At 59.5% G+C, this 57,671-nt stretch carries 45 protein-coding genes, 9 tRNA genes and 1 pseudogene (1 of these 55 running past the window's edge); 39 read left to right on the top strand and 16 right to left on the bottom strand.

Translation table 11 applies throughout. The features are described from left to right. Positions 1–2,286: the 3' portion of a bifunctional aconitate hydratase 2/2-methylisocitrate dehydratase gene (gene acnB / locus OKC30_RS02010; RefSeq protein ID WP_049636528.1), read on the top strand. Its footprint begins 312 nt before the window's first position; the window shows 2,286 of its 2,598 coding nt (coding positions 313–2,598); the start codon falls outside the window, past its left edge; its stop codon occupies positions 2,284–2,286. A 231-nt stretch (positions 2,287–2,517) separates the two neighbouring features. Continuing rightward, on the top strand, positions 2,518–4,089 hold the full coding sequence (locus OKC30_RS02005) for an EAL domain-containing protein (protein WP_041213989.1): 1,572 nt from the start codon (positions 2,518–2,520) through the stop codon (positions 4,087–4,089). On the opposite strand, the gene OKC30_RS02000 is transcribed toward OKC30_RS02005, so the two are convergent. After that, positions 4,086–5,003 carry a LysR family transcriptional regulator gene (locus tag OKC30_RS02000; protein WP_160837317.1) on the bottom strand — a complete coding sequence of 306 codons (918 nt, stop codon included), beginning with the start codon at positions 5,001–5,003 and terminating at the stop codon, positions 4,086–4,088. The two genes, OKC30_RS02005 and OKC30_RS02000, sit on opposite strands and share 4 nt — an antisense overlap. A gap of 76 nt (positions 5,004–5,079) precedes the next feature. Here OKC30_RS02000 and OKC30_RS01995 point away from each other — a divergent pair, with 76 nt between their 5' ends. From OKC30_RS01995 to mdtD, 4 genes are all read left to right on the top strand, one after another. Beyond that, positions 5,080–5,697, top strand: coding sequence for a LysE family transporter (locus tag OKC30_RS01995; protein ID WP_010675804.1), 618 nt, complete (start codon positions 5,080–5,082; stop codon positions 5,695–5,697). A gap of 115 nt (positions 5,698–5,812) precedes the next feature. After that, positions 5,813–7,219 carry a D-arabinono-1,4-lactone oxidase gene (locus OKC30_RS01990; protein ID WP_151027291.1) on the top strand — a complete coding sequence of 469 codons (1,407 nt, stop codon included), beginning with the start codon at positions 5,813–5,815 and terminating at the stop codon, positions 7,217–7,219. A 71-nt stretch (positions 7,220–7,290) separates the two neighbouring features. Beyond that, positions 7,291–8,418: a CobW family GTP-binding protein gene (locus OKC30_RS01985; RefSeq protein ID WP_029314837.1), complete on the top strand. Its 1,128-nt coding sequence runs from the start codon at positions 7,291–7,293 to the stop codon at positions 8,416–8,418. A gap of 56 nt (positions 8,419–8,474) precedes the next feature. Then, positions 8,475–9,863, top strand: a complete 1,389-nt coding sequence (mdtD, locus tag OKC30_RS01980) for a multidrug transporter subunit MdtD (protein ID WP_010675801.1) — start codon at positions 8,475–8,477, stop codon at positions 9,861–9,863. A gap of 9 nt (positions 9,864–9,872) precedes the next feature. Here mdtD and OKC30_RS01975 read toward each other — a convergent pair whose 3' ends face one another. From OKC30_RS01975 to folB, 3 genes are all read right to left on the bottom strand, one after another. Continuing rightward, the gene (locus OKC30_RS01975; protein ID WP_042864868.1) at positions 9,873–10,355 is read right to left on the bottom strand and encodes a YbaK/EbsC family protein; all 483 of its coding nucleotides are present in this window, start codon (positions 10,353–10,355) and stop codon (positions 9,873–9,875) included. A gap of 117 nt (positions 10,356–10,472) precedes the next feature. After that, complete coding sequence (gene folK, locus OKC30_RS01970; RefSeq protein ID WP_041211771.1) at positions 10,473–10,982, bottom strand: 2-amino-4-hydroxy-6-hydroxymethyldihydropteridine diphosphokinase; 510 nt, start codon at positions 10,980–10,982, stop codon at positions 10,473–10,475. Next, positions 10,982–11,353 (bottom strand): dihydroneopterin aldolase, encoded by a 372-nt coding sequence (gene folB, locus OKC30_RS01965; protein WP_010675798.1) that lies wholly within the window; start codon positions 11,351–11,353, stop codon positions 10,982–10,984. Before folB ends, folK begins: the two co-directional genes overlap by 1 nt. A 171-nt stretch (positions 11,354–11,524) precedes the next feature. On the opposite strand from folB, the gene plsY reads away from it, so the two are divergent. The 7 genes and pseudogenes from plsY (at position 11,525) to OKC30_RS01930 (ending at position 13,643) form a co-directional block, all read left to right on the top strand. Next, a complete protein-coding gene (gene plsY / locus OKC30_RS01960) occupies positions 11,525–12,187 on the top strand; it encodes a glycerol-3-phosphate 1-O-acyltransferase PlsY (RefSeq protein WP_029314836.1) in 663 nt (220 codons plus the stop codon). A 47-nt stretch (positions 12,188–12,234) separates the two neighbouring features. Next, positions 12,235–12,310, top strand: a tRNA-Phe gene (locus OKC30_RS01955). Positions 12,311–12,362: 52 nt separating this feature from the next. Continuing rightward, positions 12,363–12,438 (top strand) — tRNA-Thr (locus OKC30_RS01950). A 3-nt stretch (positions 12,439–12,441) separates the two neighbouring features. Beyond that, positions 12,442–12,517, top strand: a tRNA-Phe gene (locus OKC30_RS01945). Between the two features lie 8 nt (positions 12,518–12,525). Then, a tRNA-Asn gene (locus tag OKC30_RS01940) sits at positions 12,526–12,601 on the top strand. Positions 12,602–12,699: 98 nt separating this feature from the next. Continuing rightward, positions 12,700–12,879, top strand: a pseudogene (locus tag OKC30_RS01935) (IS3 family transposase); the annotation flags it as partial. A gap of 395 nt (positions 12,880–13,274) precedes the next feature. Beyond that, positions 13,275–13,643, top strand: coding sequence for a hypothetical protein (locus OKC30_RS01930; RefSeq protein WP_233462639.1), 369 nt, complete (start codon positions 13,275–13,277; stop codon positions 13,641–13,643). A 267-nt stretch (positions 13,644–13,910) separates the two neighbouring features. On the opposite strand, the gene OKC30_RS01925 is transcribed toward OKC30_RS01930, so the two are convergent. Beyond that, positions 13,911–14,390 carry a MarR family winged helix-turn-helix transcriptional regulator gene (locus tag OKC30_RS01925; RefSeq protein ID WP_010672813.1) on the bottom strand — a complete coding sequence of 160 codons (480 nt, stop codon included), beginning with the start codon at positions 14,388–14,390 and terminating at the stop codon, positions 13,911–13,913. 163 nt (positions 14,391–14,553) lie between these two features. Here OKC30_RS01925 and OKC30_RS01920 point away from each other — a divergent pair, with 163 nt between their 5' ends. Further along, positions 14,554–15,081 (top strand): hypothetical protein, encoded by a 528-nt coding sequence (locus OKC30_RS01920; RefSeq protein WP_010672814.1) that lies wholly within the window; start codon positions 14,554–14,556, stop codon positions 15,079–15,081. A gap of 38 nt (positions 15,082–15,119) precedes the next feature. Here the strand turns inward: OKC30_RS01920 and OKC30_RS01915 are convergent, their stop codons facing one another. Further along, positions 15,120–16,082: an IS1595 family transposase gene (locus OKC30_RS01915; protein WP_160837315.1), complete on the bottom strand. Its 963-nt coding sequence runs from the start codon at positions 16,080–16,082 to the stop codon at positions 15,120–15,122. Positions 16,083–16,172: 90 nt separating this feature from the next. Here OKC30_RS01915 and OKC30_RS01910 point away from each other — a divergent pair, with 90 nt between their 5' ends. Next, positions 16,173–17,729 (top strand): BCCT family transporter, encoded by a 1,557-nt coding sequence (locus tag OKC30_RS01910; RefSeq protein ID WP_160837331.1) that lies wholly within the window; start codon positions 16,173–16,175, stop codon positions 17,727–17,729. Between the two features lie 69 nt (positions 17,730–17,798). Here the strand turns inward: OKC30_RS01910 and mutS are convergent, their stop codons facing one another. Continuing rightward, positions 17,799–20,369, bottom strand: a complete 2,571-nt coding sequence (mutS, locus tag OKC30_RS01905) for a DNA mismatch repair protein MutS (protein ID WP_160837313.1) — start codon at positions 20,367–20,369, stop codon at positions 17,799–17,801. A gap of 263 nt (positions 20,370–20,632) precedes the next feature. Beyond that, positions 20,633–21,040 carry a Spy/CpxP family protein refolding chaperone gene (locus tag OKC30_RS01900; protein ID WP_160837311.1) on the bottom strand — a complete coding sequence of 136 codons (408 nt, stop codon included), beginning with the start codon at positions 21,038–21,040 and terminating at the stop codon, positions 20,633–20,635. 199 nt (positions 21,041–21,239) lie between these two features. Between OKC30_RS01900 and pncC the strand changes: the two genes are divergently transcribed. From pncC to OKC30_RS01850, 10 genes are all read left to right on the top strand, one after another. Beyond that, on the top strand, positions 21,240–21,731 hold the full coding sequence (gene pncC, locus OKC30_RS01895; protein ID WP_029313644.1) for a nicotinamide-nucleotide amidase: 492 nt from the start codon (positions 21,240–21,242) through the stop codon (positions 21,729–21,731). Positions 21,732–21,811: 80 nt separating this feature from the next. Beyond that, positions 21,812–22,876, top strand: a complete 1,065-nt coding sequence (gene recA / locus OKC30_RS01890; protein ID WP_043154135.1) for a recombinase RecA — start codon at positions 21,812–21,814, stop codon at positions 22,874–22,876. 41 nt (positions 22,877–22,917) lie between these two features. Beyond that, positions 22,918–23,424 carry a regulatory protein RecX gene (locus tag OKC30_RS01885; protein WP_160837309.1) on the top strand — a complete coding sequence of 169 codons (507 nt, stop codon included), beginning with the start codon at positions 22,918–22,920 and terminating at the stop codon, positions 23,422–23,424. A gap of 272 nt (positions 23,425–23,696) precedes the next feature. Next, on the top strand, positions 23,697–26,321 hold the full coding sequence (gene alaS / locus OKC30_RS01880; RefSeq protein ID WP_102949060.1) for an alanine--tRNA ligase: 2,625 nt from the start codon (positions 23,697–23,699) through the stop codon (positions 26,319–26,321). 16 nt (positions 26,322–26,337) lie between these two features. Next, positions 26,338–27,585, top strand: a complete 1,248-nt coding sequence (locus OKC30_RS01875) for an aspartate kinase (RefSeq protein WP_010672822.1) — start codon at positions 26,338–26,340, stop codon at positions 27,583–27,585. A gap of 93 nt (positions 27,586–27,678) precedes the next feature. Continuing rightward, on the top strand, positions 27,679–27,867 hold the full coding sequence (csrA, locus tag OKC30_RS01870) for a carbon storage regulator CsrA (RefSeq protein ID WP_005315760.1): 189 nt from the start codon (positions 27,679–27,681) through the stop codon (positions 27,865–27,867). Between the two features lie 212 nt (positions 27,868–28,079). Next, positions 28,080–28,172, top strand: a tRNA-Ser gene (locus OKC30_RS01865). A gap of 4 nt (positions 28,173–28,176) precedes the next feature. Continuing rightward, positions 28,177–28,253: transfer RNA gene (locus tag OKC30_RS01860), tRNA-Arg, on the top strand. 10 nt (positions 28,254–28,263) lie between these two features. Continuing rightward, positions 28,264–28,340, top strand: a tRNA-Arg gene (locus OKC30_RS01855). 27 nt (positions 28,341–28,367) lie between these two features. Then, positions 28,368–28,444, top strand: a tRNA-Arg gene (locus OKC30_RS01850). 329 nt (positions 28,445–28,773) lie between these two features. On the opposite strand, the gene pbpG is transcribed toward OKC30_RS01850, so the two are convergent. The 6 genes from pbpG to pepA form a co-directional block, all read right to left on the bottom strand. After that, complete coding sequence (pbpG, locus tag OKC30_RS01845; RefSeq protein ID WP_270809085.1) at positions 28,774–29,559, bottom strand: D-alanyl-D-alanine endopeptidase; 786 nt, start codon at positions 29,557–29,559, stop codon at positions 28,774–28,776. 178 nt (positions 29,560–29,737) lie between these two features. Continuing rightward, positions 29,738–30,403: a DedA family protein gene (locus tag OKC30_RS01840; protein ID WP_010672956.1), complete on the bottom strand. Its 666-nt coding sequence runs from the start codon at positions 30,401–30,403 to the stop codon at positions 29,738–29,740. Between the two features lie 18 nt (positions 30,404–30,421). Then, entirely contained in the window at positions 30,422–31,714 is a 1,293-nt protein-coding gene (locus OKC30_RS01835; RefSeq protein ID WP_270663529.1) for a hemolysin family protein, read from the bottom strand. Between the two features lie 424 nt (positions 31,715–32,138). Continuing rightward, complete coding sequence (locus OKC30_RS01830) at positions 32,139–35,003, bottom strand: valine--tRNA ligase (RefSeq protein WP_160839304.1); 2,865 nt, start codon at positions 35,001–35,003, stop codon at positions 32,139–32,141. Between the two features lie 65 nt (positions 35,004–35,068). Continuing rightward, positions 35,069–35,524: a DNA polymerase III subunit chi gene (locus tag OKC30_RS01825; protein ID WP_010672959.1), complete on the bottom strand. Its 456-nt coding sequence runs from the start codon at positions 35,522–35,524 to the stop codon at positions 35,069–35,071. 169 nt (positions 35,525–35,693) lie between these two features. Then, the gene (gene pepA, locus OKC30_RS01820) at positions 35,694–37,205 is read right to left on the bottom strand and encodes a leucyl aminopeptidase (protein ID WP_010672960.1); all 1,512 of its coding nucleotides are present in this window, start codon (positions 37,203–37,205) and stop codon (positions 35,694–35,696) included. Between the two features lie 172 nt (positions 37,206–37,377). On the opposite strand from pepA, the gene lptF reads away from it, so the two are divergent. Continuing rightward, complete coding sequence (lptF, locus tag OKC30_RS01815) at positions 37,378–38,490, top strand: LPS export ABC transporter permease LptF (protein ID WP_270663534.1); 1,113 nt, start codon at positions 37,378–37,380, stop codon at positions 38,488–38,490. Positions 38,491–38,515: 25 nt separating this feature from the next. Then, positions 38,516–39,586: an LPS export ABC transporter permease LptG gene (lptG, locus tag OKC30_RS01810; protein ID WP_160839302.1), complete on the top strand. Its 1,071-nt coding sequence runs from the start codon at positions 38,516–38,518 to the stop codon at positions 39,584–39,586. A gap of 144 nt (positions 39,587–39,730) precedes the next feature. On the opposite strand, the gene OKC30_RS01805 is transcribed toward lptG, so the two are convergent. Then, entirely contained in the window at positions 39,731–40,243 is a 513-nt protein-coding gene (locus OKC30_RS01805) for an RDD family protein (protein ID WP_010672963.1), read from the bottom strand. 143 nt (positions 40,244–40,386) lie between these two features. Here OKC30_RS01805 and OKC30_RS01800 point away from each other — a divergent pair. From OKC30_RS01800 to OKC30_RS01745, 12 genes are all read left to right on the top strand, one after another. Next, a tRNA-Leu gene (locus tag OKC30_RS01800) sits at positions 40,387–40,471 on the top strand. Between the two features lie 113 nt (positions 40,472–40,584). Continuing rightward, a complete protein-coding gene (locus OKC30_RS01795) occupies positions 40,585–41,604 on the top strand; it encodes a tyrosine-type recombinase/integrase (RefSeq protein WP_109112152.1) in 1,020 nt (339 codons plus the stop codon). Positions 41,605–41,702: 98 nt separating this feature from the next. Continuing rightward, positions 41,703–42,656, top strand: a complete 954-nt coding sequence (locus tag OKC30_RS01790; protein ID WP_270663535.1) for a hypothetical protein — start codon at positions 41,703–41,705, stop codon at positions 42,654–42,656. 32 nt (positions 42,657–42,688) lie between these two features. Continuing rightward, entirely contained in the window at positions 42,689–43,060 is a 372-nt protein-coding gene (locus OKC30_RS01785; RefSeq protein WP_133280085.1) for a hypothetical protein, read from the top strand. Positions 43,061–43,564: 504 nt separating this feature from the next. Then, the gene (locus tag OKC30_RS01780; protein WP_270664156.1) at positions 43,565–46,015 is read left to right on the top strand and encodes a primase-helicase zinc-binding domain-containing protein; all 2,451 of its coding nucleotides are present in this window, start codon (positions 43,565–43,567) and stop codon (positions 46,013–46,015) included. 428 nt (positions 46,016–46,443) lie between these two features. Continuing rightward, positions 46,444–46,938, top strand: coding sequence for a hypothetical protein (locus OKC30_RS01775; protein ID WP_201871580.1), 495 nt, complete (start codon positions 46,444–46,446; stop codon positions 46,936–46,938). Between the two features lie 772 nt (positions 46,939–47,710). Next, positions 47,711–49,561, top strand: coding sequence for a class I SAM-dependent DNA methyltransferase (locus OKC30_RS01770; RefSeq protein WP_270664159.1), 1,851 nt, complete (start codon positions 47,711–47,713; stop codon positions 49,559–49,561). Then, positions 49,551–50,795: a restriction endonuclease subunit S gene (locus OKC30_RS01765; RefSeq protein WP_270664161.1), complete on the top strand. Its 1,245-nt coding sequence runs from the start codon at positions 49,551–49,553 to the stop codon at positions 50,793–50,795. The genes OKC30_RS01770 and OKC30_RS01765 overlap by 11 nt, the downstream gene beginning before the upstream one ends. Before the next feature lies 1 nt (position 50,796). After that, positions 50,797–51,840 carry a DUF4917 family protein gene (locus OKC30_RS01760; RefSeq protein ID WP_270664163.1) on the top strand — a complete coding sequence of 348 codons (1,044 nt, stop codon included), beginning with the start codon at positions 50,797–50,799 and terminating at the stop codon, positions 51,838–51,840. Between the two features lie 54 nt (positions 51,841–51,894). Then, the gene (locus tag OKC30_RS01755) at positions 51,895–52,932 is read left to right on the top strand and encodes a Fic family protein (RefSeq protein WP_270664165.1); all 1,038 of its coding nucleotides are present in this window, start codon (positions 51,895–51,897) and stop codon (positions 52,930–52,932) included. A gap of 206 nt (positions 52,933–53,138) precedes the next feature. Then, positions 53,139–56,237 carry a type I restriction endonuclease subunit R gene (locus tag OKC30_RS01750; protein WP_270664167.1) on the top strand — a complete coding sequence of 1,033 codons (3,099 nt, stop codon included), beginning with the start codon at positions 53,139–53,141 and terminating at the stop codon, positions 56,235–56,237. Between the two features lie 73 nt (positions 56,238–56,310). Then, positions 56,311–56,526 carry a hypothetical protein gene (locus tag OKC30_RS01745; RefSeq protein ID WP_201995733.1) on the top strand — a complete coding sequence of 72 codons (216 nt, stop codon included), beginning with the start codon at positions 56,311–56,313 and terminating at the stop codon, positions 56,524–56,526. 469 nt (positions 56,527–56,995) lie between these two features. Here the strand turns inward: OKC30_RS01745 and OKC30_RS01740 are convergent, their stop codons facing one another. Next, the gene (locus tag OKC30_RS01740; protein WP_160838333.1) at positions 56,996–57,364 is read right to left on the bottom strand and encodes a VOC family protein; all 369 of its coding nucleotides are present in this window, start codon (positions 57,362–57,364) and stop codon (positions 56,996–56,998) included. Between the last annotated feature and the right edge of the window lie 307 nt (positions 57,365–57,671).

Genomic DNA, 57,671 nt, shown 5'->3' with positions numbered 1-57,671 from the left:
CTGCTGGACGATGCGACCCTGGCTCCTCTTGCCGCCAAGGGTCTCTCCCACACCCTGCTGATGTTCGACTCCTTCCACGACGTGGAAGAGAAGGCCAAGGCGGGCAATGCCCACGCCAAGCAGGTGCTGCAATCCTGGGCCGACGCCGAGTGGTTCCTGAACCGCCCGGCCCTGGCCGAGAAGATCACCGTCACCGTGTTCAAGGTGACCGGCGAAACCAACACCGATGATCTGTCGCCGGCGCCGGACGCCTGGTCCCGCCCGGACATTCCGCTGCACGCCCTGGCGATGCTGAAGAACGCCCGTCCCGGCATCACCCCGGACAAGGATGGCGTCATCGGCCCCATCAAGACCATTGATTCCCTGAAAGAGCAGGGCTTCCCGCTGGCTTACGTGGGTGACGTGGTCGGTACCGGCTCTTCCCGTAAATCCGCCACCAACTCCGTGCTCTGGTTCATGGGCGACGACATTCCGTTCGTGCCGAACAAGCGTGCTGGCGGCGTCTGCCTCGGTGGCAAGATTGCCCCCATCTTCTTCAACACCATGGAAGATGCCGGTGCCCTGCCCATCGAAGTGGATGTCTCCAAACTGGAGATGGGCGATGTCATCGACATCTTCCCCTATGAGGGCAAGATCACCCGCCACGGTACCGACGAGGTGCTGGCCCGGTTCGAACTGAAGACCGAGGTGCTGATCGACGAAGTGCGCGCCGGTGGCCGTATTCCGCTGATCATCGGCCGTGGCCTGACCGACAAGGCCCGCGAGGCGCTGGGTCTGCCGTTCTCCACCGTGTTCCGCCGTCCGCAGCCGGTGGCCGATACCGGCAAAGGTTTCACCCTGGCCCAGAAGATGGTGGGCAAGGCATGTGGCGTGAAGGGCATTCGCCCGGGCACCTACTGCGAACCCAAGATGACCACGGTCGGCTCCCAGGACACCACGGGCCCCATGACCCGCGACGAGCTGAAAGACCTGGCCTGCCTCGGTTTCTCCGCCGATCTGACCATGCAGTCCTTCTGCCACACCGCGGCCTATCCCAAGCCCATCGACGTGCAGACCCACCACACCCTGCCGGACTTCATCATGAACCGCGGCGGTGTTTCTCTGCGTCCGGGCGACGGCGTCATCCACTCCTGGCTGAACCGCATGCTGCTGCCGGATACCGTGGGTACCGGTGGTGACTCCCACACCCGTTTCCCCATCGGTATCTCCTTCCCGGCTGGCTCTGGTCTGGTGGCCTTCGCCGCCGCCACCGGCGTGATGCCGCTGGACATGCCGGAATCCGTGCTGGTGCGCTTCAAGGGCGAGCTGCAGCCGGGCATCACCCTGCGTGACCTGGTCCATGCCATCCCCTACGCCGCCATCCAGAAAGGGCTGCTGACCGTCGAGAAAGCGGGCAAGAAGAACATCTTCTCCGGCCGCATCCTCGAGATCGAAGGTCTGCCGACCCTGAAAGTGGAGCAGGCGTTCGAACTGGCGGACGCCAGCGCCGAGCGCTCTGCCGCTGGTTGCACCATCAAGCTGGATAAAGAGCCGATCATCGAGTATCTGAAGTCCAACATCGTGATGCTGAAGTGGATGCTCTCCGAAGGCTACGGCGACGTGCGCACCATCACCCGCCGCATCAAGGGGATGGAAGAGTGGCTGGCCAACCCGGTACTGATGGAAGCGGACAAGGACGCCGAGTACGCCGAAATCATCGAGATCGATCTGGCCACCATCAAGGAGCCGATCCTGTGCGCGCCGAACGATCCGGACGATGCCCGTCTGCTGAGCGACGTGGCGGGTGACAAGATTGACGAGGTGTTCATCGGTTCCTGCATGACCAACATCGGCCACTTCCGCGCCGCCGGCAAACTGCTCGAGAAGTATCAGGGCGAGCTGCCGACCCGCATGTGGATCGCGCCGCCCACCAAGATGGACAAGGATCAGCTGACCGAAGAGGGCTACTACGGCATCTTTGGTCGGGTCGGTGCCCGCATCGAGATTCCGGGCTGCTCCCTGTGCATGGGCAACCAGGCGCGGGTAGCGGAAGGGGCCTCCGTGGTCTCCACCTCCACCCGCAACTTCCCGAACCGCCTGGGCAAGGGTGCCAACGTCTATCTGGCCTCTGCCGAGCTGGCTGCGGTTGCCGCCATCATCGGCAAGATCCCGACCGTGGAAGAGTATCTGCAGTACGCCAAGACCCTGGACGCCACTGCTGCCGACACCTATCGCTACCTGAACTTCAACGAGATCGCCTCCTACACCAAGAAGGCCGATGCGGTGATCCTGCAGCAAGCGGTCTGAGACTCGCCGGTCTGACCACTGAAAATAACAATGCCGCGTCTCGACGCGGCATTTTCCATTTCAGGGGGCTGCGCGATAATGACCCGCCATGCCCAGCAACGGCGTCGTCGATTTGCCTGGTACGCGCGTTGCGCTTTCGTTGTCTGGCCATGATGGCCCCACCGTTTCCTGGTGGGCATTTTTATACCGCGGTACCTGCGAAGCGGGCCCGCGCATTGCGGCGTGGTTGCTATGTTTCTGTTCCGGATTGATCTGGCCCGCATGAAGTGGCGCCTTGGTTGTGCCCTGCTGGTGTTAGCCCTGCCCCTGGTGGTGGGAGGGTGGATGGTGCATGACAGCTACGAGCAGGAGCTGAAGAACGATGCCAGTGCGTCAGCCAGCAAGGCCAGAACCTTGCTGGAGCGCATGCTGGATCAGGCCGAGCGGGCCAACCTCGAGGTATTGCCGCTGGCCGGTCGACCTTGCAGCGACAACCTGCTGCTGCTGCGCAAGCGAGTGGCGCTGGAGCCGTTCCTGCGCTCCATCAATCTGGTGCGACAGGGGATCATCAACTGCACCTCGCTGTTCGGGCCTGCCAGGGAAGTGGATGACGGCTCCCGCTACACGGATCGCAAGTTGCTGCTGATGAGCGGCAACCTGGTGCGCAAGAATCACCCCTTGCTGGTGGTGCGTCAGGAGCGGGGGCGTGATGCGGCACTGAGCGCCATTGACAGCAGTCAGCTCAGTTTCATGCTTACCCTGAGCAGCGATCCCAGCGAGCTGTTCTTGCAGGTGGGGTCCGCCTGGCTCGATGAGTCCGGCCACTTCCAAAGCGATCCGCCGAAACTGCACAGCAAGTTTGCCCTGATACTCGCCTCCCAGCGTTACCCCTTCACCATCCACGCCGGTTATGCCATGCCGATCTACTGGCGTGCCCTGTGGGAGGCTCGCCATCTGCAGCTGATCTGGCTGGGAGCCAGTTCGCTGGTGCTCTCACTGCTGGTGTGGTGGCTGCTTGGGCGGCCGGGGGCCCTGACGGACGAGCTGAGACGCGGGCTGCGAGCCAGGGAGTTTGTCCCCTATCTGCAACCGCTGATCGCCAGCAAGGGCGGCAAGATGGTGGGAGCCGAGGTACTGATGCGCTGGCAACATGCCACCGAGGGGCTGATCCGCCCCGATCTCTTCATCCCCCAGGCGGAAGAGTCTGGCCTGATCGTGCCCATGACGGTCAACCTGATGAAGACGGTGGCCAAGACACTCCACCCGGTACAGGAGCAGTTGCCCGAGGCATTTCACATCAGCTTCAACATCAGTGCCATCCACTGCCGGGACCTCTCCTTGGTGGCGGAGTGCCGCGACTTCCTCGGCCATTTCGTTCCGGGACGGGTGGTGCTGGTGCTGGAGCTCACGGAGCGGGAGCTGCTGGTGACCAGCCCGCAGACCCTCTCCCTGTTTCGCCAGCTCGACGAGATGGGGGTGCAGCTCGCCATCGATGACTTTGGCACCGGCCACTCCAGCCTCATCTATCTGCAGCAATTCCACGTGGACTATCTCAAGATCGACCGCTCCTTCATCGGCCGTATCGGGACGGAGTCCCTCTCCGAGCACATCGTGGACAACGTCATCGACCTTGGGGGACGGCTGGGGTTGTCCCTGGTGGCCGAAGGGGTGGAGACGGAGCAGCAGGCCGCCTATCTGAGAGGCAAGGGGGTCCAGTATCTGCAGGGATACCTGTTTGCCCGCCCCATGCCGATACGCCAGTTCTGCCGGGAGCTGACGGCGGGAGAGATACAGGTCGCCGCCGGGCGCACCGCCCAGGGCTAGGCCGCGCCCACCAGGCTGTGCAGCCAGTTCACCAGGATGTCGTGGGGGCTGCCGGGTTCGGGTGGCGCGGGGGCGAGCAGGTGATAGCCGGTGCCGTCGGGGACGAAGCCGAGCGGTGCCACCAGCAGGCCGGCCTCGATATCGTCGCACACCTGCCGGTAAGGGCCGATGGCGACTCCCAGCCCGGCGACTGCCGCCTGCAGGCTGAAATAGAAGTGCTCGAAGGTCTGACCCGGCACCTCCTCGTCGGCGGACATACCTGCGTGCTGCTGCCACTCCAGCCAGGCGCCCGGACGGGTCTTGGTGTGCAGACGGGGGGCCGTTGGCCTGAGGGCCTGCACATCCCCCCTGGGTTCAAAAAAGTGCGCCACCTTGCCCGGCGGGCAGACAGGGCCGGTCCGCTCTTCGAAAAGCAACTGGCTGTAGAGCTCGGCAGGCCAGTGAAAGTCGTTGCGCCGGATGGCGAGATCGATGCCGCTGCCAAAGCTGAGGGCGCCGCCGCCCGCCATCAGGTGTACGTCCAGCTCCGGGTGCAGAGCCTGGAAGGCGGGCCAGCGCGGGATCAGCCAGCGCATCAGGAGGGTGGGTTCGCAGGAGAGCACCAGCGACTGGGGACGGCTCTGCTGGCGCAGGGCCTGCGCCGTCTGGCGGATGCTGCCCAGCCCCTCCCTGACCGCCTGATAGAACCGTTCACCCGCGTCGGTCAGAAAGACCCGGCGCTGGCGCCGCTCGAACAGCATGACCCCCAGATCCTCCTCGAGCAGTCGTACCGCCCGGCTGATGGCGCCATGGGTGAGATGCAGTTCATCGGCGGCGCGGCCGAAATGCTCGGTGCGGGCAGCCACCTCGAAACAGCGCAGGGCGGTAAGGGAGGGAAGCGAGAGGGCTTTTTGTGAGTTTTTTTCACCATTCATGTCAGAAATCATCGTTCGTTATTGGTGTTGTTGGTAAATAAAATAGCCGATATCCTCTCTAATCAGGACTCTTTTCATGACCGAACTGTTAGCCGTTGTCGCCATTACCCTCTTTGCCGTCATCAGCCCCGGGCCCGACTTTGCCATGGTGTCGCGCAACAGCCTACTGCTCTCGCGCCGCACCGGCGTGCTGACGGCGATCGGCATCGCGGCCGGGGTCTGCGTGCACGTGGCCTACACCCTGCTGGGGGTGGGCCTGCTGATCCAGCAATCCCTCTGGCTGTTCAACCTCATCAAGCTGGCAGGGGCCGCCTATCTCATCTTCCTCGGCATCAAGATGCTGCGGGCCAAACCGGCTGCCGATGAAGAGAGCATCTGTCAGCCTGCCCTCTCCAGCCTGGGGGCGCTGCGCACCGGATTTCTGACCAATGTGCTCAATCCCAAGACGACCATCTTCATTGTCAGTCTCTTCATGCAGGTGGTGCAGCCGCAGACGCCGCTGGCGGTCCAGATCGGCTATGGCGCCTTCATCGCGCTGGCGCACGCCCTCTGGTTTGGTGCGGTGGCGCTCTTCTTCTCCACCCCTGCGGTGCGGGACCGACTGCTGGCGGTACGCCACTGGATCGATCGGGTGTTCGGGGGGCTGCTGGTGGGATTCGGCATGTTGCTGGCATTGACCCAGCAGACGCGCTGAGGCGGGGAGGGGCGCTCCCCCTATCCACCCCCGACTGTAGGGTCTTGTTTTTCATGCCTTGGCAGCCACTTTTCGGTAGAATTGGCGCTCATTTTGAAGTCAGATGAGGCGCGGTATGACGGTCAGGTTCCAGGCATTTCACAGCATCAAGGCGATTGGCAATCGGGAGGTGCTGTTCAACTGGTCCAGAACCAACCCCCTCGGCGCCCTTGATCAGGTGTGGCGCCCGACGACCCGTGACGAGCTGCAGCAATTGCTGCGGGAATACCCCGAGCGCAAGCTGCGGCTCATCGGCTCCGGCCTCTCTTTCGAACCCATCCACAGCGTCTACGCGGAAGGCAGCCAGGCGCTGCTGGTGGACCTGCACCACCTGCGCGGCCAGCTCGACAAGACTGCCGATACGGTGACCTACCTGGCGGGGACGCCGCTTGATACCGTCTATGCCGACCTCATCGCCATGGATCGCATGCTGCCGGCATCCCCCGGCGTCATCGGCATCCAGACCCTGGGCGGTGCGCTCAGCACCGGCACCCATGGGCAGGGATTGCACCAGTCCGCCCTGTGCGATGCGGTGGCTGCCCTGACCGTGATGCTGGCGAGCGGCGACATCATCCGTGTGGATCGCACCGATCCGCGCTTCGGCGCCTTCGTGATGGGCATGGGGATGCTCGGCATCCTGCTGGATGTGACCCTCAACACTGTGCCCAACCGCATCATGCGCTGCACCAAGTTCACCACCGACTACCCCTTCCTGCTGGAACACAACGAGCGCCTCAACCGGGAACACGCCTTCGTGAAGAGCTGGTGGTTCGCCTGGACCGGCGAGAGCCACATCTGGCTGGTGGATCCCGCCTCCGATGACGAGGTGGCCCGCTACCGGGCCGGGGGCAGCGAGCCGCTGGTGCTGGAGGGAGACATGGACGAGCGCATGAACCTGGCGCTCAATGCCACCATAGACGCGACCCTGCAGAAGATGGCCAGAGACACCAAGGACGAGGCCAGGGCAGGCGAGCACTTCGAGACGGTGCGCCGCTTCAAGGACGCCTCGGATCTGGTGGGCAACGTCTACCAGATCCTCTGCAAGGGGATCCCGGCGCCCCAGATCAACTGCGAGGTGGCCGTGCCCCTCGAACGCATGGGGGAGGCCCTTGCAGTCCTGCAGGCATGGCAGGAGGCGAACCCCGGCGTGCTGCACTACCCCTTCATCCTGCGCTGCACCGGTCCCTCCGTGGCCTGGCTCAGTGCCGCCCATGACAAGTCGGTGTGCTGGATAGGTTTTCTGGTCTATCTGGCGGCAGACGGGACCTTCGTCGGGGGCTCCATGGAGCAGATGCGCGAGTTGCAGCAACTGCTGGTGCCGCTCGGCGGTATTCCCCATTTCGGCAAGCACCTGGCGATGGACCTCTACGACTTCCCGGCCCTGTTGCCGCGCTGGCACGACTTCCTGGCCCTGAAGCGGGAGCTTGACCCCCATGGCCGTTTCGAAAACCGCTGGCTCGGCGACCTGTTCGCCAACCGGTAAGGATCTGACATGACCGATATGCAAGACACTCGCTTACTCATCCTCCTGCCGATCAGAGGGGGGGCAACCCGATGACAGACATGCAAGACACCCGCATCCCCGTGACCCTGCTGACCGGTTTTCTCGGCAGCGGCAAGACCACCTTGCTCAACCACTGGGTCAAGCAGCCCGAGCTCGGGGAGTGCGCCGTGCTCATCAACGAGTTCGGCTCCGTGGGGCTGGATCACCATCTGGTACAGCAGGTGGACGAGCAGGTGGTGCTGCTCGATTCCGGCTGCATCTGCTGCTCGGTGCAGGGCTCCCTGGTGGAGGCGCTGCAGGGGCTTTTCATGAAGGCCATCCAGCGCAAAATCAAACCCTTCAAACGGCTGATCATCGAAACCACTGGTCTGGCCGATCCGGCCCCCGTGCTGTTCACGTTGAGGGAAGAGGGCTTTATCGCCCAGCGCTACCGCTTCGACGGCACCGTCACCGTGGTGGATGCCGGTCATATCGAGCAGCAGCTGGCCGCTCAATATGAGGCGGTCAAACAGGTGGCGCTGGCGGATCTGCTGGTGGTGAGCAAGGGCGATCTGGTGGATGAAGAGACCCTTGCTCGGGTGGAAGCCCAACTGGCGGCCCTCAATCCGGCAGCCCCCATCCAGCGGGTCAGCAATGGGGTGCTCTCACCTGCGGTGCTGGAGAAACTCGGCGCCTACAACGAGGCAGCGGGGCGCGACGTGCGCCAGTTGCTGGCCTGGCTGCGTACCGAATCCCCGAAACAGGGGCTGGCTTCGCCCATGCAGCCGAAGATGACGCCGTTTGCCGCCAAGGTGGGGACGGCCGCGCCCACCCGCTTCGAGCACGGCAATATCGAAAGTTTCTCCCTGCGCATCGGCGAGCCGCTCAAGCCCTCCCGCCTGCTGGCCGCCATCGATGCGGTGCAGGCGCAATACGGTGATGCCCTGCTGCGTCTCAAGGGGATATTGCAACTGGAAGGGGAGAGCCAGCCCGTGGTGATCCACGGCGTGCACGGCCAGCTCTATCCGTTGCAGGCGCTGGGGGAGTGGCCCGAAGGCAAGGCCCAGTCCCGGCTGGTGTTCATCGTGAAGAGCCAGGACAGGGTAGGCATAGAGCAGTTGTTCCTCTCAACCCTCAAGGCCCCCGAACCCAGCCTGGAAGAGCACCTCAAGGCCATGCTCGGCCAGCCGGATGCCTGATATGCTGATATGACCCGCGCTCGTGCGGGTCTTATGTGATGAGGAGAGACAGAACCATGCCTGACAGCTCCCCGATGGTGACGCCCGCCCAGCGCAAATGGCTGCCCTGGCTGACAGCGGTCGGTTTTTTCATGCAGACCCTGGATGGCACCATCCTCAACACTGCCCTGCCCAGCATGGCCGAGGCCCTGGGCGAGAGTCCGCTGCAGATGCAGTCCGTCATCATCGCCTACATGCTGACGGTGGCCCTGCTCATTCCCGCCTCCGGCTGGCTGGCGGACAGATTCGGCACCCGCCGGGTCTATCTGGTCGCCATCCTGCTGTTTACCCTGGGTTCCCTGGCCTGTGCCATCGCCAACACCCTGCCCATGCTGGTGATCGCCCGGGTGTTGCAAGGGGTCGGGGGGGCCTTGCTGATGCCCATCGGGCGTCTGGCGGTGCTGCGGGTCTACAGCAAGCATGAGCTGCTGAGGGTGATGTCGTTCGTCACCATCCCCGGTCTGCTCGGCCCCCTCATCGGCCCGGCTCTGGGGGGCTGGCTGGTGGAGGTGGCGAGCTGGCACTGGGTCTTCCTCATCAACCTGCCGGTGGGCCTGCTCGGCTTCGTGGCGAGCTGGCACTTCATGCCCGACCTTCGCCAGCACACCGCCAGGTTTGACTGGCAGGGGTTTGTGCTGTTCAGTGTCGGCATGGTGCTGGTATCCGTCGGTCTGCAAGGCCTGGGGGAGCACAGCATCTCAACCGGCTGGGCCCTGTTTGCGGTATTGTTCGGTCTGGCCGCCATGGCGAGCTACTGGCTCTATGCCGCCACGGCGGAGCAGCCCCTGTTCAGTCTGGCGCTGTTCAAGACGTCCACCTTCGCCATCGGTATCTGGGGCAATCTGTTTGCCCGCCTCGGCAGCGGCGCCATGCCGTTTCTCACCCCGCTCTTCCTGCAACTGGGGCTCGGCTTCTCCCCGAGCAAGGCGGGGATGACCATGATCCCCACGGTGATCGGCGCCATGCTGACCAAGACGCTGGTGAACAAGCTCATTCCGCGCATCGGTTATCGCCGCATCCTGATCGGCAACACCCTGGCGCTCGGGGCCATGATCGCGAGCTTCTATTTCATCGACAACCAGGTGCCCCACGGCGTACTGCTGGTGTGGCTGGCGGTCTTTGGCGCCATCAACTCCCTGCAATTTTCCGCCATGAACACCCTGACCCTGCAGGATCTCAGCAGCGAGCACGCCAGCAGCGGCAACGGTCTGCTGTCGGTGGTGATGCAGCTCTCCATGAGCCTGGGGGTGGCCATCGCCGCCAGCCTGCTGGGACTCTTCTCCATCGGCCAGCCCGAGGAGAGTGGCCGCTGGCTGGAGGGGTTCCACCTCACCTATCTGTGCATCGGCCTGATGTCCATGCTGGCGGCGCTGATCTTCGCCCAGCTGGCGCGGGAAAAGCGCTGAGTCCCAGGCTCAGGGGGCGGGCAGGTAGCTCACGTCGCAGGGTAATCGGGCCAGCAGTCCGGCCAGGTGGGTGGTCTCCAGCAGGAAAGTCTGCTCGGGGTGGCCCGGCGTCCAGGTAAAGGCATGGTGATTCATGAGCACGGGATCCACCAGCAGGGGGATGTCGGCGCGGGGCAGGAAGGGGCAGACGGCTCCCGGCAGGCAGCCAATCTCGGTCTGCATCTCGTCAGCGGTGCAGATGGAGGGTTTGGCACCGAGCGCCGCCTTGACCGCCTTGCTGTCGAGCCGGCCGTCTCTGTGGGTCAGCAGCAGGGCGAAGCGACCATCCTTGAATTTGAGGAAAAGGGTCTTGCTGAACTCGGCCTGCCAGCCGAGGCGAGCCTTGACCCGCTCGTCGGTGGCGTAATCGAGGATGGGTTCGTGCTCGAAGCGCTGGTGGGGCAGGTCGGTGAGCAACTGACGGTTGAAGTCGTGAATGGCATCGAGTGGCATGGGGTTCTCCTGTGATGGCGGTCATCCTGCCACTTGCACCGGCGCAGGCCCAATCACCGTTTCTTATCCATCATCAGCGGAGTCATCAACAAGGGCACCCGAGGGTGCCCTTGTTGTTCAGTGATGCTGCAATTCGCCCGCTTTCCAGTGGAAGGGAATGGGGTCAAGGCGCTGGGAGGCTTTGTCGTAACCTGCCCACAGCTCACCGATGGTGCGACCATCGATGGGGTGGCGGAATGTGGGAGCCAGCTCCGCCAGCGGCCAGAGCACGAAGGCGTTGGTGAGGATCTCGCCGCGCGGCAGCACCAGCGGCGTCTCGCAGACCAGCTCGCCGTAGAGCAGCAGATCGAGATCCAGGGTGCGCGGGGCGAACTTCTTGGCATCCGGCTCGCGGCCGTGAGCGAACTCCATGGCGCGTAGCCGCTGGCACAGGGTCGCCAGGGGCAGCTCGGTATCGGCACCCACCACCAGGTTGTAGAAGGGGCGGCCGTTGAAGCCCACTGCCTCGCTCTCGAATACCCGGGAGACCTGCAACTCGCCGAATTCGGCGTGCAGGGCATCGAGGCCGGCGCGGATATGGCGTTCCCGTTCGATGTTGGATCCCAGACTGATATAGATGCGGGTCATCAGTTGGCGCTCGCAGCCGGCGTGCGATGGCGCAGGATCTCGACCCCGACGCCTGCCGCATTGGGCACGGCACCCGGTTTGGTCAGGGTCACCTTGACCCACTGTACCCGCTCGTCTTCCAGCACCAGGGCGGCGACCTGCTCGGCCATGGTCTCGACCAGCTCCACTATCTTGCCCTGGGCGTGATCACAGATCTTGCGAGAGAGGGTGGCGTAATCCAGCGCCAGATTGATATCGTCGGTTGCGGCGGCTGGGCGGTTGTCAAACCCCATCTCGAGGTCGAAACAGAGCTTCTGGCGAATGCCCTTCTCCCACTCATATACCCCTATGGTGGTCAAAACCTCGAGTCCGCGAATAAACACCTTGTCCATGACAGTACTTCTTCTTTACTCTTGATGGGCTGTGAAAACAGCGCAGGGATGCAGGCCCGGCAAGCAGATTGCCGCTGGCGGCCGGTTTGGGCGACACGCTTTCGGGCAAGCCCGGGCCTGGGAATGTGGCCCGCATCATACCCCATTCATATCGTGGTAAAAACGACCAAGATGACGGCCCTGACGATTTTGATGATTATTCTGGCCTATCTGGGCGGCTCGCTGTCCAGTGCCGTGCTGGTTTCCCGCATCACGGGTCTGCCGGATCCCCGTGACCATGGTTCCCACAACCCGGGGGCGACCAATGTGTTGCGCCTCGGCGGCCGGATGGCGGCGCTGATCGTACTGCTTCTCGACGTGCTCAAGGGGATGGCCCCCGTCTACCTCGCCTGGTATCTGCAGATCAAGCCCGTCTACCTCGGCTTTATCGGGGTGGCCGCCTGTCTGGGCCACATGTACCCCCTCTTCTTCCACTTCCGTGGCGGCAAGGGCGTCGCCACCGCCCTCGGTACCATGCTGCCCATCGGCTTTGCCATGGGGGGCGCCGTCATCACCACCTGGCTGCTGGTGCTGCTGGTGAGCGGCTATTCGTCACTGGCGTCCATCGTGACCGTGTTGCTGACTCCGCTCTTTACCTATCTGCTCAAACCGGAATACACGTTGCCGGTCTCCCTGCTCTCCTGTCTCATCCTGATCCGTCATCACGAGAACATTACCCGCCTGCTCAAGGGGGAGGAGTCCCGCCTCTGGGGGCGCCGGGGAGCGGTCCCGCCAGCAGAAGTGATGAAAATGGATGATGCTGCGCAAAAAAGAGACGAACGAGACGAAAAGTGAAATTTCCCGTTGACCACCTGCCCTAAAATCCGTTTAATAGCGCCCACGCCCAGATAGCTCAGTCGGTAGAGCAGGGGATTGAAAATCCCCGTGTCGGCGGTTCGATTCCGTCTCTGGGCACCATATTTTAGTGCCATGAAATAAAAACGTGTTCATGCACAATGGTTTGAAGTGTGCCGGCTTAGCTCAGTAGGTAGAGCAACTGACTTGTAATCAGTAGGTCACCAGTTCGATTCCGGTAGCCGGCACCATTTGCCCAGATAGCTCAGTCGGTAGAGCAGGGGATTGAAAATCCCCGTGTCGGCGGTTCGATTCCGTCTCTGGGCACCACGAATAATTCCTCCTTAGCTCAGTCGGTAGAGCGACGGACTGTTAATCCGCAGGTCGCTGGTTCGAGCCCAGCAGGAGGAGCCAAATAAAAAGCCCAGCAGCAATGCTGGGCTTTTTCTTTTCCCATTGTCCCCGTCCTGAATATGGCTTATACCTTCTTCCCCGAATAGATGGAGATCTCGATGGGACAAGGTGTGAAACGCACACAGCGCGATTACTCACTGAGGTTTAAATTGTCCCTGGTCGAGCAGATTGAAAAAGGTGAACTCACCTACCAGTAGACACAATTCCAATATGGCATTCAGGGCAATTCGACCATTCTGGTATGGTTGCATAAGCATGGTCTGCAGGGTTGGAGCCAGGGAGCATCGATTAGAGCTGGCAGGATCACATCATGCCTGATCCCGACAACCAAATGTCTGAACAGCGTATCAAGGAGCTCGAGTAGCTGGCGCTGATGAGCCTGGAGGCTCAGTTCTTTGAAGGCGCCTCAATCGTAAAAAACGACCTGGTAAGCTCTCTAGCAGCGGTATGTCGAAAAGCTGACCATCTTCAGTGCTTGCTGGTTCCTCGGAATAAACCGTTAGGCTGACTACAATCGCAATCGGGTCGCCGACCTGCGTCATGCACAAGGGCAGCAGGTAGTGAGCTTTGTGCGCAAAGTTCACTACGGGTGGGCATCCACAAGTAGCATTATCTGCTGCAGGGCCAAGACGATGCTGGGCTGACGGTCTGGTGGGACAGACTGTTTAGGATATTGGCCGAGCACCGTCTGTTGGTGCAGCCCAAACGGGCCTATCACAAGACGCTCCACAGTTTTCAGCGTTTCTATCGCCATCCCAACTTGCTCAAACCCGGCCCGGTGAAAATCACTGCGGTGGCGCCAGGGCAGGTCTTGGTTGCCGACATCACTTACCTGCCGGCAAAGAGCGGGCCACTCTACCTGAGCCTGGTGACGGATGCCTTCTCGCGTAAGATAGCGGGGCATCACGTGCACGCAGGGATGCATGCTGAGTTGGTTGTGATGGCGCAGAGCACTGAAGCAACGGCGTGGCAGCGGGGAGTTTATCTATCACTCGGACGGCAGGGTGCAGTATTGCTCAGGCTTGAATCAGACGCTGTATGAACGGTACGGAGTACAGTACTCGATGACTGATGGGTATGACTGTTATCAGAATGCGCTGGCAGAGCGGGTGAACGGGATACTGAAAGGAGAGTTGCTGTAGCAAAGCCCGTAGGACCTGGTGTAGACGAGGAAGATGGTGCATAAGGTGGTGGGTAGTTATAACCTAGAATGATCGCATTAGGCCTCGCAATGCAGAATCCCCGATGCGGTACATCGGGTTCTGAGTGCCAGAAGTTAACTGAAAACATGTAAACGGACTTCAGGATTTCAGGCCCGCTCTTCGGTCAGGGGGCTGACACTCAGCACGGGGGCAGCATCGATACCGTCGGCATTCATCATGGCGGAGATGCGTTGCAGGGAAGAGAGCAACAACCCCTGCTCCCAGTTCTCCAGCGCCTGAAAGCGTTGAATGAAACTCTCCTGCAAGGGGGTCGGAGCCTGGGCAAGCAGGGCGCGTCCCGCGTCAGTGAGCGTCGCATGCACCTTGCGTTTGTCGGTTTCGCTGCGAATGCGCTGCACCAGCTGGCGGCTCTCCAGCCGGTCCATGATGGTGGTGGCGGTGGCCTGGCTCATGTTGGTGTGATCCGCCAACTGGCGCATGGAGATCTGGCCAAGCTCGTCGATACCCTTGAGCAGCAGGAGCTGGGGCGAGGTCAGGCCGGCCTCCTTGATCAAGCGCTTGGAGTGCATGTCGATGGCACGGATGATCTGGCGCAGGGCGATCAGCACTTCATCATGTTTTTCCATGGGGTCTGGGTCATCGCAGGGCTGTGGAGAGGCGCGAAATTCTCCGCCTAATCCATAACAAGGTCAATATGGTTTTTGATGTAATGGTTTTAGCTCTAATGAATATTGTGTTAGGTTATCGGACAATTGCCCCATTCCAACCCGATATTTGAGGAGTGAAATCATGCATGACGACCTGGATATCAAGTCCCTGGTTGCCGACCTGCGTGTGGTCAGAGTTCGCTATGAATTGCCTGATACCGCGGCGTTTGTGCGTTATCAACCTGCTTATGACGAGGACCCCAACAACCTCAAGGTACACCACTACGATGGCGAGCTGCCGCTCTCTTGCAGCAACACAGGTTCTTTTAGTCTAAAGGAGTTGGTCAATGAGTTGCGCTATGCCTATGTGCTGGTTCACCTCTTCCCCGACGAGAGTGCCATGAACTTTTATCTGGCGGGTCTGGACAATGGACTGGCACAGCTGGAGTTCATCGGTGGCTCCTATGACTTCAACCGCCTTTGGATCACCAGCGGTGTCTCCAATCTGGGGGTGCCCATGGCTATCTTCCTTGGCAAACGCCACGCAGTGAACGGTCAGCCGTCGGTGACCCTGGTGGATCACCGTGAGCAGGTGGCAGGTCGTCTGGCCTATCGCGCCATCGGCGGTGCCGGCGATCACGTGGGTGAAGACTTTTTCAACAACGACTAAGGAGGCCCGATGCGAGCAACCAAAGGGCTTTTGAAAGGCTATGTCCCAATTACGTGTTGCATGGGGCGCCCCAGCGCCTCATGCAAGCAACGTGGTACATTCACTTCCCGCCCGTAGCGCTCCAACATCCTTCGCCAACCCAGATAATTTCTCAGATAGTGGGTCGCTACCCCATGGAACCGCTCCATCCACTCTTTCAACCGACGGTGATATCCGTTTACATGCAGGATATGGTACGCGCCAACCACACGCTCGCCTTGGCGATTGCGCACGACCTGATGGGTCACTCCCTGCGCTTTGCTGAAACTGGCATACACCCCGGCGCCGTCGCTACACAACACCGCATCTGACGAGACAAGGGGTGTCAAAACAGCTATCACCGTCTCGGCATTCATTTTCTCCAACTGAAAATCCGCATGGTGACCAGCCCGGTCCTGAACCACCATCACCGGGATGTAATCCGGCCCTGTGCCTCGGGTACGGCCTTTGCCCCCACGGTGGCGGGCCGGGCGGGGCAAACCACGTTGCCCTTTAAACGACTCCAAGAAGAAGGTCTCATCAACCTCGACGATACCCCCTTCCCGTGCCGCCTGGTGACTCGCCATGGCTTTCAGGAAGCGGTGACGCCACAAGAAGGCGGTATTTTTACAGACTCCGCAGCGGACGGCAGCCTGTCGGACGGTCAGACCGTCGATGAGGGCCTGGGCGTAGTCTTCCCAGCATTGTGCCTTGCGAAGTCGAGCCAGAGGCGTCTTGGTGAGAACGGAACTGGTGCGCAGACACTGCTTGCAGCGATAACGACGCAGCCCTCGACTCCAACCCCAGGGAGCCAACTGCGTAGCCTCGGCCTGACAGTGAGGGCAACATCGACAAGCGGGGAGTTGAGCGGCCAGCGAGGTGATTGGGTGAGGGGTAGTGAGTTCATGTTGCGCGAGGCGACGCTGGCGCATGGTGAGCTGTGGAAAGAGAGACAGTAGATGTTGAAAGGCTTGGGTATCCATGATGGAGGCCCTCAGGGTGATGACCTACTTCAAGGTTAGCCTTTCAACATGTAATTGGGACAGCGCCTTTTGAAAGGCCTCAATCCCACCATGGCCATGACGGCGCTCACTGTCGTGACCCTCTTCCTGCTGTTCGGCGTCTTTGATCCGGATACCGCAGGCACCTGGTTTACCGGGGCCAAGGACACCATCATTGCTGGCTTCAAGTGGTATTACATCCTGGTGGTCGCCCTGTTCCTGTTCTTCGCCGTCTACCTGATGTTCAGCCGCTTTGGCAGCATCCGGCTGGGCGACGACGACCAGGTACCGGAGTTTGGCTACTTTGCATGGTTCTCCATGCTGTTCAGCGCAGGCATGGGCATAGGCCTGGTGTTCTGGAGCATCGCCGAGCCCATGTATCACCTGCAGGGCAACCCCTTCATCACCGAAGGCATGACGCCGGAAGCGGCCCAGATCGCCATGCGCCTCACCTTCTTCCACTGGGGTCTGCACCCCTGGGCCATCTATGTGATCGTCGGCCTGTCGCTGGCCTTCTTCAGCTACCGGCGCAAGTTGCCGCTGGCCATCCGCTCCGTGCTCTATCCCATTCTTGGCGATCGCATCTACGGCTTCTGGGGCCATGCCGCCGACGTGCTGGCGGTGTTCGGTACCGTGTTCGGGGTGGCGACCTCCCTTGGGCTGGGCGTCTCCCAGATGAACACCGGCCTCAACCAGATCTTCGGCATGGGCGTGTCACAAGCGAACCAGCTCTGGCTCATCGGTGGCATCAGCCTGATTGCCACCCTGTCGGCCATCTCCGGTGTTGGGCGCGGGGTGAAGATCCTCTCCGAACTCAATATCTGGTTGAGCGTGTTCGTGCTGGGCCTCTTCCTGGTGCTGGGGCCGACCACCTACATACTCAACGCCTATGTGCAGAACATCGGTGATTACCTGCAGAACATCGTCAAGCTGAGCTTCTGGACCAATACCGAAGCCAACGGTACCTCGGCCTGGCAGTCTAGCTGGACCGCGTTCTACTGGGGCTGGTGGATTGCGTGGGCACCCTTTGTCGGCATGTTCATCGCCCGCATCTCCAAGGGCCGCACGATTCGTGAATTCGTGCTCGGTGTCCTGCTGGTGCCCTCCCTGCTCGGCATGCTCTGGCTCACCGTGTTCGGCGGGACTGCCATGAACCTGGAGCTGTTCGGTGGCGGCGGCGTGGTGGAAGCGGTCAATCAGGATGTCACCATGGCGCTCTACAAGACGGTGGAACTGCTGCACTGGGAGACCTTCGGCTGGATTGCCAAGGGGGTGCTGACCCTGCTTATCTGCACCTACTTCATCACCTCCAGCGATTCGGGCACGCTTGTGATTACGACGCTGCTCTCCATCGGCGATCAGGATCCCCCGGTGCTGCACCGCGCCATCTGGGGGCTGGGGCAGGGGCTGGTCGCGGCCATTCTGCTGGTCTCCGGCGGGCTTGCCGCCCTGCAGGCCGCCAGCATCATCGCCGCGCTGCCCTTCTCGGTCATCATGCTGGCCATGTGCTACTCCCTGATGCAGGGGCTCAAACAGGAGAGCCAGCACCAGTTCGAATACAGGCAGAAGCTCAAGCGCCATCCGGGGTCGGTCAATCTTAGCCTGATGGATCGCATCGGTCCGGGCTGATGACAGGTTCGGTCAAACGAAAGGGGAACCTCGCGGTTCCCCTTTTCATGCCTGTTCGGCGGTCGGTAGTTACAGCATCTGCTTGAGTCGATAGAGCAGGTCAAGGGCCTGTCGCGGGGTCAGCTCGTCCGGGCGTACTGCTGCCAGCTCCTCCACCACAGGATGGGGTTGCGGGGCGAGAGTGACCGGAGCCGGACGGCTTTCGCCGGCGGCCACCGGAGTGGCACTCTCCAGCTCATGCAGCTTGTGGCGGGCCTGGTGGATCACCGATTTCGGCACCCCGGCCAGCGCCGCTACCTGCAGGCCGTAGGATCGGCTGGCCGCACCTTCCTGCACCGCGTGCATGAAGGCGATGGTGTCGCCGTGCTCCACCGCATCCAGGTGGACGTTGGCCAGCCCGCTCATCAGCTCGGGCAGGCGGGTCAGCTCGAAGTAGTGGGTGGCGAACAGGGTGTAGGCGCCAATCTTGCTTGCCAGCTGCTCGGCGCAGGCCCAGGCCAGGGAGAGGCCGTCGTAGGTGCTGGTGCCGCGGCCAATCTCGTCCATCAGCACCAGACTGCGGGCGGTGGCGTTGTTGAGGATATTGGCGGTTTCGGTCATCTCCACCATAAAGGTGGAGCGGCCGGAGGCGAGATCATCCGACGCCCCGATGCGGGTGAAGATGCGGTCGATGGGGCCGATGCGGGCGCTGTCGGCGGGCACGAAGGCGCCGATATGGGCCAGCAGCACGATGAGCGCGGTCTGGCGCATGTAGGTGGACTTACCGCCCATGTTGGGGCCGGTGATGATCAGCATCCGCCGCTCCCGCTCCAGTCGTATCGGGTTGGCGATAAAGGGGTCGGTCATCACCTGCTCCACCACGGGATGGCGGCCCGCCTCGATGATGATCTGATCCTCGTCGATGAGGGTGGGGCAGCGATAGTCGAGGGTCTCTGCCCGCTCGGCCAGGTTGGCCAGCACGTCCAGCTCCGCCAGTGCGGCAGCAGACTCCTGCAGATCGCCGAGGTGGGGCAGCAGGGCGTCGAGCAGCTCTTCGTAGAGACGTTTTTCCAGCGCCAGCGCCTGGGCCTGGGCGGTGAGCACTTTGTCCTCGTACTTCTTCAGCTCATCGATGATGTAGCGCTCGTTGTTTTTCAGCGTCTGGCGGCGGATGTAGTGGGCCGGCACCAGGTGGCTGTTGGCACGGCTCACCTCGATGTAGAAGCCGTGCACCTTGTTGTAGCCCACCTTGAGGGTGTTGATGCCGGTGAGCGCCTTCTCCCGCTCCTCGATGCGGGCCAGGCTGGCGGTGGCGCCATTGGCCAGATCCCGCAGCTCGTCCAGCTCCTGATTGAACCCTTCACGGATGACGCCGCCATCGCGGATGAGCACCGGCGGCACCTCCATCACGGCACGCTCCAGCAGGTCGAACAGCTCGGGGAAGGTACTTGCCCGCTCGCGCAGCTGCTGCACCGCCTCGTGCTCGCTCTCCGCCAGCAGACGCTGCAACTCGGGCAGCTGAGCAAAAGCCTGCCGCAGCCGGGTCAGATCGCGCGGGCGGGCCGAGCGCAGGGCGAGGCGCGCCAGCACCCGCTCCACGTCGCCGACCTGGCGCAGCAGGCTCCCCAGCTCGTCATAGAGGTTCTGCTCGATGAGCTCCTTGATGGTGCTCTGGCGACCTTTGAGGATCACCCGATCGCGGATCGGCTGGTGGATCCAGCGCTTGAGCAGACGGCTGCCCATCGGCGTGGCGGTGCAATCGAGCACGGCGGAGAGGGTGTTGTCGTGACCGCCGGCCAGATTCTGGGTCAGCTCCAGATTGCGGCGGGTGGCGGCATCCATGATGACCGCATGATCGGGCTGCTCCAGGCGCACGCTGCGAATGTGGGGCAGGGCGGTGCGCTGGGTGTCTTTCACGTACTGCATCAGGCAGCCGGCGGCGCACAGGGCGGTCTCGCTCTGCTCAACCCCAAAGCCCACCAGATCCTGGGTGCCGAACTGTTGGCACAAGAGCTTGCGGGCAGTGCCCAGCTCGAACTCCCACTCCGGGCGGCAGCGCAGACCGCGGCGACCCTCGACATGGTGCAGGAAGGCGAACGATTCGGGGTAGAGCAGCTCCGCCGGATTGGTGCGTTGCAGCTCCGCCAGCAGGGTCTCTTCTTTCTCGAACTGGTTGATGAAGAAGCGTCCGGAGCCGATGTCCATGGTGCCGTAACCGAAGCGGCGGCCATCGTGGTAGACGGCGGCGATCAGGTTGTCCTGCCGCTCGCTGAGCAGCGCCTCGTCGGAGACGGTGCCCGGGGTGATGATGCGAATGACCTTGCGCTCCACCGGCCCCTTGCTGGTGGCGGGATCCCCCACCTGCTCGCAGATGGCGGCCGATTCGCCGAGCTGTACCAGCTTGGCGAGATACCCCTCGATGGCGTGATAGGGCACCCCGGCCATCGGGATGGGGCTGCCGGCCGACTGGCCGCGCTTGGTCAGGGAGATGTCGAGCAGCTGGGAGGCCTTGCGGGCGTCGTCGTAGAAGAGCTCGTAGAAGTCACCCATGCGATAAAACAGCAGGATCTCCGGGTTTTCGGCCTTGAGAGTCAGATACTGCTGCATCATGGGGGTGTGGGCGCTCAAGTTGGCGCCTGGCGCTTGGTATTGTGCTGTCATGTGCTATTCCAGAAGGTGCTCTTGCGGGCAAACGTCTGCCGTCATGGGTCTGAATCTGGGGGCCATTCTACATGCTCGAGGCAAGATGGTGAGGAGGAATCTCCGTCTTGGGGGCAAAGCTGGCGTCCCGTCGCGGATCTGTGCATCCGGCTGATGCTGGCCAGAGTGGCCTGGGATGGAGCCTGGCCAAGAAGAGGCACGGGGGAGGAGAAATAGCATCCCCGCACGGATGCGGGGATGGGAGAGCGGGGAGAGTGTCGCCCTCAGTACATGGCTTCGTCGCCGCTCAGCATCTCGTGCAGCTTGGCTTTCTGCTCGGGCGTCAGCACCCGGCTCACCTCGAAGAGGTAGTGGGCGCGATGGTAGCGGGCCTCGGCCTGTACGTCGCTGATGGTCTGCAACTGCTTTCTCGCCGCCACTTCATCCCACTTGCCGGACTTGATCATGTTGACGATGACATCCTGGCCGATTGCGTCGAGCTTGATAGAGCCCAGCTCCCTGGTGACCTGCTCGCGCAGCCCCTTGATCTGCTCCGCCTGGGCGCTGGAGAGGTTCAGCTCCTGGGTCAGGGTGGTCTCGCTCTGCAGCTCGGCGGTGCCCTCGGTGGCAAAGGCATGGGTGGCGATACACATTGCGAGGGCTGTCATGGCGACGTTGAACGGATGCATCATCCGGCTTTCTCCTTGGTCTGATGGGATGGAAACCGCATGCATGGCGGTGTTGGAACATGATAACGAGCAGCCATGTACTGGAGCTTAAGCGACGACAACTTGCTGACGCAGTGGCCCCGGGGTCGGTTGCCCGAGGGGCGGGGCAACTGCATAATGAGCGCCATATTTCGCCTGGAAAAGGCTGGAAGAGGAGGCGATGATGGGACTTGAAGCAGAGATCTCCCGCTTATCCCGGGAACTGGGCGAGGCACTGCTGGCCAGAGGCTGGCTGGCCGCCACGGCGGAATCCTGCACCGGCGGCGGGGTTGCCACTGCCATCACGGATACTGCCGGCAGTTCTGCCTGGTTCGATCGCGGTTTCGTGACCTACACCAACGAAGCCAAACAACAGATGCTCGGCGTCAGCATCGACAGCCTGTTGCGCCACGGCGCCGTCAGCGAACCCGTGGTGCTGGAGATGACCCGGGGCTGCCTGGCCCGCTCCGATGCGGGTATCTGCGTGGCCATCAGCGGTATCGCCGGGCCTGGTGGTGGCAGCGAGGAGAAACCGGTCGGCACTGTCTGGTTTGCCTGGGCAGATCGTACCGGTCGTCACCACTCCCTGCTTGCCCGTTTCGATGGGGATCGCCATCAGGTGCGCCAGCAGGCGGTCAGACAGGCCTTGTCCGGACTCCTGGCACTGCTCAAATAAATTGGGCTTGATACTGTATGCATAAACAGTATACTTAGCCCAACTTCACTTCTTACTCACGATTCCCAGCGGAGATTGGCATGGATCAGAACAAACAGAAGGCACTGGCGGCTGCGCTGGGCCAGATCGAAAAGCAGTTTGGCAAAGGCTCCATCATGCGTCTGGGCGACAGCAAGACCATGGATATCGAAGCCATCTCCACTGGCTCTCTCTCTCTGGACGTGGCGCTGGGGATCGGTGGTCTGCCGTGCGGTCGTATCGTCGAGATCTACGGTCCGGAATCGTCCGGTAAAACTACGCTGACCCTGCAGGTGATCGCCGAAGCCCAGAAGAAGGGCAAAACCTGTGCCTTCGTCGATGCGGAGCACGCACTGGATCCTATCTATGCCGCCAAGCTGGGCGTCAACGTCGACGACCTGCTCATCTCCCAGCCGGATACCGGTGAACAGGCACTGGAGATTTGCGACATGCTGGTGCGCTCCAATGCCGTCGACGTCATCATCGTCGACTCCGTGGCGGCCCTGACCCCGAAAGCGGAAATCGAAGGCGAAATGGGTGACTCCCACGTCGGCCTGCAGGCCCGACTGATGTCCCAGGCGCTGCGTAAATTGACCGCCAACATCAAGAACGCCAACTGCCTGTGCATCTTCATCAACCAGATCCGGATGAAGATTGGTGTCATGTTCGGCAGCCCGGAGACCACCACCGGTGGTAACGCTCTGAAGTTTTACGCCTCCGTGCGCCTGGACATCCGTCGTACCGGCGCCATCAAGGAAGGGGACGAGGTGGTCGGCAACGAAACCCGCGTCAAGGTAGTGAAGAACAAGGTGGCTCCTCCCTTCAAGCAGGCCGAATTCCAGATCTTCTATGGTGCCGGCATCTCCAAGGAGGGCGAGCTGGTGGATCTCGGCGTCAAGCACAAGCTGATCGACAAGGCGGGGGCCTGGTATAGCTACAACGGCGAGAAGATCGGCCAGGGCAAAGCCAACGTGATGAAGCTCTTCTCCGAAAACAAGGCACTGGCTGCCGAGGTGGAAGTGAAGCTGCGCGAGCTGCTGCTCTCCGGCGCCGCGCCGGTGGAGGAGAAGGCCACGGCTGCCGAATACGCCGAGTTTGAAGCCGAAAACGAACAAGAGTTCGAATAAGGAATGAGGAAAGGCCGGGTTGATACCCGGCCTTGTTGTTTATGGTGGATGAATCAGTGAACGAGCCGGGCGAGCCCGTCGAATTGACCTTTGAAGAGCTGGTCGTCGCCGCCCGCGCCTTTGCCATGCGTAGTCTTGCCCGCCGCGAAAGTGCGGAGTCCGAGCTGGCCAGACGCCTGCGTCAGAAGGGATTCGAGGAGGAGGTGGTCGCCGTTGTACTCGAGCATTGCCGTGGCTATGGCTGGGTCAATGACGATCGTTACGGTGCCATGGCGGTGCGGGCCGGTGCGGCCAAAGGCCATGGTCCGCTCAGGATCCGCTTCGACCTGCGCCGCAAGGGGCTGGATGACACCCAGATCGAGGCTGCCCTGGATCAACCCGAGCTTGATTGGTTCGAACTGGCGCTTGCGTTGTTGTCGCGTCGGGCAAAGGCGACCGACCTTGCCGACTTCAAACTGCGCATGAAGTGGCTCAAATATCTGATGGGGCGTGGTTTTACCCAGGAACAAGCCCGTTACGCCCTCTCAGCCATGCAAGGTGAGCAATAGTGGCGCGCCGAGGTTGAACACCTATAGCAACTGGCGTGCGGTACGGCTGGTGGGGAATATCAGCCCTTCGCCGGGTCTGTCGATGGCGGCCCTGTGGTCGAGCGAGGCATCCTGAAGCCCCCCTGTTGTGACGTCCTTGCGGGTGCTGCTGCTAAACGCTGGCCCCTTGGGGGCTATTTCACCCGCCAAGGGTTCCCACGTTTTACTTTACCCTGCAGAAAACTTACATTAATGCGGTTAAAAGTCCGTATTCGAATCAAGCAGGATTTTCCATGTACATGTCCACGTCAGAGATTCGCGCTGCGTTTCTCGAGTATTTCCGCACCCAGGGACACCAGGTTGTCTCTTCCAGCTCGCTGGTACCGCACAACGATCCGACCCTGCTGTTCACCAACGCAGGGATGAACCAGTTCAAGGACGTGTTCCTTGGCGCCGACAAGCGTGCCTATCACCGTGCCACCACGGCCCAGCGTTGCGTGCGGGCTGGCGGCAAGCACAATGACCTGGAAAACGTCGGCTATACCGCCCGTCACCACACCTTCTTCGAGATGCTGGGCAACTTCAGCTTCGGTGACTACTTCAAACAGGACGCCATCCGGTTTGCATGGGAATTCCTGACCGGTACCCTCAAGCTGCCCAAAGAGCGCCTGCTGGTGACCGTCTACGCGACTGACGACGAAGCCTTCGACATCTGGGAAAAAGAGGTCGGCGTGCCGGCCGATCGCATCGTGCGCATCGGTGACAACAAGGGTGCTCCTTATGCATCCGACAACTTCTGGGCCATGGGTGATACCGGCCCATGTGGTCCCTGCACCGAGATCTTCTACGACCACGGCGATCACATCTGGGGTGGCCCTCCCGGTTCACCGGACGAGGATGGCGACCGCTTCATCGAGATCTGGAACGTGGTCTTCATGCAGTTCAACCGTCAGGCTGACGGCACCATGGAGCCGCTGCCCCGTCCGTCCGTGGATACCGGCATGGGTCTGGAGCGTATCTCCGCCATCATGCAGGGAGTGCACTCCAACTATGAGATCGACATCTTCCAGGCGTTGATCAAGAAGGCGGCCGAGATCGTCGGCACCACGGATCTGAGCAACCAGTCCTTGCGCGTCATCGCGGACCACATCCGTTCCTGCGCCTTCCTGGTGGCTGACGGTGTCATGCCCTCCAATGAAGGTCGCGGCTACGTGCTGCGCCGCATCATCCGCCGCGCCGTGCGTCACGGCCGCAAGCTGGGTGCTACCGACGTCTTCTTCTACAAGCTGGCTGCCGAGCTGGCCGTGCAGATGAAGGATGTGGCGGCGGAACTGATCGCCCAGCTGCCGCTGGTCGAGCGAGTGTTGCGCATCGAGGAGGAGCAGTTCGTCCGCACGCTGGACAGAGGTCTGCTGCTGTTGGAAGACGCCCTGGCCAACCTCGGTGATGCCAAGGTGATCCCGGGTGAAGTGGTGTTCAAGCTCTATGACACTTACGGCTTCCCGGCCGACCTGACCGCCGATGTGGTGCGCGAGCGCGAGATCGGCATCGACGAAGAGGGCTTCAAGGCCGAGATGGAGAAGCAACGCGCCCGCGCGAAAGAGGCTTCCAGTTTCGGCGTGAACTACAACGACGTGCTGAAGCTCGATTTCGAGACCCCCTTTACCGGTTACAAACAGCTGAGCCAGAACACCCAGGTGGTCGGTATCTACAAGGATGGTGTCGAGGTCAATGGCCTCATCGCTGGTGAAGAGGCCGTGATCGTGCTGGCGGAGACCCCCTTCTATGCGGAGTCCGGCGGTCAGGTGGGTGACAGCGGCATCCTCAAGGTGGATGACGGCATCTTCGCCGTCACCGACACCCAGAAAGCGGGCAAGGCGATCATCCACAAGGGCTATCTGGAACTGGGTACCCTGGAGAAGGGAGCCGAGGTCGAGGCCGTGGTCGATGGCGACCGTCGTCAGGCCATCGCCCTTAACCACTCCGTGACTCACCTGCTGCACGCGGCCTTGCGCCAGGCGCTGGGTGAGCACGTGACCCAGAAAGGATCCCTGGTGGGCGCCGAGCGCATGCGCTTCGACTTCTCCCACTTCGAAGGGCTGACTATGGCGACCATTCGCCGGATCGAGGAGCTCGTCAACGCCCAGATCCGTGCCAACCACGAGGTGGCCACCCAGCTGATGGGGCTGGAAGAGGCCAAGTCAGCCGGTGCCATGGCGCTGTTTGGCGAGAAATATGAAGACGATGTGCGTGTGGTACGCATGGGCGACTACTCCACCGAGCTGTGCGGCGGTACTCACGCCAAGCGCACCGGTGACATCGGCTTCTTCAAGATCATTGCCGAGAGCGGCATCGCGGCTGGCGTGCGTCGTATCGAAGCGGTCACCGGCAAGAGCGCCATCGATCTGATGCACCAGCTGGGTGAACAGATCGAAGAGGCCGCCGCGCTGGTGAAGGGCGATCAGTTCTCCATCGCCGACAAGGTTCGCCAGGTACTGGACAAGGCCAAGATGATGGAGCGCGAGCTGGAACAGCTCAAGGCCAAGCTGGCGGCGCAGGCGGGTAACGACCTGCTGAGTCAGGTCATCGACATCAATGGCCAGAAGGTGCTGGTTGCCGCCCTGGAAGGGGTCGACCCCAAATCCCTGCGCGGCATGCTGGACGAGCTGAAGAACCAGATGAAATCCGGTGTCGTGCTGCTGGCAACCAGCAGTGATGGCAAGGTCAACCTGATCGCGGGCGTGACCAATGACCTGACCGGCAAGGTCAAAGCTGGTGAGCTGGTCAATCTGGTGGCCCAGCAGGTGGGTGGCAAGGGCGGTGGTCGTCCCGACATGGCACAGGCGGGTGGTACCCAGCCTGAGGCGGTGCCGGCGGCGCTGCAATCCGTTCACTCCTGGCTGGAAGAGCGCCTGTAAGCGGGCGAGGTGATCTGTGGCACTCTATGTACAGAAGTACGGTGGCACCTCGGTCGGCACTCTGGAGCGGATCGAGGCAGTTGCTGAGCGGGTTCAACTGACCCGTGCCCAGGGACATGACGTGGTGGTGGTGGTCTCCGCCATGTCGGGCGAAACCAACCGGTTGCTGGGCATGGCCCAGCAGCTGGACCAGGATGCCAACCGGCGCGAGATGGATGTGCTGATCTCCACCGGTGAGCAGGTCACTATTGCACTGCTGGCGATTGCGCTCAACAAGCGCGGTTGCCCCGCAGTCTCGATGACCGGTGATCAGGTCCGCATCCACACCGACTCCGCCTATGGCAAGGCGCGCATCACCCGTATCGACACCGAGCAGGTGGAAGCCGCACTCGGTGCCGGCAAGGTGGTGGTGATTGCCGGTTTCCAGGGGCGCGATGAGCACAATGCCATCACTACCCTGGGCCGAGGGGGTTCGGATACCACCGCCGTGGCCGTGGCTGCGGCCATCAAGGCCGATGAGTGCCAGATCTTTACCGATGTGGACGGGGTGTATACCACGGATCCGCGCATCGAGCCCAAGGCGCGTCGCCTCGATACCATCACCTTCGAGGAGATGCTCGAGATGGCGAGTCTCGGTGCCAAGGTGTTGCAGATCCGTTCGGTCGAGTTCGCGGGCAAGTACCGCGTGCCGCTAAGGGTGCTGTCGAGTTTCGTCGACGGAGAGGGAACCTTAATCACATATGGAGGTGAGAGGATGGAAGCCCCCCTGGTATCCGGCATTGCGTTCAATCGCAACGAGGCCAGCCTGACCATTCTGGGTGTGCCGGACAGGCCGACCGTGGCCGCGCAGATCCTGAATCCGATCAGCGACGCCAACATAGATGTCGACATGATAGTGCAGAACACCATGGGGGATGGTACCGCCGACTTCACCTTCACGGTGAATCGCGATGATTATCGCCGGGCCCGCGCCTTGCTGGAGGAGACCGCCAGCGAGCTGGGGGCCGCCTGCGTGCAGGGCAACGGAGAGATCGCCAAGGTCTCCATCGTCGGGGTCGGCATGTGGAATCATCCTGGTGTAGCGCGCACCATGTTCAAGGTATTGGGTGAGGAAGGGATCAACATGCAGCTGATCTCCACCTCTGAAATCAAGATATCCGTGGTGATTGACGAGAAGTACCTGGAGCTGGCCGTGCGTTCGTTGCACTCGGCGTTCGGGTTGGATCAAGAGCCTCATGAGCAGCCCTTGGGAAACAATCCCTGATTGATTTAGTTTCAACCATTTACCATATCGGTATCTTTGTAAGATAATGGCGCATATCGATATAAATACAAAACAGGATACAGGAGCAAGCGAATGCTTATTTTGACTCGTCGTGTAGGGGAAACCCTGATGATTGGTGACGAAGTAACCGTTACCGTACTGGGCGTAAAAGGGAACCAGGTTCGTATCGGTGTGAATGCACCGAAAGAGGTTTCCGTACACCGCGAAGAGATCTACATGCGGATACAGGCCGAGAAAGTCCCGGGCCAACCGAATTTCTAAGCCATTTCATGGCTGCCTGAAGGCGACATCCCGGATGTCGCCTTTTGTTTTTCAGGGGCCTGCAAATCGGCCTGCAGAGCGCGTAACTACTGGGTAAGTGTCGATATTGCTTGAATATTCCACTCTTTGGCCAAATGCTGAGCGAACGCTCTGTTTTCTCCAAAAAAGTGTTTGACTAAAAATCCCTGTGAAGTATTATCAGCCCCGCAAACGGAGAGGTGGCCGAGAGGCTGAAGGCGCTCCCCTGCTAAGGGAGTATGCGGCTTATACCCGCATCGGGGGTTCGAATCCCCCCTTCTCCGCCATTTTGCGCCCGTAGCTCAGCTGGATAGAGTACCTGGCTACGAACCAGGTGGTCAGAGGTTCGAATCCTCTCGGGCGCACCAGCTGTTNNNGGCGCCCGTAGCTCAGCTGGATAGAGTACCTGGCTACGAACCAGGTGGTCAGAGGTTCGAATCCTCTCGGGCGCACCATATTTCAAGCAGTGCAACAAGTTGTGAGCGCCCGTAGCTCAGCTGGATAGAGTACCTGGCTACGAACCAGGTGGTCAGAGGTTCGAATCCTCTCGGGCGCACCATACAGACAGCCTCGACGTCAGTCGGGGCTGTTTTTTTATGGGCGATTTCCTCCTCCCCATCATGGGGTTGTCTCTCTCGTATCCTTCTCCCTGACGCCTCCACGGGGGACGGTTCCCCCTTGCTGCACGTGCCCCCGGGTGACCACTCTCGACGTATCTTGCCTGGCAGGCTGCTGACGCAGCCCGTGGCCGTGCCTGTGGCGACCTGGGGGCCCGAACCATGCGCATCTATGCTGTACGGGGCTGGCGCCCTCTGGCGGCCTGCTGAGGCATTTGGCAGGCAATAAAAAAGGATGCAGCGGCATCCTTTCATGTCTTCGTGGAGAGAATCAGCTTTTCAGCCACTTGCGGATGCGGTTGGCATCCCCGATAGGGGTGCGTTTGCCCACCGAGTTGAGCAGTACGATGGCGAGCTCCTGACGATCCGGTTTGGCACGCATCAGCAGGCAGCGGCCCGCTTCGTCGGTATAGCCTGTCTTGGAGAGGCGTACATCCCAGTCCGGGTTCTTCACCAGCGGGTTGGTATTGTTGAACATCAGGCTGTAGGCCGGCTTGCGAAAGCGCATCTCCCTGCTGGTGTCCTGGGTGAATTCACGGATCAGCGGCTGTCGATAGGCCGCAGAGAGGAGCTTGGCCAGATCCTGGGCGGTGGAGACGTTGCGGGTGGAGAGACCGGTGGAGTCATAGTAGCGGGTGTTGCGCATGCCGAGCTGTCTGGCCTTGTTGTTCATGGCGCGGATGAAGGCCTGGCGACCCCCCGGGTAGTGGCGGGCAAGCGCCGAGGCCATGCGGTTCTCGGAGGACATCAGCGCCAGATGCAGGGCGTCGCGGCGGCTGACCTGGGTGCCCATGCGCACCCGTGAATAGGTGTGCTTGATGTTGTCCCTGTCGTTCTGATCGATGGTCAGGGTCTGATTGAGGTTCTGGCGGGCATCCAGCACCACCAGCGCCGTCATCAGCTTGGTGAGGGAGGCGATGGGGCGCACCCGGGTGGGGTTTTTCTGATACAGGGTCTTGCCGGTGTTGACGTCCATCACCAGGGCACTGCCCGATTTGAGCTGCAGCTTGGCCGGGTTGGGGGTCGCCAGGGCTGTCTGCGAACCCAGCAGTCCCATCAATCCACCTACCAGCGCGATTGCGCGAATCCAACACCCCATACAACCAACTCCATCCACAGCGAAAAAAGGCGCTAGATTCACTCATTTTTGTCCCTGCTTTACAAGAGCGAGCAGGGGGAATTCGCCACTATTTTCCATAAAAAAGGGCCGCCTGTGGGCGACCCTGTGGTTTGTCTCACTCTCTGGAGACGCCGGGCTTGCGTCTGCTCCACCAGCGCCAGACCAGAGCGATGAGGCCGCCCACCAGCAGCACGACCGGCAGGTAGAGAATGACGCTGAGAAACTGGGACTCATACTGCGCGGCCAGCTTGGTGTGGCTCAGGTAGTAACCCAGCCCGACCAGGGGGCAGATCCACATGATGGAGCTGATCAGGTTGACCACCAGGAAGCGCCCCTGGGGGATCTCGTTGGCGCCGACGATATAGGGGTAGGCGGTACGCACGAAGGCGATGTAGCGGGCGGTGATCAGGGTGATGATGCCGTACTTGTTGAGCAGGTAGTGCACCTTTTCCTTGTGCTTGTCATCGAGATGGGACATCAGCCTGTGATACATCCGGGTGTGGCCGAGGAAACGCCCCTGCATGTAGCCAAGCCAGGTACCGACGAAGGTCGCCATGATCAGCAGCGGGACCACCGCCATCGGCAACACCCCCTGATAGATCAGCACGCCGGTCAGGATCAGCAGGGTATCCCCTGGCAGGAAGGCGGTGGGGATAAAGCCATTCTCGAGCACCAGGAAGGTCAGCAGGACGACATAGACCATGAAGACCATCTTGGGATCAGAGAGTGTCGCCAGATCCTGATGCATAAAGGCGTGAGCCAGGTGGTAAAACTGCTCCATACATGCAAACTCCGCAGGTTAGCTGGGTTGGTCGGTCAAGGGCATGGCAAGTACCTTGTCGATGCGCAGGCCGTCCATATCCACGATTTCCAGTTGCCACTGTTCCAGGGTGACCAGGTCTCCGATCTGGGGAAGGCGGCCAAGGAGCAGCATGATAAGCCCTCCAAGGGTGTGATAGTGATGTTTTTCTTCTTCCGGCAGACGAACCAGCTCCAGACAGTCCTTCAATTCTGGCAGTGGAATGAGGCCGTCGAGCAGCCAGCTGCCGTCGGCGCGCTGGAAGGCCCAGTTGTCCTCCCCATCTTCCTGCTGGAAGTCGCCGGCCAAGGTTTCCAGCAGATCCTGCTGGGTGACCAGCCCCTGCAGCTCGCCATATTCGTCCACCACCAGCACCATGTGCTCGGAGTGGGTACGGAAGTGGTTGAGCAGCTCCAGGCCATTGAGGGTCTCCGGCAGCAGGCTGCCGTCCTGGGTCAGCGCCGCCAGATCGATGGGCTCTCCCTTGATGTAGGCGTGCAGCACCTTGCTGACGTTGAGGATGCCGACGAGATCCGACAGGCTGCCGTCACAGACAGGGAAGAAGCTGTGGCGATACTCCACCAGACGTTGGAGGTTCACTTCCAGCGGCAGTGACAGGTCCAGATAGCGGATGTCGCTGCGCGGCACCATCAGGGAGGCCAGGCTGCGTTCGTCGAGGCGGAACACGTTGCGCAACATAGTGTGCTCATGGTCCTCGATCACCCCCGCTTCGGAGCCCTCCACCAGCATGGCGTGGATCTCCTCCTGAGTGACGTTGTTGCTGCTGTGCTGATCGACCCGCAGCAGCCGCAGGCTGGCGTTGGTGGAGGCGGAGAGCAACCAGACGAAGGGACGGGTCAGGGTCGCCAGCCAGAGCATGGGGCGGGCTACCAGACAGGCGATGCGCTCGGCGCTGAGCTGTCCGAGGCGTTTGGGCACGAGCTCCCCTACCACGATGGAGAGATAGGTGACCAGCACGACCACGATGACGGTGGCGAGCAGGCTGCTGCTCTTGGGGGAGAGCCCCCACTCCTGCAGCCAGAGGGCGAAGGGCTGGGCCAGCAGGGACTCGCCATAGATACCGTTGAGCAGACCGATGCTGGTGATGCCGATCTGCACGGCGGAGAGGAAATGGGTCGGATCTTCCCCGAGCTTGAGGGCGATGGCGGCGGAGCGGCTCCCTTCGCTCGCCATTTTGGCGAGACGTGCCTTGCGTGCCGTCACGATGGCGATTTCCGACATGGCGAAGACGCCATTGAGCAAAATCAATCCAAACAGGATCAATATTTCCATACTGCAGCAGCACTCCCGATAGAAAAGACCGCTGGCAGTGTAATGAATTTGCGGGCTCTGCGCTTGTGAAAGGAGGTGATTTGGCTCGTGAATTTTTGAATATCGCCCCGGCGGGAGGGATAAAACCGCGGGGCAGGAGAGGGAGAGCTGAACCCCTGACATGAAAAAGCCCCCGATAAACGGGCAATGCTGTTCACTTAAGAGAATTTGAGTTCCAGTCCACGTAGTATCAGGACAAAAAAGCGAGGGAGGCATGATGCCTCCCTCTTTCTATTACAAGCCCCGCTGGATAAAGGCTGGAGGAAGATCGACTGGACACAGCCTTGCCCCCTCAACTCAAATCCAATTTATGAATAATCAGTCAAAAAAGTGCTTATCTGAACAGCATTGCGATAAACGGGGGCTTGTCATGTTGCGCTGTGGCTTAGAGCGCGGCGATCTCGGCCTGCTGGGCTTCCAGCTTGGTCAGCTGGAGACGGTAATCTTCCAGCTTCTCGCGCTCCTTGATGATGACCGCTTCCGGCGCCTTGGCGACGAAGGCTTCGTTGCCGAGCTTGCCTTCGATGCGGCCGCACTCGCCCACCAGACGGGCCACCTCTTTGGCCAGACGGGCCAGTTCGGCTTCCTTGTCGATGAGACCGGCCATCGGGATCATCAGCTCGGTGGCACCGATCAGCTTCTTCACCGACAGCGGGGCGGTTTCACCTGCGCCAAGCACGCGGATGGATTCCAGACGGGCCAGGGATTTGAGGAAGGCCTCGTTGCCCTGAGCGCGCTGGGCATCCTTGGCATCGCACTGGAGCAGCACGTTGAGGGGCACGCTCGGGGCCACGTTCATCTCGGCGCGGATGTTGCGGATGCTGACGATGAACTCCTTCACCCACTCCTGATCCGCCATCGCGGCTTCGTCCACCTTGGCGGCGTCGAATTCCGGGAAAGCCTGAATCATGATGGTGTCGGCGTGTACGCCAGCCAGCGGGGCGACCGATTTCCAGATGGTCTCGGTGATGAACGGGATGATCGGGTGAGCCAGGCGCAGCAGGGTCTCGAGGACGCTGACGAGGGTGTGGCGGGCAGCGCGCTGCTCGGCCTCGGAGCCCTTGGTAAGTACCGGCTTGGTCAGCTCCAGATACCAGTCACAGAACTGGTTCCAGATAAATTCGTACAACACGCCGGCCGCGATATCGAAGCGGTAGGTATCGAGGGCGGTACGGAAGTCACGGATGGCCACTTGCAGCTGGGACTGGATCCAGCGATCCGCCAGGCTGAACTGCATCTCGCCACCATTCCCTTGCGAAGAGAAGCCACAATCCTGATCTTCGGTGTTCATCAGCACATAGCGGGAGGCGTTCCACAGCTTGTTGCAGAAGTTGTTGTAGCCATCCAGGCGCTTCATGTCCCAGTTGATGTCACGACCGGTGGAGGCCAGCGCCGCCAGGGTGAAGCGCAGGGCGTCGGTGCCGTGGGCATTGATCCCTTCCGGGAACTGCTTGGCGGTGCGCTTGGCGATCTTCTCGGCCATCTGCGGCTGCATCATGTTGCCGGTGCGCTTCTCCAGCAGGTCTTCCAGGGAGATGCCGTCGATCATGTCGAGGGGGTCCAGCACGTTGCCCTTGGACTTGGACATCTTCTGGCCTTCTTCGTCACGGATGAGGCCGGTGATGTAGACGGTCTTGAACGGGACTTGCGGCTGGCCGTTCTCGTCCTTGATGAAGTGCATGGTCATCATGATCATCCGGGCAATCCAGAAGAAGATGATGTCGAAGCCGCTCATCAGCACGTCGGTCGGGTGGAAGGTCTTGAGTGCCTCGGTGTTGTTCGGCCAGCCCAGGGTGGAGAAGGTCCACAGGGCGGAGCTGAACCAGGTGTCGAGCACGTCTTCGTCCTGACGCAGCACGGTCACGGACGGGATGCTGTGCTTGGCGCGCACTTCCTCTTCGTTGCGGCCCACGTAGACGTTGCCGGCATCGTCATACCAGGCCGGGATGCGGTGACCCCACCACAGCTGACGGGAGACGCACCAGTCCTGAATGTCGCGCATCCAGGAGAAGTACATGTTTTCGTACTGCTTCGGCACGAACTGGATGCGGCCATCTTCCACCGCCTCGATGGCGGTCTTGGCCATGGGGGCCACGCGCACGTACCACTGGTCGGTCAGCATGGGCTCGATGGGCACGCCGCCGCGATCGCCGTAAGGCTGTTGCAGCACATGATCCTTGATCTCGGCCAGGAGGCCGAGCTCGTCCAGCTTGGCAACGATGGCCTTGCGGGCGGCGAAGCGCTCCATCCCGGCGAACTCGGTCGGCAGGGCGGCGTCATAGGCGGTGCTGGGGTTGCCATTGGTATCGACCACTTCGGCCTCGGCACGCACGTGAGCGTCCAGGGTGAAGATGTTGATCATCGGCAGGTTGTGGCGCTTGCCCACTTCGTTGTCGTTGAAGTCGTGTGCCGGGGTGATTTTCACGCAGCCGGTGCCCTTCTCCATGTCGGCGTGTTCGTCGGCAACGATGGGGATCAGACGGTTCACCAGCGGCAGCAGGATGTGCTGGCCGATCAGCGCCTTGTAGCGGGGGTCTTCCGGGTTCACGGCCACGGCGGTATCACCCAGCATGGTTTCCGGACGGGTGGTGGCGACGATCAGGTGATCCTGGCCTTCGGCGGTCTTGGCGCCGTTGGCCAGCGGGTAGCGAAGGTGCCACATGTGGCCCTTGATCTCGCGGTTTTCCACTTCCAGGTCGGAGATGGCGGTGTTGAGCTTGGGATCCCAGTTCACCAGACGCTTGCCGCGGTACATCAGGCCGTCTTCGTACAGGCGCACGAACACTTCCTGGACGGCGGCGGAGAGGCCCTCATCCATGGTGAAGCGCTCGCGCTCCCAATCCACGGAGTCACCCAGACGGCGCATCTGACGGGTGATGGTGCCACCGGACTCTTCCTTCCACTGCCAGATCTTGTCGATGAAGGCTTCCCGGCCGTAATCGTGGCGGGTCTTGCCCTCTTCTGCGGCGATCTTGCGCTCAACCACCATCTGGGTGGCGATACCGGCGTGGTCGGTACCCGCCTGCCACAGGGTGTTCTTGCCCTGCATGCGGTTGTAGCGGATCAGGGTGTCCATCAGGGTCTGCTGGAAGGCGTGACCCATGTGCAGGCTGCCGGTGACGTTCGGCGGCGGGATCATGATGCAGAAGGAGTCTTTGCTGGTGTCGCCGTGGGGCTTGAAGTAACCCTGGGCTTCCCAGTGCTGATAGAGCGCCTGTTCGATGGCGTTGTGATTAAAAGTCTTTTCCATGGTCTCGCCGTATTCTGGATGGATGGAGTCTGGTGTTGATTCGTCGTGGATCGAGGGTGGCACAGTCAGGGCTGCGCCGGATCCGGTGCGGCAAGGACGGGCTGATCCCTCATCTCGAGGGTATGGCCCGCCTGGCGATAGTGCTTGTAGCGCTCGCGGGCTTGCTGCTTTTGCGTTTCGTCAGTGGGGACAAAATCTACCACTTGAGCGAAGTGTCCTGCAAACAAAGGTGTCTGCCGGGCCAGGTTGATGAGGCAGGCATAGCGCCGCCGTGGCGGCTGATGGCCTATCTCCACCGGAGCCTGACCGCTCTCCCCCTGCAACTGGTGCGGCACGAAGCGATCGGGCGGCAACTGCCACAACAGCTCGTCCAGACGCAGGGCCTGGGCCTCGTCCTCGCACAGCAGATAGAGGTGGCCTGCGCTCCAGCCATCGGCCGCAAGTTGGCAGGCGAGGCGCTCGACGGCGGAGGCATCCGCATCATCGGGCTGGCTCATCAGGTAAAAGGTCACTTGGCTCATCAGGTCGGTCCCGTTTGGCTGTGACGGACAGCGATTGGCCGTCTTCGGGAGCCGCGTCTGGCACGGACTTCCCGGATTCTCTCAATGAAACAAGGAAGAGGCAGGCCTCTTCCTTGTGATACAGGGTAACGCCTTCTCGCATCGCTCTTCGAGTCGATGGGGAAGGGGATTACTCCTTGTCTTCGACGTCCGCCACGCCGGCCCGGTTGAGCAGGAACTGGGTCAGCAGGGGCACAGGACGGCCGGTGGAGCCCTTCTCCTTGCCGCTCTTCCAGGCGGTCCCTGCGATATCCAGGTGGGCCCAGTTGTACTTCTTGGTGAAGCGCGACAGGAAGGCGGCGGCGGTGATGGTACCGGCCGGACGGCCACCGATGTTGGCCATGTCCGCGAACGGGCTCTCCAGCTGCTCCTGATACTCGTCGAACAGGGGCAGGCGCCAGGCGCGATCGCCGGCCTGTTCGGAGGCGTTGAGCAGCTCGTGGGCCAGGGGGTTGTGGTTCGCCAAGAGGCCAGAGGTATGGTGGCCAAGGGCGATGATGCAGGCACCGGTCAGGGTCGCCACGTCGATCACGGTCTCGGGATCGTAGCGGTCCACATAGGTGAGGGCATCGCACAGCACCAGGCGGCCTTCGGCGTCGGTGTTGAGCACCTCGACGGTCTGGCCGGACATGGTAGTGAGGATGTCACCGGGGCGGTAGGCGTTGCCCCCCGGCATGTTCTCGCAGCCCGCCAGCACACCGATGACGTTGATGGGCAGCTGCAACTGGGCCAGGGCGTGCATGGTGCCGAGCACGGAGGCGGCGCCACCCATGTCGTACTTCATCTCGTCCATGCCGTCTGCCGGCTTGATGGAGATGCCGCCGGAGTCGAAGGTCAGCCCCTTGCCCACCAGCACGATGGGCTTGGCGTCGGCGTTGCCCTTGTATTCGATGATGGCCATCATGGCTTCGTTCTCGGAGCCGCGGGCCACCGCCAGGTAGGAGTTCATGCCGAGCTCGGCCATCTCCTGCTCCCCCACCACCCTGGTGGTGATGTTGTCATAGGCATCCGCCAGACGGCGGGCCTGGGAGGCGAGGTAGGCGGGATTGCAGACGTTGGGCGGCATGTTCGCCACGTCGCGGCAGATGCGCACCCCTTTCGCCACGGCCAGGCCGTGATTGATGGCGCGCTCGCCTATGGTCAGTTCCCGACGCGTCGGCACGTTGAAGACCAGCTTGCGCAGCGGACGACGTGGCTCGGCCTTGTTGGTCTTGAACTGATCGAAGCTGTAGAGGCCCGCCTTGGTGGTTTCCACCGCCTGACGCACCTTCCAGTAGGTATCCCGACCCTTGACGTGCAGCTCGGTCAGGAAGCAGACCGCTTCCATGGAGCCGGTTTCGTTCAGGGTGGTGATGGTCTTGTTGATGATCTGCTTGTACTGGCGCTCGTCGAGTTCGCGCTCCTTGCCGCACCCGACCAGCAGTACGCGCTCGCTGAGCACGCCCGGTACTTGATGCAGCAGCAGCATCTGGCCCGGTTTCCCTTCCAGGTCGCCACGGCGCAGCAGCGAGCTGAGGTAGCCGTCGCTGATCTTGTCCAGCTGTTCGGCAACCGGAGAGAGTCGGCGGGGCTCAAAAACGCCGACCACGACGCAGGCACTGCGTTGCTTCTCAGGACTGCCACTCTTTACACTGAACTCCATGGAATCTCCTACATCCTAAAGACAAAAGGCACCATTTATTGAATAATGCGGTGCTTGTTGGGGTATCAGAGGCGGAGCGAACAGTCACAGGCTCCGCAGTTCAAACTGGTAAAAATCCAATATAGGGCCCTATTTTTCAGGCATTCGACTAAAAACACAAGTTTACTTGGGAATGACTGTGATCGTTTTCCGATATTTGTTCAGGGAGACCCTGAAAACCCAGCTGGCGGTGCTGTTCGTGCTGCTGCTTATCTTCGTCAGCCAGCAATTTATCCAGATCATTGGCGATGCCGCCGATGGTGAGGTGCCGACGCGCCTGGTATCCACCCTCCTGCTGCTCAACCTGCCGAATATGGCGTTGTTGATGCTGCCTATCAGTCTGTTTTTAGCCATTCTGTTTGCTCACGGCCGTTTGTACGCTGAAAGCGAAATGACGGTGATGCACGCGGTGGGTTTCAGTCACCGTTTCATCATGGGCAGCGCCCTGGTGCTGGCCTTGCTGACCGCCGCCGTCGCGGCGTTCAATACCGGCTGGGTCGCCCCCCAGGCCAAGGAGCGGGAGTACCAGGTGATCGACGAGTTCAAGGCCGATCCCGGTATCTCTTTCCTGCAGGCCGGCCGCTTCATGGAGCTCGACAAGGGGCGCCTGGTGGCCTACATCCAGGATCTGAACGACAAGGGGTCGGAGTTGCAGAAAATCTTCGTGCTGCAACGGGCCGAGGGGGGCTCACCCCCGTCAGTGGTGGTGGCCAACGAGGGGCAGGTGACCGCCGACAGCAACGGCTTGCAGTGGCTGACCCTGAAGGATGGCTCGCGCTACGAGGGGCATTTCACCGGCAAGCAGTTCCAGGTATCGGAGTTCCGTGAATACAGCCTGGTGATCCGCCAGCAGGAGATGGAGCGATCCAACCGCAAGGCGGCGGCCAAGCCGACCCTGGCATTGCTTGGCACCCAGGACAATCAGCTGATGGCCGAATTGCAGTGGCGCCTGTCGCTGCCCTTCTCCATCCTGGTGCTCACCTTCCTGGTGGTGCCGATGGCGCGGGTCAATCCCCGTCAGGGGCGTTACGCCAAGCTGCTGCCGGCCATCCTGCTCTATCTCTCCTATTTCCTGCTGCTCAGCGCCGCCCGGTCGGCCATCGACAGCGGGCGTCTGCCCCACTGGCCCGGGATGTTCCTGGTGCCCCTGGTCTATCTGCTTCTGATAGGGTTGCCTCTCAACCTGCAGGGCACCAGCTGGTGGAACGGGGTCAAAGGGCAATTGTTCAAGAGAAAGTCAGCATGATGCTGCAACCTGGGAGTCTCTGCTGATGTTCGGCATTCTCGATAGATACATAGGCAGGGTCATCTTCATGTCGATCCTGCTGTGCGAGCTGACCCTGGTCGGGCTGGCCGCGCTCATCAAGTACGTGGAGCAGTTGAAGGCGGTCGGGGAAGGCAACTACGACATGCTCAACGCCCTCTACTACGTGCTGCTCTCCATGCCCAAGGAGGCGGTGCTCTTCTTCCCCCTGGCGGCCCTGCTCGGTGGCCTCATCGGTCTGGGCCAGCTCGCGACCAGCTCCGAGCTGGTGGTGATGCAGGCGGCGGGACGTTCCAAGATCAGCATCGTCATGGCGGCGCTCAAGACCGCCATTCCCCTGATGTTGCTGGTGGGGATGATGGGAGAGTACGTCGCACCGGCCGCCAAGCGGATGGCGGATGACATCAAGGCGGGGGCCATGTCGGAAGGGCGGCTTACGGTCTCGGCCTACGGGGTCTGGGCACGGGATGGCAACAACTTCGTCAACATCAACGGGGTGCGCAACGATGGCGCCCTGACCGGCATCACCCTCTACCGCTTCACTCCGTCCCGCAACCTGATCGACGTGGTGCAGGCGAAGGAGGGGGTGTTCGAGGATCACCACTGGCTGCTGAAACAGGTGCACATCACCCGGTTTGACGATCCCACCCGGATCCAGGACGAAGAGCATGCCCAGATGGCCTGGCAATCCGAGCTGACCCCCAAGCAGCTCGGGGTGGTCAGCATCGATCCCGAGAACCTGCCCATCTCGGGGCTGCGGGACTACATCGGTTATCTGGATGCCAACAAGCAGGATGCCGGACGCTACAAGCTGGAGATGTGGCGCAAGCTGCTCTCACCGCTCTCCGTAGTGGCCATGATACTGCTCGCCTCCTCCTTCATCTTCGGCCCGCTGCGCTCGGTGAGCATGGGGGCGCGGATGCTGATGGGGATCATGACCGGCTTCGCCGTCTATGTGAGCGACAGGGTGTTCGGCCCGGTCAGCCTGGTCTATGCGGTCCCGCCCATCCTCGCGACCATCGCACCCAGCCTGCTGTTTGGCGGCATCTCCTTCTATATCCTGAGCCGCAAGCAGTAGCGGCCTGAAGGACGGCGGGCTGCTGACAAAAGGCGGCCATTGCTCTCGATGCACCGTTTCCGTCAAGGTTCTGGGCTGCAAGCCGTCAGTTCTGGTCAACAAAAAGGGCACCTCGGGGTGCCCTTTTTCGTTGCCGTCTTGGGATCAGCGATTGAGCTGCTCCAGGTTTTCCGTCTTGCCAAGCACCACCACCTCGCACTCGGCCCAGATGTCCTGGAAGGCGCGGGGGCGGGCGCGATTGAACACACACAGCAGGTTGCCCAGGCCAAAGGCCGAGGTAGCGAGCCGGATCAGGGCCTGGGTGACGCGAATGTTGCTGCCGTCCAGGTTCTGGATGCGCAGGCGCCAGGCCCGCATGCCGATGGTCTGGCCGGCGCGGACCCAGAACCAGGTGTAGAAACCGCAGATGACGAAGGCCAGCCAGGCGCTGTAGAGGGGGCTGGTGAGCAGCCAGGCGGCATCCTTGCCCTCGGGGACGTGCGCCATGCCGGTGGCCAGCAGCAGGTGGGCCACCCCCATGCCGATGAAGCCGGCGATGATCAGCAGGGCAATCACCACCAGATAGTCATAGAGCAGGGCGCCGAGACGGCGCAGCAGACCGGCAGACGGATGCCGGGGAGCAGGCTGGAGAGGGGAGGGGGTCTTGCGCTTGGCCATGATGATTATTCCATTAATATGATGCGGGCATTCTATGTAACTGGCTTGGCATCGGCAAGGCGTTGAATAAATGAGCAAACAACGGTGGGCACAAGAAAAACACCTTGCATGGCCAAGCGCCATTCGTATAATCCCTCGCAGCTGCCCGGGTGGCGAAATCGGTAGACGCAGCGGATTCAAAATCCGCCGTAGCAATACGTGTCGGTTCGAGTCCGACCCCGGGCACCATTATTTTCCCCTGTTTGGTCAACAGGTTATAGCGCTCAAGAGCGCTCCTGCTCAAAGTTTCTGCGGTTGATAACACTCATTCATGTGCAAATCTGTGCAAGAGGTTTCAACCAATGGCAAGTATCCAAGTTCTCACTCGAAAAACCGGCAAGTCCTATCGCGTTCAGTTCATGCGTAACGGCAACCGTGTATCCAAAGTTTTTACCCGCAAAAAAGACGCAGAGCAGTTCCTGGCTCAGATCACCGTATCTGACGAGCTGGCAGATGCCTTAACCAACGTCACCCTCACTAGCACCACCATTCAACAAGCTATTCATGAGTACCTTGAACAACACAAGGGACGAGACAAGTCTGTACCCCAGCGTCTGGGCTGGTGGGTTGAACATCTTGGCGACAAGACGTTGAACAAGGTCAACCGCCAGCGGATCAAGAATGCTATCTCTATTCTGGAGGCGGAAGGGAAGGCCCCTGCGACCCTTAACCGCTACAAAGCAGCGTTGTCAGCGGTTTTTGCGTACATGTGCGATAGGTATGACCTCAAGGTAAATCCTTGCCTGGAAGTGAAGCAGAAGCGGGAAGACAATGCTCGCACACGCTTTTTGTCGGCAGATGAACTGGCTCGATTGATGAAGGCCACCAAGTTGAGCAAGTGGGAGCGACTTCATATGCTGGTTCATATGGCGTTGACCACTGGAGCACGGAGGGGCGAGCTGATCGGCCTCAAGTGGTCAGACATCAATTTCAACACGCGAACTGCTCACTTGGCGGTTACCAAGAATGGTAGTCAGAGGGTTCTGTCTCTGACTGCTGACTTGCTTACTGAGCTCTCCCAGTTTCGTGAGATTGGTGCCAGCTTTGTTTTCCCTCACCCTTCTGGCCTCAATCGACCGTTTACCGAGTTTGACTACCACTGGCAGGCTGCGAAGAAAGCTGCGTTGCTCTCTGATTTCCATTTTCACGACCTTCGACATAGCTGTGCCAGCTTGTTGGCGATGAATGGTGCCAGCATACTGGAGATCGCAGAGGTGTTAGGCCATAAGTCGATCACCATGACCCAGCGATATTCCCATTTGTGCAATGCCCACAAAGCTAAACTCACAGATCGGGTATTTGGTAACCTAATGAATTGTTAATCAATTAGGCTGTGCAGCCTAGATGTATTGAACATGTTAGCCTGAGCCCCTTGCATATATGGATGCGAGGGGTTTTTGTTTGTCTGGGGATGTTGTAGATGAGCGGTCAATATATAAGCAGTGATTTTCTAGAGGGTTTGGTTGTATGGCAAAAATCACCAGATGATGAACCCATCATCGTTGATGGAGAGGAGGGGATTCCTTACTTTTCTCCAAATGGCCGCCCGAGGCTGGCCATTATAAAAGATGGTCAATTAATAGACTCCGTATCAATCGATATCACAGTTAAAAAAGTAACGTCCGATGATGAGGTTGCGCGCCAAAATGACCAGTGTCATGTCGGAAGCTGGGAAAATAAAACCCCTCGTCTGATGGTTACAAGGAAGGTGGTTAAGAGGGCGATTCGGTATAACACAACGCTAAGGCAACTCGGATGGACTGATGAACGCCTTAAGTTGGAATTGAGCTGCCTCGCTCAAAGTTTAACTGGCGATAGTGCGACAAATCAGCCGGTGGCGGCTATCTGTACTCGAAATAGCATTTCTCCTCAGCAAGATGACATCCCATTTTTAGCGGTGGAAGCCTATGAGCATTACCAAGGTTTCGGTTCGAGAAAGGGCTTTAAAGCACCGCTAAAAAAGATAAATGAGCGGGAGCTTGCAGATACAGTGATGAGACTAGCCCTCTACATAGCGCTGCTCAATCCGTGTCTGGGAAGGCCCTGGGGAAAGCAATATACCCGGCAGGGGCAACGTCCTAATGAACGTCCTAAGACTCCTATGGAAATGACGCTGGAGTCCTTGGAGGACAGGCTGACAGACTTGCTTTGCCAAAATGATGAATGGTATCGAGATGAGATCTTGAGCTTAGAGATTTCAATAGCGTCAATCCGGCGTGATATCCAGATTGAAGAAATTCATCGGATGGCACAGCCTGATGCAGTAAAGGCCGCGAAGATCAAGCTAATGGCCTTAGGAATAGAATGTGAAACAAAGACTATTGCTCAGGAATGGACTCAATTTATTGCCAAAGCATGGGGAGTTATCCCCTAGAATGTCGTTAGTGCGGCTAAGAGGATAAACGAATGAAAAAGTCAAGAACAGAAGTGCGCTGGACTTCTGTTCTAAAAGAAAACCAATCACATCGCGTTAAATACTCCTCGACCAAACCGCAGAACACCAAGAGCAACAGGAAAGGGAGTATAAGCAGTATGCAAGATCTCAACCTCATCGCAATCAGCCAAGATCTGAACAACTGGCTGCCTGTGACCGAAATCCCCAAGCACTACCCCCAATTTAACTATCCCACACTGAAGGTCATGTTCTGGAAGCGAGCCGAGAAGCCCGGCTTGGAACGTTGCTGCCGAATTGTCGGTAGGCGGATGTTTGTAAACACCAAACTTTTCGGCTTGTGGATGGCTGGTGGATTGCCTGAACAACACCCGACGGATGATTAAACCGCAGGGAACCCATCTGTTATCGGATATAGGCAAACATGGTGTGCAAAGCCATGGGGAAAACATGAAAAAAAGCCCTTACCTGCGACAGTAAGGGCATTTCGGATTACTCACTGACTCTGACAGTTTGGCGACCAAGGAGCCAGTGAGTGCGAGGTAATTTTAACATGAAAGTTCACTTATTAATCCATAAAGGTCATCAAGGCTTGCTGGCCGAGATCCATGCTCTTTCTTCTGATTCGGAGGGCAAGCGATGATCTATTTTGCATGGGCCGCTGATAGCCAGACTGAAACCTTCTATGGACTACCCAATCCCAGAACCTGCAAACGCTCCTGTGTCGGAGTATTGAGTGCCTTCACCAGCCGAAAAGCGAGATCCGTTTTTATAGAGCAAAGCCAAGGGGCCGCTGCTGTTGTAACTCGCCCCTATGCTCGCCAAATGAAGGCAGGCTTAGACGAACGGGCATTCAATGAGCTGGTAGCCGCGCAGGTTGGGGGCGAGGAATGAGCACTGTAAGGTTTGTTTCTGATGTAGCCGCCGCTGCTGTGGGGCTCTGGCCCGATTTGCTGGCGTGCCTTGGTCTCGATATTCCTCGTCATGGCAAGCATGGCCCCTGTCCTGCCTGTGGTGGCAAAGATCGCTTTCGACTTGATGACAAGGAAGGGCGAGGGACTTTCATCTGTAGCCAGTGCGGTGCTGGGGATGGGTTGGATCTGGTATGCCGGGTGATGAGCAAGAGCCCCATGGAGGCCGCCGAGTTGATAGCGCCTATGGTGGGGTTGGCCGCCGGTGGGCTAGATCCTGCCGAACGGGAGCGCATCCACCAGCAACAACAGGCCAAGGCCAAAGAGGAAACCCGAAAGCGGGAAGATGGCCACAGGAACGCTGCTGCACGCGCCTGCCGCATCATGAATGCTCATTCGCGTGGTTGTGGTAGCGCCTACCTATCAAGGAAAGGTTTTGCGGAACACCAGAGCGCGATCAGCGGTACCAAAGAAACGATAAACGGTGAGGTGTTCCCTGTCGGTAGCGTGATAGTTCCCTTGCTCGATGGTGCTGGGAATCTGGTGAACGTGGAGCTCATTCGCAACGAAGATGGTTTGAAACACACCTTGGGTGGTGGCCGCAAGGCTGGTGTATACCATCGCATTGATGGTGGGGCGCTGGTGGCCGTGGTGGAAGGCTACGCCACCGGTCTATCAGTCGAGCAGGCGACAGGAGCAACTGTCTATTGCGCGATGACAGCCAACAATCTGATGAACGTGGCCAAGATTGCCAGAAGCCAACACCCAGACGCCCAGATCATTATCTGTGGTGATCACGACCTGGATAAGGCAACCGCCCAGCGTAACGACTCCACCAAGCACCAGACTGAGCAAGCCGCAATGACCGTGGGCGGGCGTGCAATATTTCCACCAGAGGCCGGGGATTGGAACGATTACCACCAAGCTCATGGGCTGAGCAAGACACAAGAGGCCATCATGAGCGCCAGCACCAGACTGGCGACCAGCCAAAACCAAAACGCCAGCCAGAAGGGAGAGGAACTCAGGAAGATCGAGGTGAACCAGCCCCAACGGGGGCATGAGCCACCAGCCACCATGATCGACAAGATGAGTGCTAGTCAGCGGGCTGCACTACTGGTCGAACGATTGGGGCAAGTTGCTATCAGCCTTGAGGCCGAGCGTGTCTATCGCTATGACGGTAGCCTATGGACACCATGGACAGATACCGAACTGCGCCGCGAAATGGCTGCCATCTTTACCGAGCATGGCGTTTCGTTCAGTGACAAAGGTATTGCCGCCACAGTTTCCACGATGAAGCTGATGATCCCAACCATGGGCCAGCCAACCAAAGATCTGATCGGCTTTGCGAATGGAGTTTATGACATGACAACTCGCCAGTTTCGGCCACACTCGCCTAGTGATGGACTGCTCACGCACAACGGTATCAACTATGCCCCGCCGCTCGCTGATGAATGTCTCGATCGGGATGCTCCCAACTTCACTAGATGGTTATGCCACGCCGTCGATAACAACGCCGCCAAGATGGCTCGCATCAATGCCGCCTTATATATGGTGCTGGCAAACCGTTATGACTGGCAGCTATTCCTTGAGGTGACCGGTGAGGGGGGCAGCGGCAAGAGCATCTTTGCCAATGTGGCAATCCTGTTAGCTGGTGGAAAACGGAACACCGGCTCTGGCAACATGGCCTCACTGGATCACGCTAAAAGTCGCTACCAGTTTGTCGATAAACGGCTGATTGTGCTGCCTGACCAGCCCAAATACATCGGTGATGGCAGTGGCATCAAGGCTATTACCGGGGGCGATTTGGTCGAGATCGATGGGAAGTATGAGAAACAATTTGCCACTGTCATCCAGGCTGTTGTGCTGGCCACCAATAACGAGCCTATGGTCATTACTGAACGCAATGGGGGAATATCCCGACGCAGGGTGATCTTTACCTTTGACCGGGTTGTGGCCGAAGCGGATAAAGACCCGTTGCTTGGCGACAAGATTGCTACCGAGTTGCCGGTGGTGATCCGCCACCTGTTAACCCAGTTTGCCGAACCTGAGCATGCCCGTCACTTATTGCTGGAGCAGCGTAACTCTGATGATGCCTTGACCATCAAACGAGCCACCGACCCCGTGATCGACCTTTGCGGGATGGTGCTCTTTCTGAATGAACCCAAGGGATTGATGATGGGGGGTAATCCGGAGATCAAGCGGGAACCCCGGCGCTACCTCTATCATGCCTATCTTTCCTTTATGGAGTATCACGGCCTGGGGCGCCCGCTATCAGTTCAAGCGTTTAGCCGCGCGGTCAAGGCAGCAGCCAAAGAGTATGGCCGTCAATACTGCAGCAGGGTGATCAAGGGCAGGTCCCAAACCAACGTCATACTGACCGAGGTAGCGGAGATGTTCTTACCCCAAGCTGTCTATGACGATCAGCAATGACGACCCAGTGATAACAGAATGATGAGCTTGGCCGCTGTACCTGATGATAGGAAGGACTTTCATCCACAAACCCTACCCTCCCTACCCAGCGCAACTGAAAGCCTTGCCCGGCAAGGGATGCAAAGAGGTAGGGTGAGTATTCTCTAACCCTACCCAAACCCTACTGGTCATCTTTATCCCTACCGTCATGGCTGATGTGGCTTGGTTGCAAACCTACTCTGTTCTGATTAACCAAACGGATGGGATCTTGCTGCCGGGGGAGGGTATGGGTAGGGAATGAATGTTAAACCCTACACGTCTCAAGCCAGTCTTGGTAAGGCCTGCAACGGAGGTAGGCTAGGTAGGCGCAAAAAGCGGTAAAACAATTCAGGGGGATTAGCGGGCCAAGCCAATGATGATCCACCAAGCCCAACGTGAAGCAGAAGCGAATGATCGACGAAATTCTGAAGAGGTATGCCAAAGAGATAGCGAAAGAGGAAAAGCAGCGGCTAGAGGAGCAAAAACGAGCAGAGCGCCAACGCAAGCAGTTAGCACGATTGTGCAAGCCAGCACCGGGAGTTGAAGACATTTTTCGGTATCGTAATGCCTGGGCTCGGCATGCTGGCCAGTCTAGCCGTCGATTGATGGAGCGGGCAGAGCGAAACCATGCCATATCCAAGCTGGGGCCGATTAATCACTTGGCCGCTCTTGTCGTTGCAATGGCGTGGCATCCGCACCACACCTACATTCTGGTCGTCGCAACAGACCCTGGCGTGACCTGTGAGAAGCTGACTGACTTCTACAACCTGAACCATTCAAATCACAGGATGGTATTCCGTCGCTTGAACACAGTGCTAAAGCCGTTGGGTTGGCGTTTCGCCTCATACCCCAGGGGCGCACCCAATGAGCCATGGGGTTGGGAGTTGGAGAAAATCCCGCAGTGATCACCCCTAACATGATCACTTTTTGTGTTACAGGCGATCACTATTGCCCTGTATGACCCGAAGGTGGTCATAACCCAGTCATGACAAGGCTTACCCCCCTGCCCCACCCCCAAATGCAGCAAAGTGATCGCGCTTGGCAGAGCGGTGCGGTTGCAGAGTAACGAACCTGCTCATTTTCGTGAAAATAAAGACGTAAGCATCGGTAAAATAAGGTATTTTATTAAAAGCGATCGCTCTGCATAACGATCTCTTTTTTATCGACTCTCGGCGATCACTTTTCTGGCCGGCCAGGGTCGCTCTTGGTGGTCATCAGCCTCCGGGCCAGTTCTGACAGGGCATTGCCGGTGGGAGTGATCGCACACGCCTCTTCAGCTACCCCCAAAAATGAAAAACTCGTTGTCCCGTTACAGGCGATCACTTTCGCTGCCATCAACCGGATCTGCCGGGTTAATCGCGCCCATCTCGTTATCGTGAGCCCATATTCGTGCCTCGATCATAGTTGTCAGGGCTTCATTTGTATAAACTCCCTGCCAGATAACTGACTAATGACTGACTGATAGGTAACGGGCGGGGCATTCCCTATCGCTATGCCACCTTGGTGACATGATCCCTGGCGAACTGGCTTGCTTGCTGATTTGTCCCCCACTTAGCGGCTGCTCGCCCCCGGGCCCGGCACTGGCCGCACCGTCAGTCTGACAACTTGGCCCGCATCCTCACCTTGGCTTTCGCGCAGGTGGGCTGTGAAGGCAACACGCATTAACCGGAGAACCCCATGACCGACCCCAACGAGCTCAGCCAGGCGCTGCTGGCCGCCGTTCCTGAAGATGGCAGCAGCATCGGTAACCAAGCCTTGATGGAAACCTTGAAAGCCCAATTCAGCGACCTGACCGATGAGGTATTTACCGCCGCACGCGAGACTCTGCTGGAACAGGGCGTACTGCGCAAGGGGCGCGGGCGAGGTGGTGCTGTGCTTCGGGTGTTGGAAGGCGAAGCCGCCGCTGCAGCACCACGCAAACCGAAAGCCAGTGGCAAGGGCAAGCAGGCCAAGGATGAGCCGCAAGCTACCGGTATCGAGGGGCTGAAGAAGACCCTGTGGGCTGCCGCAGACAAGCTGCGTGCCGACATGGACGCCGCCGAGTACAAGCACATCGTGCTGGGCCTTATCTTCCTCAAGTACATCTCCGACTCTTTCGCCGCCCGTCGTGCCGAGCTAACCCGCCGCTTTGCCGATGAGAGCGACGAGTACTTCCTCTACGACTGTGACGATGAGCTGCTGGCCGAGGAGCTGGAAGACCGCGACTACTACCGTGAAGTGAACGCCTTCTGGGTACCGGAAGGGGCCCGTTGGGAGGGGTTGCGGGCCCATGCCAAGCAGGCCGATATCGGTAAGCGTATTGACGATGCGCTGACCCTGATCGAACAGGAGAACCCGCGCCTAAAGGGCATCCTCGACAAGCGCTACGCCCGTGCCCAGTTGCCCGATGGCAAGCTCGGCGAGCTGGTGGATCTGGTTTCCAAGATTGGCTTTGGCAGTGATGTCGGTGAAGCGCGTGACATCCTGGGGCAGGTCTACGAGTACTTCCTTGGCGAGTTTGCCAGTGCCGAGGGCAAGAAGGGGGGCCAGTTCTACACGCCTGCCAGCATAGTCCGGACACTGGTGGCAGTACTTGCTCCCCATCATGGTCAGGTCTACGACCCCTGCTGCGGTTCAGGCGGCATGTTCGTGCAGTCGGAGAGGTTTATCGAAGCCCATGGCGGCAAGCTGGGTGATGTCTCCATCTACGGTCAAGAGTCGAACCCGACCACTTGGCGGCTGGCGGCGATGAACCTCGCCATCCAGGGGATGGACTACAACCTCGGGCGCGAAAACGGTGATACCTTCACCCGCAATCAGCACCCTGACTTGCGTGCCGACTTCGTGCTGGCCAACCCGCCGTTCAATATCAGCGACTGGTGGCATGGTAGCCTCGAGGGGGATCCGCGCTGGGTCTACGGTACGCCGCCTGCGGGCAACGCCAACTATGCGTGGCTGCAGCATATGCTCTACCACCTCAAGCCAACTGGCCGCGCCGGTATCGTGTTGGCCAACGGTTCGATGAGCTCTAGCCAGAATAGCGAGGGCGACATTCGCCGTGCCATGGTGGAGGCGGACGTGGTGGAGTGCATGGTGGCCCTGCCGGGGCAGCTCTTCTTCAACACCCAGATCCCCGCCTGCCTCTGGTTCCTCGCCAAGAACAAGACCCGCCGCCAGGGCGAGGTGCTGTTTATCGATGCCCGCAAGCTGGGCACCATGATCAGCCGGGTGCAGTGCGAACTCGATGAGAGCGCAATTGCCCGTATCGCCGATACCTTCCACGCGTGGAAAGGGGACGGGGAGTGCGAGCAATCTTACGAGGATGTAGCGGGATTCTGCCGCAGCGTAACCCTGGCTGAGATCGCCGAACACGGCCATGTGTTGACCCCTGGCCGCTATGTAGGGGCCGAAGAGGTAGAGGAGGACGATGAGGCCTTTGCCGACAAGATGGCCCGGCTTACCAAGCAACTCGGTGACCAGATGGCCAAGGGAGCCGAGCTGGACCAGTTGATTAGACAGAAGCTGGGAGGGCTGGGGTATGAGTTCTGAATGGGTGGAACGCTCGATTGTGGACGTCTGCGCCCAAGTATTTTCGGGCGGGACTCCGAAGTCCTCAATTCCAGAATTCTTTGATAGAGGTTCAATTCCTTGGCTTAAGACGAAGGAGGTGAACTACAGCAAGATCATCGAGACAGAGAATTTCATCACCGAGTTGGGGTTGAAAAACTCGTCGGCTAAGTTGGTCCCCATCAATTCCGTCATCGTCGCTATGTATGGAAACGGGGACACAGCTGGCCGCGTTGCAATCAACAAGATCGCATTAACAACTAATCAAGCATGTTGCAATTTAGTGATCGATAGCGCTCGTGCTGACTACCGGTTTGTTTATTACTATTTGCAGTCGCAATACGCCAAGCTTGTCGATTTGAAAAATGGCGGGGCGCAGCAAAATCTCAATGCCAAACTAATCAAAGATTATCCCATTATTGTTCCATCGATTACGGAACAACGTGAAATCGGCAGTTTTCTTGAGTCACTTGACGACCGTATCTCCCTGTTGTGCGAGACCAACGCCACGCTGGAGGACATCGCACAGGCGCTGTTCAAGTCGTGGTTTGTTGATTTCGACCCTGTCCATGCCCGTGCTCGTGGCGAGCAACCGGCAGGTCTGGCACCCGAGGTCGCCGCCCTGTTCCCCGACAGCTTCGAAGAGTCCGCGCTTGGCATGATACCGAGGGGGTGGAAGTTGATGCAATTCGGTGAATTCATTGACCGACAATCTGTGGGCAAGAAGTACGACCAGAAATCAGCGCTGGAGGAGGGCAGTGTACCGATTCTTGATCAAGGAAAATCTGGAGTTATCGGTTTTCATAATGATAAGCCCAGCGTTTGCGCTAGCTTGGTCAGCCCTGTGGTGGTGTTTGCTAACCACACTTGCTATATGCGCCTGATCACTTTTGATTTCTCTGCAATTCAGAACGTACTTCCCTTTATTGGCAAAGGTGTAGATACCGTCTGGGCTTTCTATGCAACTAAAGACCGTGTCAAATTTTCCGAGTACAAGGGGCACTGGCCGGAGTTTGTGATACAGAAAACTATTGTGCCAAACCAAGAGCTAACCGAGATCTTCAGGAACATGGTCGATCCTCTCATTTGCAGTATGAGAAACAACGAATTACAAGCCCAAACCCTAGCCAACTTGCGTGACACCCTGCTACCCCGCCTGATCTCCGGCCAACTGCGCTTGCCGGAGGCTGAGGCTATGGTCGAAGGGGCAAGCTGACGTGGCAGATATAAAGACATGGCGTGAGATACAGGCCGATTACAGCGACACCCTGATTGTGGGCAATGGCGGCAGTGTCGCTGTCGATCCCTGTTTTCGTTACACCAACCTGTATCAGCAGGGCTGTGAGCACGGATTTATCCGCCCTGCCGCACAGGAGGTGTTTGATCAATTCGCCAAGAATGACCGTGATTTCGAACGAGTGTTATATCGCCTATGGCAGGCTGACTATATCAATCAAAAGTTTGAGCTGGCCAAAATCGAGCGTGACAAAGTTCGCAACGCCTATACAGATGTGCGGCGGGCGCTGATCGATACCGTAAAAGACATTCATCCAGACAACGCTATCAGTGACCAGCAAGGGCTTGCCCATATTGGCCGCTTTATGGCAGGTTTTTCGACGGTATTCAGCCTCAACTACGACTTGATTGTCTATTGGGCATCACTTAATGCTCGCCAAGCCAATGGTTGGCGTTTTGAGGACGGGTTCACCATTGATAAGACGCGCGCGACAGACCCCAAATTGATCAAGCAATGCTTCAACGCGTCATTCCCTGCTGAACTTGAGCCCGGAGTGACCAGAGTCTTTTATCCTCATGGCAATCTTGCGCTCTACCGAACTCAAGGTGGCGAGGAAAGTAAGCTGATGGCCGACAATAGCGACCCATTAAGCCTTATCACCCAGTACTGGCGTGATAATGACGGTCAACCTCTGTTTGTGTGCGAGGGCTCGTCAGAGAGCAAGATCGCCGCGATAAACAGCTCCCGATATCTTTCCCATGTGTATCAACATGAATTACCTCGCCCCAAAGACAGCATGACTATTTATGGCTGGAGCATTGGCAAACAGGATCGTCATATTCTTGAGCAGCTGGCGTTATCACCATGCCGTCGCGCCGCGGTGTCTGTGTTTGCTGGTAACAAGACACCAAAAAAAATTGAATCCGAAAGGGTGCATATGGAAAAAATGCTAAATGATGCGGGCATCAAGGAGGTTGTATTTTTTGATGCCACCAGTGCGGGGTGTTGGAACCATGCTGACTAAAAGAGGTGACTGCTGATGTCATTTGATCGTAACCAGCCCTATAACGACCTGCCATTGCTGCCCCCCATCATCGAGCTGGAGACCAAGGCGGTGTTGAAACAAGCCATCGCGGCCAACCGGGTATTGGCCAATCTGCGCGGGCTGGCGGCCAAGATCCCCAATCAGGGGCTGCTGATTAACAGCATCATCTTGCAAGAAGCGCGGCTCTCATCGGAAATCGAGAATATCGTCACCACCAATGACGAGCTGTATCGCGCCGCCGCCAACCGCGATGGCAAGACAGATCCTCACACCAAAGAGGTGCTGCGCTACCGTGAGGCGCTCTATCATGGCTTCCATTCGCTCAAGGATCGCCCGCTCAATACCAACCTGTTTATTGAACTGGTTCGGCTGATTAAACAGGTGGATATCGGCATTCGCGCCATCCCCGGTACGGCCCTGAAGAGTGACCGAGGTGAGGTCATTTATACCCCACCCGTTGGAGAGCTGGTGATCCGCGACAAGCTGGCCAATCTTGAGCAATTTATCCATGCCGAGGATGAGCTGGACCCGCTGGTCAAGATGGCGGTGATGCATTATCAGTTCGAGGCGATTCACCCCTTCCCCGATGGTAATGGCCGTACCGGTCGCATCCTGAACCTGTTGTATCTTGTTGAGCAGCAACTGTTGGATATCCCGGTGCTCTTTTTGTCGCGCTACATCATCGCCAATCGGCAGGAATATTATGCCGGCCTACGGGGCATCACCGAAGCGCAGCAATGGGAACCCTGGGTGCTGTTTATGCTCAGGGCTGTGGAGAGCACGGCACAACAAACTTTTGAGCAGGTCAATCGCATCCTGAGTTTGATGGAAGAGGTGCGCGAGCGGGTGCAGCGGGAGGCGGAGGCCATCTATAGCAAGGATCTGGTCGAACTGATTTTTATGCAGCCCTACACCAAGATCGGGTTTCTGGTCGATGCCGGTATTGCCAAACGCCAGACGGCCTCTCGCTATCTGCAAACACTGGCGACGATGGGCATCTTGCGGGAAGAGCAGGTTGGCCGTGAAAAGTACTACATCAACGATGCGTTGTTCGCCGAGTTGACCCGCTAACCGATCAGGGTGACGGGATCGACATATCACCATAACGTGTCGATTTTTCGGCTTTTTTTAAACATATTTTCGCAACCTGTCGATCCCATCGACAGATGGGGGTGACGAGTCGATATGTCACCCGTTGTGACGCTGAGCAGGTTGGGCATACCCGAATGGCAGAGGCCATGGGGGGGCCAGGGATCGTCTTGAGGGATTGAGCAACAATGACCGAAGATCAGTTGGAACAAGAGGTGCTGGGGTGGTTGGCCGAGGTGGGCTATCGCGTGGAGTGTGGCTACGATGTGGCCCCCGATTCTGATAACCCGTGGCGTGAGCAGTTCCAGCAGGTGCTGCTGCGCGAGCGCTTGCGGGAGGCGATTGCCCGGCTCAACCCCTCCGTGCCGCTGGTGGCGCGTGAAGATGCGCTGGCGCAGGTGGTCAATCTCGATACCCCGGCGCTGCTGTCGGCCAACCGGGCATTTCACCGCTTGCTGGTGAATGGGGTGCCGGTGCAGTACCAGCGCGATGGCGAGACGGTGGGGGACTTTGTCCGCCTCGTTGACTTCGAGCAGCCCACCGCCAACGAGTGGCTGGCCATCAACCAGTTCTCTATCAAGGGGCCCAAACACACCCGCCGCCCCGACATCATCCTCTTCATCAACGGGCTGCCGCTGGTGGTGCTTGAGCTCAAGAACCCGGCCGATGTGAATGCCGACATCTGGAAGGCGTTTGATCAGCTGCAGACCTACAAGGAGCAGATCCCCGACCTGTTTCAGTACAACGAGATCCTTATTGCCTCCGATGGTAGCGAGGCGCGGATGGGGTCGCTGTCGGCCAATGCCGAGCGCTTTATGCAGTGGCGCACGGTGGATGGGGTCAACCTCGACCCCTATGGCGAGTTTGGCGAGCTGGAGACCATGGTGCGCGGCATTCTGACCCCGGCCATGCTGCTCGATTACCTGCGCTTTTTCGTGTTGTTTGAAGACGATGGCCGCTTGGTCAAGAAGATCGCCGGTTATCACCAGTTTCATGCCGTACGCGCGGCGATCACCCAGGTGGTGGCGGCGTCGCGCCCCGGTGGTAGCCATAAGGGCGGGGTGGTGTGGCACACCCAGGGCAGCGGCAAGAGCATCACCATGACCTGCTTTGCGGCGCGGGTGATGCGCGAGGCGGCGATGGAGAACCCGACCATCGTGGTGATCACCGACCGTAATGACCTTGATGGCCAGCTGTTCGGGGTGTTTTCCCTGTCGCAAGATTTGATCCGCGAGCAGCCGGTGCAAGTGGAAACCCGCGGCGATCTGCGCAGCAAGCTGGCCAACCGACCCTCCGGCGGCATTGTGTTTGCCACCATCCAGAAGTTTATGCCCGGCGCGGATGAAGACACCTTCCCGGTGCTGAGCGAGCGCGCCAACATCGTGGTGATTGCCGATGAGGCGCACCGCACCCAGTACGGTTTCAGCGCCTCGCTCAAATTACCCAACCAGATTGCAGAAGGGGCGGCGCGCTATCAGGTCGGCTATGCCCAGCACTTGCGCGACGCACTGCCCAACGCGACGTTTGTGGCCTTTACCGGCACCCCGGTATCGAGTGAAGACCGGGATACCCGCGCGGTGTTTGGTGACTACATCCACGTCTATGACATGCAGCAGGCCAAGGAAGATGGCGCGACGGTGGCGATCTATTACGAGTCACGCCTCGCCAAGTTGTCGCTCAAGGCCGACGAACTGACCCACCTCGATGACGAGGTAGATGAGCTGGCCGAGGATGAGGAAGAGGGTGAGCAGGCCAAGCTGAAGTCACGCTGGGCCGCACTGGAGAAGGTGGTCGGCAGCACGCCCAGGATCGAGCGGGTGGCCGCCGATCTGGTGGCCCACTTTGAAGAGCGCAATCAGGCGCAGCATGGCAAGGCGATGATGGTGGCCATGAGCCGCGAGATCTGCGTGCACTTGTATGATGCCGTGGTGGCCCTGCGCCCCGACTGGCATGACCCGGACCCCGACAAGGGGGCCATCAAGATCGTGATGACCGGTAGCGCCTCTGACAAGGCGTTGCTGCGCCCCCATATTCATCCAGCCTTGGTCAAGAAACGGCTGGAGAAGCGGTTCAAAGACCCGAGTGACCCGCTCAAGCTGGTCATCGTGCGTGATATGTGGCTGACCGGCTTCGATGCGCCCTGCGTGCATACCCTCTATGTGGACAAGCCGATGAAGGGCCACAACCTGATGCAGGCGATTGCGCGGGTGAACCGGGTGTTCAAGGACAAACAAGGCGGGCTGGTGGTCGATTACATCGGGATCGCCAACGAGCTCAAGAGCGCCATCAAGGAGTACACCGCCAGCAAAGGACGGGGCAAGCCGACCGTCGATGCCCATGAGGCCTACGCGGTGTTGGAGGAGAAACTCGATATCCTGCGCGCCCTGCTGCATGGCTTTGATTACAGCGACTACCTCACCGGTGGCCACAAGCTGCTCGCCGGGGCCGCCAACTTTATTCTTGGCCTTGAGGATGGCAAGAAGCGCTTTGCCGATAACGCGCTGGCGATGAGCAAGGCGTTCACGCTCTGCTGCACCCTTGACGAGGCCAAGGCAGTGCGGGAAGAAGTGGCCTTCTTGCAGGCGGTCAAGGTGCTGCTGACCAAGAAGGCGATCTCCCAAAAGAAGAAAACCGACGAAGAGCGCGACCTGGCCATTCGCCAGATCATCGGCAATGCGGTGGTATCGGGCGATGTGGTCGATGTGTTTGAAGCGGTGGGGCTCGACAAGCCCAATATCGGCCTGCTCGATGATGAGTTTCTGGCCGAGGTGCGCAACCTGCCGGAGCGCAATCTTGCGGTGGAGTTGCTGGAGCGACTGCTGGAGGGGGAGATCAAGTCGAAGTTCGCGACCAACCTCTCTCAGGAGAAGAAGTTCTCGGAGATGCTGACCAAGGTGATCGCACGCTATCAGAACCGCTCCATCGAAACCGCGCAGGTGATCGAGGAGCTGATCGACATGGCCAAGAAGTTTGCCGCCGTAAGCAAGCGGGGGCAGGCCTTGGGCCTTAACGATGACGAGCTCGCCTTCTATGATGCCTTGGCCAACAACGAGGCGTCGGTGCGTGAGCTGGGGGACGAGATACTGGCCAAGATAGCCCATGAGCTGACAGCCAACCTGCGCCGTAGCGTGACCGTGGATTGGAGCAGCCGCGAAAGCGTGCGCGCCAAACTGCGGCTGATGGTCAAGCGCATCCTGCGCAAGTACAAGTACCCGCCAGACCAGCAGGAAGAAGCTGCCCAGCTGGTACTGGCACAGGCAGAGAGCTTGTGTGAGGTTTGGTGTTGAGGTGGTTAATGGACGAAAAAAAGGGCTCGCTCAAAAAGGCACAGAAAAGCATGTCACATCGGGATAAATGGTAATGAAACAGGGTTTTGTCTTACCCAATAGAATCCATGATATCGGTTCTTTGGTGGTTTATACCAAGCAACTCAGCCCACAACCCTCGATTAACGATCTCTGGATGGCTTATCTTGAGCGCATTCCTGAAGACTGCACAAATGACGAAATTGATGCCCTTCAGTCATGGTTTTATCAAGAGGTTGAAGACCGGTGCTATGAGCTCCTGCTCTTGTAGCTCTTTGCTCGACTACAGTGGGGAATTACTTAGTTTTGCTGGCCGTAGGCATGTGATTTCGGTGGGTAAAAATGTGCAAAATGTGCAAACCCACCTCACTCACAGCAAACTGGAGATAACCAAAACCCACTTGATTCAAGGCATTACGACTCGTACTATCCTTGTGAAACCGTAGAATCAGGATTCAAAATCCGCCGTAGCAATACGTGTCGGTTCGAGTCCGACCCCGGGCACCATCAGATTCCATGACAAAAGGCCATCCTCGCGGATGGCCTTATGTTTTTCCGGGCGGTGCGAAGAGGTGTACCCTCAGACCCTCAGACCCTCAGACCCTCAGACCCTCAGACCCTCAGACCCTCAGACCCTCAGACCGTCAGACCGTCAGACCGTCAGACCTTCAGACCCTCAGACCGTCAGACCTTCAGACCCACAGGCTCTCGGGCCATCAACCTCTCGGACTGCCATCCCCTCAGTCGATATTCTGTGCGATGCGCCACAGCACGCCGGCGGGATCGTACAGACAGAACTCCTTCATGCGCCACGGCTGGGTGACGAGCTCCGTGACCCGGACGCCGTAGCGGGCGGCGACCTGGCTCGTCTCCACTTGGGCCTGCCAGGCGGCCACGTCCTCCACCAGGAGGTGCATCATGAGCTGCTCGGCCAGCCCCGGGGGATTGCCATCCTGCAGCAGGAAGCTTGCGTTGCCGAGATGAAAATAGGCCACGCCGTCGCCATCGGAGGCCAGGGTAAAGCCGAGATCCTGATAGAACTGCTTTGACAGCGGGAAATCCCGGGCAGGCACGAAGGCCTTGATTTCGGTCACGTTGAGATTGGGCATGGGCTCCTCGCGGCGCTGGGAACAGGGGAAGATGGCTTGCCAGTATGACCGGGCATTTCGGGGCAAGCCAGACGAATGGCGCGAGTTTGCACTCTTATCGTGCTTGTGCCCCTTGGGTGGGGGGATATTGGCCGTCAGCCTCATTTGATTTCACCATGGTATGGCCCATTTCATTTATTTCATAAATACCTTAGCAGGATAGATAAGCCTGCCAGGGTGACATCACCACGTGCGTATTCCGGCGAAGTTGAACAGCCATTCCGGCCAACGTGAACACCCTGATCCTTAACGCGCTCACGTCACCCCG

Source organism: Aeromonas sp. QDB18 (assembly GCF_027705325.1).
Classification (GTDB): domain Bacteria; phylum Pseudomonadota; class Gammaproteobacteria; order Enterobacterales; family Aeromonadaceae; genus Aeromonas; species Aeromonas caviae.
Note: the sequence above shows the minus strand (reverse complement) of the source record. Positions and strands in the feature narration are given on the sequence as shown.

Excerpts from the sequence above, each read along its gene's own strand:
- OKC30_RS02005 (WP_041213989.1), top strand. The coding sequence starts at position 2,518 with ATGTTTCTGTTCCGGATTGATCTGGCCCGCATGAAGTGGCGCCTTGGT.
- OKC30_RS02000 (WP_160837317.1), bottom strand. The coding sequence starts at position 5,003 with ATGAATGGTGAAAAAAACTCACAAAAAGCCCTCTCGCTTCCCTCCCTT.
- OKC30_RS01995 (WP_010675804.1), top strand. The coding sequence starts at position 5,080 with ATGACCGAACTGTTAGCCGTTGTCGCCATTACCCTCTTTGCCGTCATC.
- OKC30_RS01990 (WP_151027291.1), top strand. The coding sequence starts at position 5,813 with ATGACGGTCAGGTTCCAGGCATTTCACAGCATCAAGGCGATTGGCAAT.
- OKC30_RS01985 (WP_029314837.1), top strand. The coding sequence starts at position 7,291 with ATGACAGACATGCAAGACACCCGCATCCCCGTGACCCTGCTGACCGGT.
- mdtD (WP_010675801.1), top strand. The coding sequence starts at position 8,475 with ATGCCTGACAGCTCCCCGATGGTGACGCCCGCCCAGCGCAAATGGCTG.
- OKC30_RS01975 (WP_042864868.1), bottom strand. The coding sequence starts at position 10,355 with ATGCCACTCGATGCCATTCACGACTTCAACCGTCAGTTGCTCACCGAC.
- folK (WP_041211771.1), bottom strand. The coding sequence starts at position 10,982 with ATGACCCGCATCTATATCAGTCTGGGATCCAACATCGAACGGGAACGC.
- folB (WP_010675798.1), bottom strand. The coding sequence starts at position 11,353 with ATGGACAAGGTGTTTATTCGCGGACTCGAGGTTTTGACCACCATAGGG.
- plsY (WP_029314836.1), top strand. The coding sequence starts at position 11,525 with ATGACGGCCCTGACGATTTTGATGATTATTCTGGCCTATCTGGGCGGC.
- OKC30_RS01925 (WP_010672813.1), bottom strand. The coding sequence starts at position 14,390 with ATGGAAAAACATGATGAAGTGCTGATCGCCCTGCGCCAGATCATCCGT.
- OKC30_RS01920 (WP_010672814.1), top strand. The coding sequence starts at position 14,554 with ATGCATGACGACCTGGATATCAAGTCCCTGGTTGCCGACCTGCGTGTG.
- OKC30_RS01915 (WP_160837315.1), bottom strand. The coding sequence starts at position 16,082 with ATGGATACCCAAGCCTTTCAACATCTACTGTCTCTCTTTCCACAGCTC.
- OKC30_RS01910 (WP_160837331.1), top strand. The coding sequence starts at position 16,173 with ATGGCCATGACGGCGCTCACTGTCGTGACCCTCTTCCTGCTGTTCGGC.
- mutS (WP_160837313.1), bottom strand. The coding sequence starts at position 20,369 with ATGACAGCACAATACCAAGCGCCAGGCGCCAACTTGAGCGCCCACACC.
- OKC30_RS01900 (WP_160837311.1), bottom strand. The coding sequence starts at position 21,040 with ATGATGCATCCGTTCAACGTCGCCATGACAGCCCTCGCAATGTGTATC.
- pncC (WP_029313644.1), top strand. The coding sequence starts at position 21,240 with ATGGGACTTGAAGCAGAGATCTCCCGCTTATCCCGGGAACTGGGCGAG.
- recA (WP_043154135.1), top strand. The coding sequence starts at position 21,812 with ATGGATCAGAACAAACAGAAGGCACTGGCGGCTGCGCTGGGCCAGATC.
- OKC30_RS01885 (WP_160837309.1), top strand. The coding sequence starts at position 22,918 with ATGGTGGATGAATCAGTGAACGAGCCGGGCGAGCCCGTCGAATTGACC.
- alaS (WP_102949060.1), top strand. The coding sequence starts at position 23,697 with ATGTACATGTCCACGTCAGAGATTCGCGCTGCGTTTCTCGAGTATTTC.
- csrA (WP_005315760.1), top strand. The coding sequence starts at position 27,679 with ATGCTTATTTTGACTCGTCGTGTAGGGGAAACCCTGATGATTGGTGAC.
- pbpG (WP_270809085.1), bottom strand. The coding sequence starts at position 29,559 with ATGGGACTGCTGGGTTCGCAGACAGCCCTGGCGACCCCCAACCCGGCC.
- OKC30_RS01840 (WP_010672956.1), bottom strand. The coding sequence starts at position 30,403 with ATGGAGCAGTTTTACCACCTGGCTCACGCCTTTATGCATCAGGATCTG.
- OKC30_RS01835 (WP_270663529.1), bottom strand. The coding sequence starts at position 31,714 with ATGGAAATATTGATCCTGTTTGGATTGATTTTGCTCAATGGCGTCTTC.
- OKC30_RS01830 (WP_160839304.1), bottom strand. The coding sequence starts at position 35,003 with ATGGAAAAGACTTTTAATCACAACGCCATCGAACAGGCGCTCTATCAG.
- OKC30_RS01825 (WP_010672959.1), bottom strand. The coding sequence starts at position 35,524 with ATGAGCCAAGTGACCTTTTACCTGATGAGCCAGCCCGATGATGCGGAT.
- pepA (WP_010672960.1), bottom strand. The coding sequence starts at position 37,205 with ATGGAGTTCAGTGTAAAGAGTGGCAGTCCTGAGAAGCAACGCAGTGCC.
- lptF (WP_270663534.1), top strand. The coding sequence starts at position 37,378 with ATGACTGTGATCGTTTTCCGATATTTGTTCAGGGAGACCCTGAAAACC.
- lptG (WP_160839302.1), top strand. The coding sequence starts at position 38,516 with ATGTTCGGCATTCTCGATAGATACATAGGCAGGGTCATCTTCATGTCG.
- OKC30_RS01805 (WP_010672963.1), bottom strand. The coding sequence starts at position 40,243 with ATGGCCAAGCGCAAGACCCCCTCCCCTCTCCAGCCTGCTCCCCGGCAT.
- OKC30_RS01795 (WP_109112152.1), top strand. The coding sequence starts at position 40,585 with ATGGCAAGTATCCAAGTTCTCACTCGAAAAACCGGCAAGTCCTATCGC.
- OKC30_RS01790 (WP_270663535.1), top strand. The coding sequence starts at position 41,703 with ATGAGCGGTCAATATATAAGCAGTGATTTTCTAGAGGGTTTGGTTGTA.
- OKC30_RS01785 (WP_133280085.1), top strand. The coding sequence starts at position 42,689 with ATGAAAAAGTCAAGAACAGAAGTGCGCTGGACTTCTGTTCTAAAAGAA.
- OKC30_RS01780 (WP_270664156.1), top strand. The coding sequence starts at position 43,565 with ATGAGCACTGTAAGGTTTGTTTCTGATGTAGCCGCCGCTGCTGTGGGG.
- OKC30_RS01775 (WP_201871580.1), top strand. The coding sequence starts at position 46,444 with ATGATCGACGAAATTCTGAAGAGGTATGCCAAAGAGATAGCGAAAGAG.
- OKC30_RS01770 (WP_270664159.1), top strand. The coding sequence starts at position 47,711 with ATGACCGACCCCAACGAGCTCAGCCAGGCGCTGCTGGCCGCCGTTCCT.
- OKC30_RS01765 (WP_270664161.1), top strand. The coding sequence starts at position 49,551 with ATGAGTTCTGAATGGGTGGAACGCTCGATTGTGGACGTCTGCGCCCAA.
- OKC30_RS01750 (WP_270664167.1), top strand. The coding sequence starts at position 53,139 with ATGACCGAAGATCAGTTGGAACAAGAGGTGCTGGGGTGGTTGGCCGAG.
- OKC30_RS01745 (WP_201995733.1), top strand. The coding sequence starts at position 56,311 with ATGAAACAGGGTTTTGTCTTACCCAATAGAATCCATGATATCGGTTCT.
- OKC30_RS01740 (WP_160838333.1), bottom strand. The coding sequence starts at position 57,364 with ATGCCCAATCTCAACGTGACCGAAATCAAGGCCTTCGTGCCTGCCCGG.